The sequence below is a fragment of the Streptomyces sp. NPDC002328 genome (assembly GCF_042890065.1).
GTDB lineage: Bacteria > Actinomycetota > Actinomycetes > Streptomycetales > Streptomycetaceae > Streptomyces.
Genome location: NZ_JBIARQ010000006.1, coordinates 170,785 through 224,427, shown reverse-complemented (window position 1 = coordinate 224,427; position 53,643 = coordinate 170,785). Strand labels below are relative to the sequence as shown.

The following is a 53,643-nucleotide window of genomic DNA, read 5'->3' as shown; positions in this document are numbered from 1 at the left end:
CGCAGAGCATCAACAGGTCCGACACATGCTCCTGGTCGCGGTACCAGCCGGGCGCGGTCAGCAGGTAGGTGCTGAGCAGCCCGGCCAGACACAGCGTGCCCAGTGCCAGCGCGGCTGTGCGGCCGAAGGCGAAGTAGGCGGTGAACGGCAGCAGCACGAACAGGACTTGGGACAGTCCCGAGGCGTCCAGCAACACCACCGCCGCGATCAGGGTGCAGCGGGCCAGCAGCAGCGGTACCGGAGCAGCGGGCCAACGGCGTCCGGCCGCCTCCAGGGCGAACAGCGCACCGATCGCGGTGACGAAGCCGGCCGCCCGCCAGGTCGTCGGCCCCGAACGGGCATCCAGGCCGGCCACCGCGGAGTACAGACCACCCACCAGTACGACGCCGTACAGCAGCGGCGGCACCCATCGCACGGGCGCGTACACCACCATGCGCACCCCCTCACCCCGTTGCCGCCAGGCTAGGCCGATCACGACCGCCTTGGGGCACCGCCGGGCACATCACGGCCGGATCAGACCCAACGGCATGTGCCGAACGCCACGGCGCCGTCCGGAAGACGGTGACTTCCGGACGCCGATGCCCGACGTCCTTCACCTCCCGACGCCGACCGGCTGCTTCCTACCGTTGCCACCCGGACCGGCTGTACGAGCAGGTGCTCACCGTTCGAGCCCGCAGTCAACGGTCCGGACAACCACCCACCGTCCGAGCAACCGGAGCAGCCCCATGGCCTCATCCGTCAACTCCTCCATCTCATCGACATTTCGCGTCGGCGCCCTGTGCGGGGCGCTGTCCGGCCTGCTGATCGCCCTGCCCGGCCTGGTCGAGGCGTTCACCGGGGAGACCTCGGCCACCAGCGTCCCGCTCGCCCTCGCCCCCGCGTTCGCCCTGCCGCTGCTCACCGCGCTGCACCTGCGCCAGGGCCCTGTCGCCGGGAGCCTCGGGAAGATCGCCGCGCCCGTGAACCTCATCGGCCTCGGCCTGTTCGGCGGTGCCGCGTTCGCGTCGAACCTGGTGATCTTCTACCTGGACGGGGATGTCGTCGACGAGACCCTGACCGGCCCCACCATCCCCGCGCTCATCGGTTCCGCGGCCGTCTTCGCCGTGGGCTGCGCCCTGTTCGGGGCGGTCATGATCCGCGCCCGGGTCTTCCCGAGGGTGCCGTCGTGGGGGTACACCGTGGTTCTGCCGCTGTTCGCGTTCCTGACCGCGCTGCCCGACTCCCTGCTCACCAGCGGGCTGCACGTCCTGGTCGGCGGCATCCTGATGTGGCTCTCGGCCGCACTGTGGCGCACGGCCCCAGGCGTCGAGCACACCACGGACCCGAACCGGATACGAGTCTGAGACGACCTGCGCTGTCGGCGCACAGCCACTCGCCATCAGCTCGAACCTGCACCCGTCCGGCTTCGACGAGATCACGCCCAGGATCCAGGCCACCGCCACGTCGACCGGTTCCCACAGGCCCGGACCACCGGGCGGACCGGGTGCTGTCGCGTCGCCGCGGTGTCCCGCAGCAAGCATGTGCCCCAGGGGCAGCGGTGGGTGCGCTTGGGATGGTCGCCCCTTGAGCTCGTCCCGATCCCGCTGCCCGTCGACAGGTGTACGGAGGGTGTACCCGCCGGTTGGACTGGACAACAAACAACCCCAGGCCACTGACCTGGGGTTTCATCGTGGAGCGGGTGACGAGAATCGAACTCGCGCTCTCAGCTTGGGAAGCTACGACGCTTGACCGTCTGATATGGCTTTGACCTGCGAATATACGTCTGATTGGAATGACTGTCCGGGCCGGAGCGCACCTCTGCTGACCGTGGTTGTCCGCCCTTGCGGGCACGCTGTGGGCAGGACGCCCTGGCTCGGCCGGGCCGCGCGCGTGCGGGACGCGTTCGCACCCGTGCGCGTCGCCTTGTCCTCCCGCCTCTCAGACCTCCGTTGCGACTGCACACGCCGATCCGCATGGTCGTCGTGGTGGCCGCCGGGACGACGGCCGCCACCATGACGGTCGGGTCGCCCGCCCCAGGCGGGGACGCCCTCACGTTGCCGCTCCGCCTCGGCGAGGCGCGCTGAACGCGTCCGGGTGCCGAAGGCGGGTGTGCCGCCCCGACCTCCGTCGCGGTGTCGCCGAGGCGCTCACCCGCCTACTGGTCCTCCGGGCGACCGCCCTCGTCCCCGCCAACGCCGTCGGCACCCAGTTCCTCGACGTCGGCAGCCTGATCGGCTCGGGCGGCATCGCCCTGCATCCCGGGGCAGCCGCGGCGTACCGCTCGCCGCACGGCTGAGCCCCTCCGCAGGCCGCCTACTGCGCATGCAGTAGGTGCGTACCGGTGACCACACGAAGACGGACGGGGGCCCTGCGGACAGCCTGGAAGGGTTCCCCGAGTTCGGATGTGGAGACCCTCCTGTGGCTGTCTTTCTTGATCGACTGGGCCGGCTGGCCTTCCGGCGCCGCTGGCGCGTCCTGTTGATGTGGGTGGTGGCGCTCGTTGCCGCGGGAACGGCGTCGGCGCTGGCGCCGGCCGCTCCGGACGGCTCCTACTCGATGCCGGGTACGGAGTCGCAGCGGGCGTTCGATCTCATCGAGCAGCGCTTCCCGGGCGTGAGCGTCGGCGGCAGCGCGGAGGGCGCGAGCGCGAAGGTCGTGTTCGTGGCGCCGGGCGGCCAGAAGCTCACCGACCCGCAGAACCGCTCGGTCGTCGACGAGGTCGTGAGCCGGGTCGGCAAGGTCGACCAGGTCGTCCGGGCGGCCGATCCGTTCGAGGCGGACGCGGACGCGGACGCGGTCAGCGAGGACGGATCGACGGCGTACGCGTCGGTGACGTTCGGGGTGAAGGCGAAGGACGTCAGCGATGCCGCGAAGCAGGACCTGGAGAAGGCCGTCGAAGCGGGCCGGGACGCGGGCCTGACGGTCGAGGTCAGCGGTTCCGTCCTGGCGGCCCAGCCGTCGGGCGGTGCGACTGAGCTGGTCGGCGTGGTGGTGGCGGCCGTCGTCCTGCTCATCACCTTCGGTTCGTTGGCCGCGGCCGGACTGCCGCTGCTGACCGCGCTGATCGGCGTCGGGATCGGCACCGCGACCATCCTCGCCCTGAGCAGCGCGCTGGGCCTGTCCAGCGCAACCAGCACGCTGGCGCTGATGCTCGGGCTGGCGGTCGGGATCGACTACGCGATGTTCATCGTCTCCCGCTACCGCGAGGAACGCGCCCGGGGCCTCGCCCCGGAGGACGCGGCGGGCGTGGCCGTGGGCACGGCCGGCTCGTCGGTGGTGTTCGCGGGCCTGACCGTCGTGATCGGTCTGGCCGGGCTGTCGGTCGTGGGCATCCCGACACTGACCCAGATGGGCCTGGCGGCGGCCGGCACTGTGGCCCTGTCGGTACTGGTCGCGGTGACCCTGATCCCGGCCATGCTCGGGATCTTTCCCCGGGCGGTCCTGGCGCGCGCGGTACGTCGGTCCGGTGCACGTCCGGCCGCCGACGCCGAAGAGCCGAACACGGGCAGCCGATGGGCCCGCCTGATCGTCCGCCGCCCGCTGCCCGTTCTGCTGGTGGCGGTCGCGACCCTGGGCGTGATCGCCCTCCCCGCAGTGAAGCTCCACCTGGGCACGGCGGGTGACGAGTCCAAGCCGACCTCGACGACCGAGCGCCGCGCGTACGACGATCTGGCCAAGGGCTTCGGCCCCGGCTTCAACGGCCCGCTGACCATCGTCGTGGACGCGAGGTCGGCGAAGGACCCCAAGGCTGCCGTGGACGCGACCGCCCGGGAGATCGGTGCCGTCAACGGTGTCGTGTCCGTCTCGACGCCGAGCTTCAACAAGGCGGGAGACACCGCGATCTTCTCCGCCACCCCGGCCACCGCTCCCACCGACGAGCGAACCGTCGACCTGATCCACACCCTGCGCGGAGACCGCCCGGCCATCGGGAAGGCCACCGACGCGACATTCATGGTCAGCGGGAGTACGGCAGGCAACATCGACAGCGACCAGAAGGTCCAGGGGGCCCTGGTGCCGTACCTCGGGCTCGTGGTGGGCCTGGCGTTCCTGCTGCTCCTGATCGTGTTCCGCTCGGTGCTGGTTCCACTCAAGGCGGCCCTGGGATTCCTGCTGTCGGTGCTCGCGGCCCTGGGCGCTGTCGTAGCAGTCTTCCAGTGGGGCTGGCTTGCCGGACTGCTGGGCGTGGACCAGACCGGCCCGATCATGAACACCATGCCGATCGTCATGGTCGGCATCGTCTTCGGTCTGGCCATGGACTACGAGGTCTTCCTCGTCACCCGCATCCGGGAAGCCCACCTCCGGGGCGAACGTACCGGACAGGCGATCGTCTCCGGCTTCCGCCACAGCGCCCGCGTGGTGGTCGCCGCAGCCGTGATCATGATCTCGGTGTTCTCCGGGTTCATCGGAGTCGGCGAGACCCTCATCAAGATGATCGGCTTCGGCATGGCCATCGCGGTGCTGTTCGACGCGTTCGTCGTAAGGATGACAATCGTCCCCGCAGTCCTCGCCCTGCTGGGAGAACGGGCCTGGACGATGCCCCGCCGACTGGAGCGCCTCGTGCCCCACGTCGATGTGGAGGGCCATGCCCTGATCGGAGCCGCGGCGACCGACGAGGAGGAGCGACGAGATCTTCTTGTCCGCTGAGTGGCCTCGGGAGCTGGGTGCGGCAACGCCGCCCCTCGAGGGGCGCGGGGAACTGCGCGACAAGCCCCCACCGGCCCGCAGCCGACGAACCGCACATCCGGCGGAGCGCTCAGCGCTCCGCCGGGCCGTCGGCCACTCGCCGCTCGGGCACCATGGTCACCACACCCGACAGGAAGCACCAGGACGCACCATGACCACCCCCTGGCAGCGCCATCCCCGTACGGTCGACTCCACGATCGCCCTGCTCCTGCTCGCCGGCGCCTTCCCCGGCAGCATGTACGGCGCCTCCGACATGGCCGCCCCCGCCCAGTGGTGGCCATGCGTCCTCCTGGCCGCCCTCTCCTGCACCGCGCTGCTGTGGCGCCGTACCAGGCCCCTCACCGTCACGGCCGTAGCAATCGGTTGCGCCACCGGCATGGCCCTCGCCGGCTACGTGATGACCGCCCTGCTCCTGGCCCCCCTCATGGTCGCGCTGTACTCGCTGGCCGGGCACACCGAGCGCACCACTACCCGGAACGTCACCCTCACCGCGGTGACCCTCGTCGCCGGGTCCGCCCTGATCGCCGAGCCCGCCGCGGGCTCCCTGGCCCTCAACGTGATCGGTCCCGTCGCCTGGCTGCTGCTGCCGGCCGCCCTGGGCTCCACAGCCCGCTTCCGCAGGGCCTACCTGGAGTCGGTGCACGCCCGCGCCGAATTCGCCGAACGGACCCGGGAGGAGGAGGCCCGGCACCGCGTCGCCGAGGAACGCATGCGCATCGCCCGCGAACTCCACGACGTCTCCGCACACCACCTCGCCCTGGCCAACGCCCAGGCCACCACCGCCGCCCTCCTCATCCGCAGCCATCCCGCCCAGGCCGAGAAGATGGTGAACGCCCTCGGCGACACCACCGCCGCGGCCCTGCGCGAGATGAAGGCCACCGTCGGACTGCTGCGCCGGAGCGGCGCCTCGGAGGACTCGCTGCAGCCCGCCCCGAGCCTTGCCCAGCTCCCCGGCCTGGTCGCCGCGCACACGGCCGCCGGACTCACCGTCGCCCTCACCACCCACGGACAGCCGCAGCCGCTCACCCCGGGAGCGGACCTCACCGCCTACCGCATCGTGCAGGAAGCACTGGCCAACGTCGCCAAGCACGCACACACCAGCACAGCGGAAGTGGACCTCACTTACACCCACGACCGCCTGTCCATCACGATCACCGACCAGGGAATCGGCCCCACCCCCGAGACCACCGCCTCCACCCCCGACAACAGCGGTGGCAGCGGCTACGGCCTCATCGGCATGCGCGAACGCGCTCTGTCCATCGGCGGACGACTCCGCGCCGGACACCGCCCCACCGGCGGCTTCGAAGTCAGCACCGAACTCCCCCTCCACCCCTACGCGCCCGCCAAGGACAGCACCCCATGACCATCCGCGTCCTGCTCGCCGACGACCAGGCCCTGCTGCGCGAGACCTTCCGGATCCTCGTCGACTCCCGCCCCGACATGGAGGTGGTCGGCGAGGCCGCAGACGGAGAGGAGGCGATCACGCTCACCCGCGCCCATCGACCGGACATCGTCGTGATGGACATCCGTATGCCCGGCACGGACGGCCTCGCCGCCACCGAGAAGATCTGCGCCGACCCCGCTCTCTCGGCCACCCGCGTCCTCATCCTGACCACCTTCGAGACCGAGGAACACGTCGCCAAGGCCCTGCACGCCGGAGCCAGCGGCTTCCTGGGCAAGGACGTCGGCGCCGAGGGCCTCGTCGCCGGCATCCGCACCATCGCCGCCGGCGACGCCCTCCTCTCTCCCCAGGCCACCCGCAACCTCATCACCCGCTTCCTCGCCGCCCCCCAGCCCGGCATCCACCCCGCAGCCCAGAAAAACCTGGCCGACCTCACCGACCGCGAACGCGAAGTCATGGCCCTGGCCGCCGAAGGACTCACCAACGCGGACATCGCCGGGCAGCTGTACATCAGCCCCCTGACGGTACGCACGCACATCCACCACGCCATGGCCAAACTCCACGCCCGCGACCGCGCCCAACTCGTCGTCATCGCCTACCAGACCGGCCTCGTCCAGCCGAACCCGTCGAGGCCCTGATCCGACACGTCGGGGGCTGCCCGGCCACGGACGGGCAGCCCCCGACGACACGACGTCGCCGATGACCAGCGCGAGCGTGCCGTCCTTCAGCTCGAACGCGTCGTACCAGTCGCCGCCGACCTGGGAGCCGACGGGGGGCGGCCAGCCGCGGGCGGCCGGGCTGGGGCAGCGAGGCGAGCAGGTTGCGCTGAATGGCCTCGGCGACGGCGCGCCGGCGGCCGAACCGCCGTGCGTTGTCGACGGCCAGGCCGACCCGTCGTCCGATGTCGCTCACCACCTGCGGGTCGGCGGTGTCGAAGGGGGGTACCGGGTCGGTGCGCACCACCGTCAAGGCACCGGTGATCTGCCGTCTGGAGCCCCGCGGCACCGTCATGGCGGACGTCGCGCGCACCGTCCGCAGGAAGTCGCTGTGGACGGCGGCCAGGCCGGAGCCGGGCAGCGCGGCCGCCGTCTCCGCTTCGCTCTGCGGTACGGGATCACCGCCGTTCAGCACCTGGACGAGGGGGCGATTGGTCCCCCTCCCCGACCTCGGGAAGGTGCTCGCGCCTGCCCTCCAGTCCGGCGTCCCGGCCCGCGGGGCCGGTCACCGCCACCCGGTGGACCTGCCCGGAACCGGCCCGGAGGTCCACCGCCGACCAGTCGGCGAGGCGGGGGACCAGCAGGCGGCCCAGCCGGGCGAGGGCCTCATCGGTCTCCAGGGTCTGCCCCAGTACGTCGGTGATCTCCGCGACCAGTGTCAGCCGCTCGGTGAGGTCCTCCGGGGCACTCGTACAGGCCGCAGCGCCCGGAGCAGCGGGCACCGCTCCCGGGGGAGCGTGACGCCGGCCGCGTCCCGGTGCAGCAGCTCGTGCGCGTCCTCCCGCGCATCGTGGTGGCGGCACGGCCCAGCAGCCGCTCGGCGGCCGGGTCGACGGCGAGGATCCGTCCGGCCGGATCGATCACGATCAGAGCCTGTGCTCAGCTGCTCGACGACCTGCCGCGAGAAACCCGGCTCGGCCGCCGGCCGTGACCGCATCTCATCTCCCGCACCGGGCACCGCACCCTCCACCACGCCGCCCTCGAGTCAGGGCGGCCTCGCACCGAAGCCCGCGGGCCCAACGCCTCGCAGGTATCGGTGCCCTTACGGGACGGGCAGTACGGCGCGGGCTCCTGCGGCCTGAAGCGGCCTCGCCGGGTCAGCAGCGGTCCTCCTCCTCAGCCTCCATGAGCAGTATTCCCTGATGTGTCAGCATGACTGTCGCGGGCGCGTCTCCGTGGGCCCAGCGAACCGTGACGAGCCCTTCGCCCACCAGATACGTGCAGGCCGCGGCCAGATCCTGCTCGGGGATCTCCAACTCGTCACGCAGCCTGGCCCCGGAGATGTCAGGGAGGCCACTGCCTTCCATGCCCTCGTACAGGGTCTTCATGATCGCTTCTCGGTGGTTCTTCCGCTGGTGCAGTGTTGCCATGGTCGCCGCCACTCGTGCCGTGCTTGCGGACAGGCTCTCGGTGCTCACTCTACGCCGGGCAGCACCTCGGGTACCTGCCCACGACCAGCGGTTTCATCGGGGCGGAGCATGAGGGCAGCGCCTGGGAGAGCTGGTCAAGGCTCTGATGGGACGGCCCAGTCGCGCGCGATGGGGCGAGCGGCCGCACGTCATGGTGACGGCCGTGATCGTCGTCCACCGGCAGTGCTCGCCCCGCGTCGGGCGATGGGACCTGCTGGTCGTATCTCGGGACACGACCGAGGAGGCCGCGGAGCAGCTCACGGCGGCCACCGCGGTCGATCACACGTGACCGGACCTGCCACGCACTGCCCGGCTGCGGCGGGCGACGCGTTCCGCGTGCGGTGCGTCGAACCGGCGGACCAGGCGCGTGGCCGCGACGGTCGGAACCACTGACGGCGAGGGCGGTGACCATGGGCGGTCACACCCCCACAGCGCGCCGCTGCTCGCGGCCGTGCGGTGAGAGAGCACCGCCGCTCCTGCCTTCCCTGTCTCCGGGTTTCCGGTGCGGGCCCGTTCCGCCGTCATGAGCGCGGTCGCGGTCGTCGGCGGGCCGGTGTCCGCACTCGCGGCGGCCATCAGCCGGGAGGCCGAGGGGGCGCCGGTCTCCGGGGGGATCACGAGGAGGTTCCAGCGGCCCGCGGTGTAGGACAGCAGAAGGATCGCGTGTGGATCCGGCTCAGAGGTGAACCAACCGGCTTTCACCAAATGGCCGTTGACGAAGATCCTGGGCGGGAGGACCGGCCAGTGGCGGGGGTCGACCGCGATACGGGTGATCCGTCCCCACAGCGGATCCAGCACGTCCGCCAAGGCGGAGAGCTCGCTCGGCAGGTCACGTGAACGGGGCCACCATGCGCCGTCCAACTCGGGGGGCCCCGGGGAAGAGCTCTCGGATCTCAGCGCGAGGCGCGCGGTCGGGGCTCTGAAGGGAACGGGCTGCAGAGGGAGATGAAGGGTGGTCGCGGACATCGCGCGAACCAGTCTCCGGACCTCTGCGCAAGGGCAGCCGCCCGGTGTCGTCGCTCACCGGGAACGGCACCGGCATCGGAGCCGGTGTGCGAAGTGCTCTCGGTGAGTTCACGCTACTCCCCGAAGGAGCCGGGCGGACCGTTCCCGGACGCCGTCTCACTTCCGCCGGCGGCCTCCTCCGCGGACCGGCTGGCCTCCGGCCACGACCGAGCGGGTTGGGCCGCGCGGGTGGTGTTCACGGTGAGGTCGAGGCGGGTCCCGCCGTCGGGGCCCGTGGGATAGCTGCGCTGCTGCTCGGTGGCGTCGAAGCAACGGCGGAGAATCTCCGCGACCCGACGGGCGACCTCGGGCGAGGCGGCGACGACGCGGACCTCGGCGCGTCCGCCCGAGAGTGTTTCCATGGACTGCATGGCGACCTCGCAGTTCGATGTCACGTATGAGACGGGCCGGATTTCTCACTCTGCTGTGGCAGCCCGAAGTCCCCGCGAGTGACCGGCGGTACTCCCCGGCCGCTGCCGGCCCGGGGAGTACCGTGAAACGAGGAATCCACTCGGTCCCTTCATTCCAGACAGACAGACAGACAGGCGAGGTGCGATGGTCGACTCCGAGTCCCCGCGTGTGACCCGCCTCCTGCCGGACGCCGTCCACCAGGCCGTGCGGCCCGGGACGGCTGTCGTGAGGCTGGAAACGACGCATGACCGGCAGGGCGTGCTCGACGGGGTGTGGTGGCCTCGTTCCCGTGACATCGCCGCCGAACTCCCCAGCCTGGTCACCGCACTGTCCGAGCACCTCGGGCCCATCACGCGTGTCGGCCTGGACACCGGCGCCTGGGAAGAGCTGCCGACGCGGATGACCATAGACGACCGAGTCGTCCGCATCGACTCCTTCCCGGTCGGAGACGACACCGTCCTCATCACCCGGGACGAGCACGATCTCTTCTCCCTCCTCGTGGTCCCGCCGCACGCGACACCCGAGGCCGCGCGCGCCGCCATGGCCGAGGCCATCCGGGCCGGCAGCGGGAGGCGCGCCGAACAGATCCTCATCGATACCGGCACCGAGCGAGCGGACCCGAGCGAGCGCCACGGAAGACCCGCGGGCCCGCAGTGAACAGCCCGGGAGCGGCACCGGTCACCTTTCCTTCGCACCGCACGGTCAGTACGCCGACCCGGACGGTTCCTACGCCCAGCGAGAAGCAGCACCACCGTGTGTGCCCAACTCGCGCGCGGCCGACAGTACTGCCGGGGAAGGAGGGGCGCGGCCGCACTTAAGGGCTCGTGTGCCTTGATCGTTGCCCCAGGGACAGCGGTTCCGGACAGGGGCGCATGGGGCCGTTCCTCCGTCGGCCGTACGGTCCGTTGGGCCTGTACGAGGAGTACGCTTGGACTACCGAGGATATTTCGCGCACCGGCTTCCACGCTTGTGTCGTTTTCGGCGATCGAATATGCCGGGCCGGTCGTGACCGGCCCGGGGCAGGGTTCGCGTCATGACCGCGACCATTTCCCACCCGCCGACGGACGAAGCCGATCCCCGGTTCTCCTCGCGCTCCCCCCGTCTGTCGCTTGCTCCCGCCGGTCCCGCCCCGGCTCTGCTGGACGGCGCCTGGTGGCCCCGTTCCCGCGACCTCGGGGCGGAACTCCTCTCCCTGACAGCCGTACTGGATCCGTTGTGGGGGCGGATCACCCGGGTCACGGTGAATCCCGTTTACTGGCCGGTCGTCCCGCGCAAGGTGGCCGTCGCCGGGCATGTGGTGAATGTGGGCTGGTTCCTGTCCGAGCAGGACCCGCACGAGCTGCTGCTGCTCTCGTACCACATGGGCCGCTGGAACCTCCTGGTGGTCCCGCCGCGGACGGACCCCGCCTCGGCCGCCTGGCTGATGGCCGCCGCGAGTGACCCACTGGGCACATCGACCGCGAGCCGGTTGATGGAGGAGGCGGCGCGCCTGCGCACGGTGGTCGAGACCGACCGGGCCGTGGAAGCGGTCTGGGAGTCCGAAGGAGGACATGAGGCCCGCGGTCCGGCCGCACGTCCACGGATCCCGGCCGTCACCGCCGCGCTGCCGTATCAACCAATGGGGAGGTGAGGACCGTGGAGACATTCGTGACCGTGACCGTGATCATCGCGATGATCGCCCTCGGGGTGCTCCTCATCCACCGGCTCAACTCGCAGCACAGCGACCGCATCGCCGCCTTCCACTACGGCCGCTCCGGGACGCCCGTCCCAGGACCGGCTCCGTCGGCTCCGCGGAAGACCGGCGGACGGACACGAACGACCGGCCGTCGGCCGCCGCGACCAACGCGACGGCGGACGCGGGCGGATCCGCCCCTGGCGCCGCACACATAGGGGAGCGGGGTGAGCCCCCGCCCAGAACCCACAGAACCGACAGAACGGCCCGTAAGCCCGCTGCCGCGAACCCTTCCGTCCTTCGGTCTTCCGTCCGATTTCATGGCGCACCTCCGGACGACCGATCCGCCACCGTGCTTGCCAACCCGGCCTGCCAACCGGCCGTTCACCCGTCACCGCCTACACCCCCGTATCGGCGGCACACCGTGAGGGCCGGACCCGGCCCTTGCCACGCGGCATTCCCGACCGGCACTGCGATCGAGGAGCCATGCCCCTTCCCCAGCTGAACGTCTACCGGCACGACCACACCACCCGCGCGCTGATCACCCTCGCGGGAGAGATCGACCTGGTCACCACCCCGCTCGTGTACGCCGCACTGGCCGGATGCCTGCGCGACGGCATCCGCACCACCGACGTCGATCTCACGGCGGTCACCTTCTGCGACGTCAGCGGGCTCAACGCCTTCCTCACGGCATCCCGGCTCGGCGCCGATGCCGGAATGACCCTCCAACTGCACCATCCGCCCCCGAGCGTGGCCCGCGTCATCGAGATGACCGGCTCCGGCGACCTCCTCCACGAACGCCACGTCCTCCGACCACCCTCACATCGGGTTCCCGCAGTCGTGGGCGGTGCGCCGTGACAGCCCCGCTCCGCCGGCAGCCGCCACGGGGTGAGGGAAGCGCCCCGACTCCCGCCCACGCGGTACGTCTGCGCCGGCTGAACCGCTGGCAGGCCGAGACCCTGCGGGAGGATCTGGCCGACCTGTACATGGAGTCCTCCCGCGCGCAGGCGGGCCAGGAGTACCGGGGCCGGGAGGCGTTTCCGCAGCGGCTCGCCGGCGCCGTCCGGCGGGCCGGATTCGCCCTGCTGATCGGGGAGGACATGGCCTTCGCCGGGTGTGCCTACGGCTTCCCCGTACCGCGCGACGGTACGTGGTGGCGGGGGTTCGACGGGACGCTTCCGCAGCGCGTCGAACAGCTCACCGCCTCCGGACACGTCTTCGCTGTCACCGAGATCGTGGTGCATCCCCATACGGACGACCAGAGCCTCGCCCGCAGGCTCCAGGAACGGCTGCTCGCCGACCACCACGCCTCGCTCGGGGCGACGCTGGTCGACCAGGCCGACGCTCCGGCCCGCGAAGCCTTCCTGTCGTGGTGATGGCAGGACATCGGGGCGATCCGCCGTCCGTCGGATCCCATGGCCCTCCGGCCGTCGGCCCCCGTGCTACTGGAACGACCGGGGTACGTGGGAGCCGGCACTGCGGAATGTGACGGCGATGTACCTGGTGGTGCCCGACCTCGGCAGGCCGCAGGCCGCGCAGGCCATTGGCGCGTTGGCCCGGCAGGCCGCGGCGGCCGGTGCCCGGCGTGCGGTGCTGCTGTCCATGCCCGAGGGCGGGGCGGACCAGGAGCACGTTCTCGCCGCGGAGCGGGCGCTTGAGCACGCGGGCTTGGAATGGACCGTGCTGCGGCCGCGGTGGTTCTTCCAGAACTTCAGCGAGGACTTCCTGTGCGGCCCCGTACTGAGCGGCGAGGTGCGGCTGCCGGCCGGGGACGGCAAGGAGGCGTTCGCCGACGCCGAGGACATCGCCGAGGTGGCGGTCGCCGCCCTCACGGAGGCCGGGCACGCCGGGTGGCACTACGAACTCAGCGGACCCCGGCTGATGACCTTCGGAGACGCGGTGGCGGAGATCGCCAGGGCCACTCATCGGCACCGCTGTCGGCAGGGGCCCATCCCGTCGGCCTGACACGTCGGTTGTCGACCGAGGCCGGGGCGCCGAGGAGGCCGCGCTTCCCGGGCGGGGACGCTGGCTAGAGGCGGGCGTACTGCTCCGTCTGTTCGGCGAACTCCTGGGCCATGGTGGCGCTGACCGTGGGCTGGGTGTCGCGGATCGTGTCCAGGTAGTCGTCCGTGGTGGGGAGGATGCGGGTTCCGGTGTCGAAGGTGCGCTCGAATCCGGCCTGGGAGACGGTTCGCGCCACGTGGGCGATGTCGGCCGGTGTGAAACCTTCGCTGGCGGACGCGAGTGCCTCGCTGTCGGCCTTCGCGCCCGCTCGTGCCAGGTAGCTCTCCCACAGCGCGGTCCTGGCACGGTGGTCGGGAGGGCCGATCGGCAGTACATAGTCGAAGCGGCCGTGCCGCAGGAACGCGGAGTCGAGCGTGGTCACGTCGTTCGTGGCGCAGACGAGCAGCCGCCCGTCCTGACTGCGGAACCGGACGATCGCCTTGAGCAGCTCGTTGACGACGCCGACCGCGGTCGCGTCCGCGCCGCCGCGTGCGCCGGCGACCTCCTCGACCTCGTCGATGAACACCAGGACGTGGCCGAGCCGGGAGATCTCGTCGAAGCGCCGGTTCAACCCGCTCGCCAGGCCGTACTCGGCGGCCAGACGCGCGGGGAACAGCTCGAGGAAGGGCCATCCCAGGCGGCTGGCGATCGCGTGCGCGAAGGTGCTCTTGCCGGTCCCGGGCGGACCGAACAGCATCACCGCGCGCGGCAGCTCCACACCGTGCTCCGCGGCCAGTTCGGGATGGGCCAGTGGCAGGACCAGACGGCGCTCGATGAGCCTTTTTTCCTTCTGCATGCCCGCGACCTTTTGCCAGAGTCCGCCGGGTGGCAGCTCCGCTCCGAGCGAGGAGAGCATGGCGGTCGCCCGCGGGGGCACCGGTCTGCCCTTCTCGAAGAAGACCAGGCCCGATCGGGCGCCGAAGTCGCAGTTGCGCAGCGCGGTGGCACCGGTCTCGCCCGCGGGCAGGGCGGCGTGCACCGCGCGGACACCGTCGGTGAAAAGCCGTCGCTCAAGGGCCGTGATCAGGGCGCTGCCCAGCCCCTGGTGCCGCCAGGCAGGTGCCATGCAGATGCGCAGGATCCACGCCCGGTCGCCCTCCACCCTGCTCACCGCGGCGCCGACGACCACGTCGTTCGCCGTGGCCACCACAGCGGGGTGGAGGGCTTGGAGGGCCGTCACGGCGTCCGAGAGCGGGAAGAGGGCCTGTTCTTCGGTCGTGCCGCTCTCCATGTCGACACGGAGGACTCCCTCGAGATCGTCCGGGGAGTAGTCCCGGACCCGCCAACCCGTCATGACCAGCTCCGCCTGTTCGGCCGTGTTCCCATCATCGGCCGCCGCATGGGGTACGCGCGCGGCAAGCCTCGGCCGCTCAACCGGGACCGCGCCACTCGATCAGCAGGAGGGTCGCGTCGTCCGTCGTGACGCCGCCCCGCGCCAGTTTGAGCGCGTGGGAGAGGGACCGGGCCACGGCCGGGACCTTCTGCGCCGCACCTTCGACGCGGTCCACCCAGCGGATGAGCTGTTCCTCGCCGAACTCCGCACCGCCGGCCAGGTGCTCCTCCACCAGTCCGTCCGTGAAGCACATGATCCGGTCCCCGCGGTCGAGGTCCAGCTCACTGATCAGCGGTTCGTGACCGCCGAAGCCGACGGGGAGCGTCGTCGGGCCGTGCAGTCGCCGCACGACGCGGCGTCCGCGGATCAGCAGCGGAGCCGGATGGCCCGCGTTGACCCACTGGAGGCGGCCCGTCGCCGTGTCGAGCCGCATCATCTGAGCGGTCACGAAGTGATCGGGGCCGAACTGCTCGGCGATGGCCCGGTCCATGAACGCGTAGGTCTCCGCCAGCCCGACGCTGATCCGCCGGGCATGCCGATAGGCGCCGATGGCCACCGTGGCCATCGTGGCGGCGCCCAGACCGTGGCCCATCGCGTCGACCATGGCCACGTGCAGCAGATCGCCGTTGAGGGCGTAGTCGAAGCTGTCGCCGGCCACGTCGTAGGCGGGCTCCAGCACCCCGGCCAGGCTGACCCGGGGCGAGGACATCGCCAGCGGTGGCAGCAGCGCCCACTGGATCTCCGCCGCCACAGTCATCGGTTCGCTGCGCCGGGCCCGGAAGAAGAGATCGGTGTACCCGTCCTTGGCCATGAGCATTTCGGCCACCAGAGCGGCGATCCGGCGCAGCAGCCGCCGGTCGTTCTCCACCACCCCGTCCAGGGTGACGGCCATGACGCCCACCTGGTCTCCACCGTCCTGCAGAGGCAGATAGACGCGGACGCCGTCCGTCCGCGGCACTTCGACGCGACGCGCGGCCTGAAAGGCATGGCCGGCGTCGGAGCCCTCGATCGGCTGCGGATCGCCGGCGGTCAGTCCGTCGAGCGGCACGGGCATCAGCCACTCCTGCCCGTAGTCCTGCAGGAAGACCGAGGTCTCCCGGCCACCGAGGCTGCCCACAGCCCGGGCGACGAGCGGGCCGAGGAGATGGGGCGGCACTTCGTGGCTCTGGTCCAGCAGAGCCCCGAGGCACTCCTCACCGAATTCCTTCGACCGGTCCGTCCCAGGCGAGCCGTGCGGTCCCGGAGCGTGGCGGCGCTCAGGACGGATGCGCCGGTGGATCCTCAGGAAGGGTCTGTGCACACGAACTCCCGACGCAGCCGCCCGGCCGAATCAGCGTTGCAACGGCCTCTGCCGCCCACCCACAGGATCTCTCACGACGACGACCTGAGGGAATCGGCGGCTCACCTCACGCGGCCCTACCCCCCTTCGGACTCCTCCTCTTCCTCCCCGTCCTCGGGAAGGTGGACGTCGTCGACGGCGATGTCGACCTCGACGACCTCCAGGCCCGTCATCCGCTCCACGGCGCTGATGACGTTGGAGCGCACGTCACCGGCCACGTCGACAATGGAGACGCCGCACTCGACGACGATGTTCAGGTCCACGGCGGCCTGGCGCTTCCCGACCTGGACCTTCACGCCTCGGGTGACGCCGCCGCCTGCACCTCCGCCGGGGACGCGTTCCCGCGTGGCGCCGAAAGCGCGGGCCATGCCCTCGCCGAGGTTGTGGATGCCCGGTACCTCACGGGCGGCCATGCCCGCGGCCGGGCGGGGCGAGCTTAACCGGCGGCCGTCGCGACTATCGAGACGGCGGACACGGGCGGCTCCGCCCCCGGCGCCGCGAGGGAGCACTCTCCCGAGCCGGTGGTGCAGTCGGCTCCGGGGCGAGCGTGGGCTGTCGCGTGCGGGATTCCGCGGACTTGGGTACGAGGCCACAGGTCAGCCGCATGCCTCTGTGCCGAGGGCTCAGTCGAGGGCGGCGAGATGATCGGCGTCGCCGCCTCGCCACTCGATCAGGAAGATGGTCGCGTCGTCGGTCGTGGTGCCGCCACGTTCGTGTTTCAGGGCGTGGGAGAGTGCTCGCACCACCGCCCGTACCTCGGTGCGGTCGCGGAGGATCCGGTTGGTCCACTCGATGAGCTGTTCCTCACCGAACTGTTCCCCGCCGGTCTGGTGCTCCTCGAACAGGCCGTCGGTGAAGCACAGCACCCGGTCGCCGCGTTGCAGCATCCGCTCGCTGACTACCGGCTCCTCACCGCCGAAGCCGACCGGCAGTGTGGTCGGGCTCTCCAGCCGGTCCACCACGGCGCGGTCCCGGATCAGGAACGGGGCCGGGTGGCCGGCGTTGACCCATTGCAGCCGGCCCGTGGTGATGTCCAGGATCATCATCTGCGCGGTGACGAAGTGGTCGGGGCTGAACTGCTCATTGATGGCTCTGTCCATGAACGCGTACACCTGGGACAGGTCGGTATAGGCCCGTCGCGTGTGGCGATAGGCGCCGATGGCCACCGTCGCCATGGTCGCCGCGTCCAGCCCGTGGCCCATCGCGTCGATCATGGCCACGTGAAGGATGTCGCCGTTGAGGGCGTAGTCGAAGCTGTCGCCGGCCACGTCGTAGGCGGGCTCCAGGATTCCGGCCACCTCGACCTGCGGGACGGTCATCGACAGCGGGGGCAGCAACGACCACTGGATCTCCGCGGCCACGCTCATCGGGGCGCTGCGGCGGGCCTGGAAGAACAGGTCGGTGTAGGCGTCCTTGGTGACGATCATGTCCGCGACCAGACCGGCGAGTCTGCGGAGCAGCCGCCGGTCGTCGTCATCGACCCTGTCCAGGGTGACGGCCATCGCCCCGATCTGGTCGCTGCCGTCCAGCAGCGGCAGGTACATCCGCACACTGCCGTCCTGCGGCACCTCCACCGTTCTGCGGCTCAGGAACGCCTCGCCGGCGGGGGAGTCCTCGACCGGCTCGGGGCTGCCGACCTTCAGCCTCCGGCCCGGCAGGGGCACCAGCAGCACCTGTTCGTAGTCCTGCAGGAGGATGGAGACCTCCCGCCCCCCGACCCTGGCCACCTCTTCCGCGACGAGCGGGGCGATCAGGTCCGGTGGCATCTCGTGGGCCCGGTCGAGCAGCACACCCAGCAGTCGTTCGCCGAACCCCTCCGACCGGTCCACTCCAAGCCTGTCCGGCCGCCGCCCACTGTCCGTCATCGGCGCTCGCTTCCCTTCGTCCCGGGGCAGGGCGAACCCATGGGCGGCTGTGTCCACGCCGCTGGGCAGCGCCGACCGGGGGTCAGCGGCGATGAGCGTGGCACGACGCTGTTCGACCGGTACAGGCTCGCAGTGCCGACCGGCCCAACGAGCCGATTACGCCGCAGGCGGCATGTCGCCCATGGCGCAATCGAAGTCGGTGGCGGTGAGAAGCGATGCCCCGGTGTGCAACGGCCCCGGCGTACGCACACCGGGGCCGCCCTTCCGGGCCGTGGCACGTGAGAGTGCGCTGACCCACTTGTCATCGTATGCCTGATAAGCGCGAAGCGTTCTGAAAGCGCCAGTAGCTGCTGTTCAGCGCTGTGAGATGAATCGGGCAGCTCTGCCCAGGCCCAGCGCGGGCGTACTCATAGGGAGATGATGGCCGAGCCACCCGGCAGCTCCGGCAGCCTCACGCCCAGCGGTGTGCCGCTCGCGTAGTCCTCGACGTGTAGGGCGGAGTCGGACGTCAGGTTGCTGCCTGTGTCTCGCGCATGCGGTACTCGCTGGGGCTGATGCCGTGTTCCCGTTTGAACGCGGCGCTGAGGGCGAAGGCGTTGGCGAAGCCGACGCGGTCCGCCACCGTTGCGAGCGTCGTGCCGGGTTCGCGCAGCAGGTCCGCGGCCAGGGCGAGGCGCTGTTCCCGCAGGTAGGTCATGGGCGGCCGGCCGACCAGGGCGGTGAAGCGTCGGGCCAGGTGAGCCCGGGACACGCCGGTCTTCGCCGCCAGGGCCGGCAGGGTCCACGGGTGGGCGGGGTCGGTTCGCAGCATGCGCAGGGCGGGGCCGACCACGGGGTCGCTGTGGGCGCGGTACCAGGTGGGGATCTGAGCGCCGGGGCGGGTGAACCAGGCGCGCAGGGCGGTGATGAGCATCAGGTCCAGTGCCCGGTCCAGGAGGATCTGCTGCCCGGGCTCCTCGCGGGTGATCTCCTCGAAGGTCGTCCGGCTGACCGGGCAGGCGCCCACGTTCGCCTCGATGACGGCCAGGGGTGGCAGTGCGGCGAGCAGCCGGCCCGGGGTGCCGCTGTCCACGGTGTACAGCCCGCTCAACAGGATTGTGCTGTCAGCCTCTTCCGTGTCCCAGGCGCCGGCACCCGGCACTCGGGGGCCGGGCAGACTCTCGCCCTGTGGGGTCGTGCAGCGGCCACCGTGATGGATCACCACGTCCGGCTCGGTGTCCGGGGCGTCGGCGATCACGTACGGTGCGCCGCCGCACAGCACCGCGACATCTCCGGAGCCGATCCGTACCGGGTCGCCGTCCTGGGGAGTGATCCAGGCGGAGCCGTGCACGAGGACCGCGAGGGCCAGCTGCGAGCCGTCCTCGAAGCGCGCTGCCCAGGAACCGCTCAGCGCGGACTGGTGGAAGACGGCACCACTGGTCCGTACCCCGTTCAGGAGATCCGTCAGCGGATCCGTGCTGGTCAGCCGCATGGGATCCATGGCGGTCAGCGTAGACGAACGCATATGGACGTGAGCCCGCACAGCATGGCTCGGGCGGATGGCGACTGGTTCTGTTGAGGCCATGAGCGACGAGATGATTCTGGTGACAGGGGCCACGGGCAAGACCGGCCGTCGGGTGGTGCGGATGCTTCAGGAGCGAGGTGTGACGGTCCGCGCGGCGTCCCGTTCCGGTACGCCGTCCTTCGACTGGACGGACCGCTCCACCTGGGAGCCGGCCCTGCGGGGCGTGACGGGGATGTACCTGGTGGTGCCCGGCCTCGGCAGTCCGCAGGCCGCGCAGGACATCGCCGCTCTCGCCCGGCAGGCGTCCGCAGCCGGCTCCCGGCGTGCGGTGCTGCTGTCCGTGCCCGAGGGAGGGGCGGACCAGGAGCACGTCCTCGCCGCGGAGCGGGCCCTCGAACAAGCGGGCTCGGACTGGACCGTTCTCCGGCCGCGGTGGTTCTTCCAGAACTTCAGCGAGGACTTCCTCTACGACCCGGTGATGAGTGGCGAGGTACGGCTGCCGGCCGGGGACGGCAAGGAGGCGTTCGTCGACGCCGAGGACATCGCCGAGGTGGCGGTCGCCGCCCTCACGGAGACCGGGCACGCCGGGTGGCACTACGAGCTCAGCGGGCCCCGGTTGATGACCTTCGGCGACGCGGTCGCGGAGATCGCCCGGGCCACCGGCCGCGACCTGCGCTATGTGCCGCTGACCGCGGAGGCATACGCGGACGAGCAGCGGGCGCAGGGTGTGCCCGAGGAGTGGGTGCAGCTGTCGGCCGGCCTGTACGAGTACGTCCGGTCAGGCGGCCTGGCCTCGCTCGGTGACGGCGTGCAGCGGGCGCTGGGCCGGGCTCCCCGGGATTTCTCCGAGTACGTCGGCATCGCCGCCCGACAGGGTGTCTGGAACATCTGAACCGCAGGAGCGGAGTCATGTAACGCGGATGCCGCCGCAGCGGTCCGTGTAGCCGTCGCTGATCACGTCTGTCGAGCGGGCTGCCGCCTCGGCTGCGCTGGGGTGTCCGACCCGGGAGCTAGGTGTGCCGTGCCGAACTCGACGGTTGATAGCCGGGGAGCTTGACACCGTCTCGTAGGAAATTGGTTGCTGCTGGATATGCCCCCAAGCTCGGTAATACTTCTTCGAGAGGGAAAGCGCCAGGCCAGGTTGCTTGGCCGCGCGTTTCCGACGAACGGTCGGGAAAAGTGCAACTAGGCGAGTATTACGATGACTTGACAGCTTATCGCCTGTCAGGAGTTGATCGCCGTGAAGACCTACCTGGTCGGTTCGCGCGCCAGTAATCTGGCCAAGGTGCAGGTGCGGGAATACCTTGCCCCGCTTCGCGAGCGTTTTCCGGGCGTCACGTTCACGCATCGGGTGGTCCTCGAAGGTGGTGACAAGGATCGGAAGTCCCGGCTTTCCGATGTCTCGGCGGTCAGTGGTGGAAGTGCCTTCAGTTCTGAGCAGGAGGCAGCTCTGAGCAGGGGAGACGTGGACCTCGTCGTCCACTCCCTGAAGGACCTTCCGACCGCGAACCCGCCCGGTCTGACGCTGTTGTCGCCGCCCGGCCGTGAGGATGTGCGGGACGCTTTGTGCGGCTCCACGCTGTCCGGTCTGCGTAAGGGCGCTCGGGTGGGAACGGGTGCCCCGCGGCGAATTGCTCAGCTCCTGGCTGTTCGCCCGGACCTGGAAATCGTGCCGATCCGAGGGAATGTGCCGCCTCGCCTGAAGAAGATCGAGTCGATGAGCCTGGACGCTGTGGTCTTGGCGGCGGCAGGGCTGCGCCGTCTGGGTCTCGACGACGCAGTTGGCGAATTGCTGCCCGTGGACCAATTCCCGCCCTCACCTGGACAGGGCGCTCTCGGCGTTCAGGTCCGAGAAGACAGCCCTGAACTCCAAGAGATCCTCTCCAGCGTGGGAGATGCGGCCGTCGATGCCCATGTGCGGGCGGAGAGGGCCCTGCTCGCCGAGCTGCATGGCGGGTGCAGCGTGCCCGTGGGTGCGTACGCGGAGACGGGGCCGGACGGATCTCTGTCGCTCCTCGCCCAGGTCACGTCGCTGGACGGTGCCCGGCGGGTCGAGGGCAAGCTTTCCGGGCCGATGGACGAGCCGGAGAAGCTCGGTGCGGCCCTGGCCGCCGTGCTGATTGACCAGGGCGCGCGGTCCATTCTGGACGCGATTCGGGTTGAATCCGCGGTCAGTCGTTGAGGTGGCGGGCGATGTCCAGTGCCGCGTAGGTGATGCTGGCTTCCGCACCGGCTCGCTTGAGCATGGTGAAGAGTTCCACCAGCCGGCGCACGTCCCGTTGGCCGCTCGCGGTGTCCACCTGCGAGAGGGTGGTGTACTCGCCCGATACCGAGAACGGGAAGAGCGGTGCCAGCGTGCGCTTCTTCAGCTCGGTGAGGACGTCGGCGCTGAACATCGCGGGTTCGAGCAGGAGCATGTCCGCGCCGTCGCCGACGAGTTGAAGAGCGGTGTCGATGAACTGCTCCGGCTTGCCGGGGTTGATCTGGAACTCGCGGTCGGAGCCCGCCTGCGGGGTGGCGCCCATGGTGAGCCGGAAGCCGTCGTAGAGGCTGCTCCAGAAGATGACGTGCGGCATGATCGACACGCTCTCGTGCCCTGCCGCGTTCAGCGCTTCGCGGGCGCTCTTGGTGGTCCCGACGACCATGGAGGCCGGTCCCACGATGTCGGCCCCCGCAGCCGCGTGCGCGACGGCCTGGCGGGAGGTCACGTCGGTGGTGGCTGTGATGTCCGGGCGCCCGCGCCGGTCGGAGATGTAGCAGAAGCCGGTGTCGGTGTACGAGCACAGGCAGGTCTCCGTCATCACGGCGATCTCGGGCTCCGCGTCCTTCGCCGCTCGCACCGCGCGGGCCATGAGGGCGTCCGGTACGACGGAGAACTCGCCGGCGGTGTCGCGCTGGGTGGATTCGGCGAAGACCTTGACGGACCGGATGCCGAGCTGCCGGGCTTCGCGCATCGCGGCGGGAATCTGGCTGACCGTGAGGGTCGGCATGGGCCGGTCCGTCTCCTCCTCGGTGACCAGTAACACCATGGACAGGTCCGCCGGGGTCAGAGCGGGGCCTTCCAGGAAGCGGCGAACGGCGGGCCGGCTGCGGAGTGGGCTTGTGGCTCCGTGGGTCCGGGCGGGTGGCGCGGTGACGCTCATCTGTCCCTCGCTTTCGTCGGGTGGCGCAATGGGCCCGACGGCAGGCACGGGGAGATCTGCGGGTGGGTGCCTGCCGTCGGGGGTCTGGGTGGGGCGAAGTGCTCGGCCCCGTGTCTGTCCTGGGCGCTTCGTTTACGCGGGCTTGGCTGTGGCGTCCTCCGCGACGTCCGTGTCGGCCTGCGGGGCGGCTGGGGCAAGCCCGTCGTCCTTGGCGGTGCCGATCACGGTGCTGATCGCGCCGATGAGGTCGAACAGCTCGTCGTCCTTCTGGGTGGTCAAGGAGCCTCTTCTGTCATGGCGGGTGGTGACCCCGTCCCTGCCGCGACCTGCGCTTGTGAGGTCGGGGGAACCTCCAGTTCGAACGGCAGGGACGGGGGGTTGAAGGCCCGCCCAGGGCGCGGCTGTCCTCCTACGCGACATGGGCGGGCGGTCTGTCGAGTGGCGCGCTGGTGGGCCACTGGCCGATGGGATGAGGTTGTGCGGGGGCGGGTGCGGGCGTGTTCTGCCGGCGGACGGCCCGCTCGCTCATCGTGTAGTGGAGCTGTTCGAGCCTGAACACGCACCACTGGCAGGCGGAAAGAGGGAAGGCTCTGCCGGCCACCGAGATGTCGCCGATCTCCGCTACGGGAACATCCATCTGCTCGCACCTGAAGCAGTTGCCGTCCTGCCAGTCGAGGCGGCTCCACAGCTCACGAGGGTTCATTCCCACTCCGGCTCCTCCTCCGCGAGGTGGGGCAGCGGGCTCCCGCCGACGACCGGCACGAAGCGCACCGGACGCGCGTGCCAGACGAACTCGTACGGCCCGGCCGCGAGAGGGAGCGTGAACTCCTCGCCGTTCTTCAGCGCCTCGGCCGGCTTCTGCCATCCGTCGGACAGCCAGTCCCAGACGTGGCCGACCAGGGAGGCGTTGATGGCGGAGGCGATGACGCGCATCTGGATGCGAGCCCAGCGGATCGCCCGGTCCGGTGTGGGCATGGACGCGATCGCGAGCTGCTTGCCGTCCACCTGGCGCCACTCGCACCAGAACCCCGGCTGGGGTACCACCGGCTCCGGTACGGCGATCGTGCACCAGGTAAGGGTGCCGTCCTCGCTGGTTCCCCAGTCCTCGGCAAGTGCTTCGACGATCAGCATGCCGCGTCCGCTCTCCTCGTCGGCGGTCGGTCTCTTCACCCGAGGCCGGCCCGGAGTTCCGTCAGCCACCTCGACGCGGACCTCGCCCCGCCAGTACGAGAGGGAGAAGCCGATGTCATCCGCCTCGCCGTGCCGGACGGCGTTGGTGACCAGCTCGCTGATGAGCAGGCCGGCGGTGTCGAGGCAGCATCCGATCCCCCACAGCCGGAGGTGAGCGGCACTGATGCGACGAAGCTGCCGCACCCGTTCCGGTGCGCGGCTGCATGAGATGACGAAGCGAGCGGGCTGGTCCATGTCTCTCCCTGGACCGTGTACGTGCGGAACCCATCCCTGCGGCGGAACAGCGTCGGCTATGCCGCCGGAAGCGCTCTGGGATCTCCCGCGCGTCGCCTCGGGAGCGATTGCACTCTGCAAGGCAAGGGCCATTGCTGTCCTCCGCACGTCACGGGAAGGAAGGTTGCTTCCGGCGCCGCACCGAAGCGCGATCCGCCGGCTTCCCTTGGTTGCTCGGGTTTCGACATGACCGTAGGGCGGCTGTCCCGCAACTCCCAAGGGGATTGCGTGAGTTTGCAGCAAGTCGATTGACGGGGCTGAATGCCTCGCACACCATCGATGTGTCGCGCAAACCGGCGCAAGGCAGCGGACGGGAGAGCAACCGTGAAGCTACGGTTCCTTGGTAAGAACTCCACCCCCGGAGACAGCCCCACCCTGTACGCCAGTGACCAGGACAGCTACGTCATCCAAGGCTGGAAGGTGTTCGCGAACGACTTGCTCATGCAACTCGACGTGCCCGAAGGCCAGACAGTGATCGAGGTACCGCCGGAGCTGTTCGAGCACCTGTCGAAGGACGGACACGCGACCGGCGAGATCAAGAGCTTCACCGCCCCGATCATGCTTGTGACGGAACAGGACACGTGCATCCTGCAAGGCCCGGAGATGACCGATCCCGAGGCCCTGAGCCAGATGCGGATGCCCGACTATGAGACCTGCATCGAGGTCCCCAAGTCCTCGATCACGGCCCTACTGGAGGAGAACAGTGGACCTGATCACCCCAGCTCAGCGTGACGAGCTGTTCAACAGCTTCGAGCGCGACGCCTTCCACTTGGAGCTGAGGGACGACTACGGGTCTCCCATCGAGGACACGCCTTACGCGCGGTGGCAGCGGGGCGAGCCCGACGACTACGCGTGGCTCGGCCCCTGGATGGGGCTCATGAAACGGGTCTCCGCCGAAGGGAAGACCGTCAGGCGCGTCCGCGTCATCACGGAGCCGCACTCCCAGTACGTCGGTTGGGAGCACTCGCTGACCCACCTCAACCTGGAGGCCGGCGAGGACATCCGATGGCTTCCGCGGCACCGGCTGCCCGAGGACATCACCTTCCCGGTCGGCGGCAACGACTGGTGGCTGTACGACGACCGCCTCCTGGCCGTCGGCCACTTCGACCCGGAAGGCCGCGTACTGGGGTCGCAGATCATCGAGGACCCGGACACCTTGGCCCAGTGCGTCCGGGTGCGGGACCTTCTCTGGGCCGCCGCCATCCCCCACGCCGAGTACAAGCCCTGATCCACCAGTGAACAACCAAGCTCAAGAAGCACGCGAGGCACTGGGTGCCCGGCTGCGTGGATTCCGGAAGGACGCGGGATTCGCGAGCGGCCGGGCATTCGCCGTGGCCACCGGCTGGGCCGAGTCCAAGGTGTCCCGGCTGGAGAACGGCAAGCAGAACCCCAGCGAAGACGACATCCGCACCTGGTGCACCAAGACCGACCGGAAAGAACACCTTGACGACTTGATAGCCACGGTCCGCCACATCGACGAGTTGTGGCTCGAGTGGCGCCGGCAGCTCCAGACCGGGGCGGAACAACGCCAGCGCAAGGCCCTGCCGGTCTACGCCAAGACCAAGGTCTTCCGTATCTGGCACCCGACGCTCATCTGGGGAACGCTCCAGACGGCGGACTACGCCGCCGAGACCTTCAGACACGTCGTCGACTACTACGAGATCCCCGACGACGCGGAAGCCGCCACCGCCAAGCGGCTCGAACGCCAGCAATACCTGTATCAGGGCAACCGCATCTTCAACGTCGTACTCGGCGAACAGGCCCTCTACACCAACTTCGGCGGCCCGGACGTGATGAAGGGGCAGCTCGACCGCCTGCTGGCGGTGATGCGGCTTCCCCGACTGAGCCTGGGCATCATCCCCCGCTCCGCATCCCTGGGCATCTGGCCCGGCAACTCCTTCTCGATGTTCGACGACAAGCTGGTCCTCGTCGAGACCTACTCGGCGGAGTTCTCCGTCACCCAGCCCCGCGAAATCGAGCTGTACACCAAGGCATTCGCCCTCTTGAAGCAGTCAGCGGTCTACGGAGCCTCGGTCCGCGACCTCATCCTCACAGCGATACACCACTTCGATCAGATGCCCAGCGACTAGGAGAACAACATGCCACCCGCGACCCCGAACTGGCGTACCAGCTCCTACACCGGGACAGAGAACTGCGTGGAAGTCGCCGACAACGACCCGCAGCACGTAATGGTGCGGGACACGAAGACGCGCAGTCGGGGAATCCTGGCCGTTCAGCGGGGCAGCTGGACGGTGTTCATCGAGTTCGCCAAGGGTGCCTAGATCTGGGCATGCTCCGTCATAGCTCTGGCCACGACGGCGTTGCCCCCGCATAGGCGCGCGTGGCGGGGTCCGCGTACACCCGACACAGGGTCAGCGGGCTCACGGCGGCCGCACTGCGGTGTCGCTGTCAGTTCAGGCGTGCCATGCTGCTTGCGGACACCGACAGGGATTCCATCGCGGACCCGACCGGAAGATGGCGAGGTCAGGTCTCTGACCGTACTGCTCCGCTGTCAGGTCAACTCGAACTCTGCGTGTGGCGTTGCGCGCTGCCACACGGCCTCGAAGGCCGCCTCGCAGAGCTTCGCTATCTCCGGGTCCTCCGTGAGCTCGACCTCCATGTTCTCTCCCTCGCCGTCGAAGTGGTTGACGAGGACGAGGCTGGAGTCGAACAGCCAGAAGTCGTTACCCGGGAGCGACAGGTCCGTCGCGCTGCGGCGTGAGAGCCAGCGCACGTCTTCGCCTGCGGCGATGTTCAGCCCGTCGGTGACGTCGTACTCGAAGCGGATGTACTCGCTGACGGGCACTGAAACGATCCGTGCCCGGCGTACCTCGACGCCTCGCGAAGCGGCGGCCGTGACGATGCCGTGCCAGTCGGCCCAGCGCTCGGCGGGGTCGAGGGGCTGCCCGGCCTTCCAGTCGACGAAGGCGGGGTCCGACTTCATGTAGGCGTCGCGCGTCTCCAGATGGACAGCGGTCCTCTGGCAGTCGCGGAACAACTCCTCAAACGTCGGGGTCCTCGTCATCCTTCTTCACCTCCAGGTAGAACTGCCTGGGGCTTTCCGGGTCCTTGCCGGGCTTAGGCAGGGGAACGATGTCCTCATCGGATGCCGGTAACGATCTCTGTGCCCGAGCTTGCCCGTGATCGGGCTGTCGAGCCAGGAACTTGCGGGAACTTGCCAGGACTTCGGGATGCCGCCCCGATCGGGTTTCAGTTCGCCGGGGGCAGACAGCAAAGATCCACGAATGACTGGCCAACGCCGCAGCGGCATGTGAACCTGGACGACCTTCTTGCAAAGCACCAGGTCAAAGAGGTGATTGCCGTGACTGAGGCGTCATCGGGTCCCGGATTCTCCGCTACCGTCGAGGCCCTGCGGCTGCGTGAGTGGCTACTCGGCCCGGGCCAGGCGACAGTCGTGATGGACCAGTTCTCCGCCGGCGACTTCCAGCTGGTCGTGGACGACCGCGCGGACGTGCACGTCAATTCGAAGGACGGTCGCTTCTACCTCGGGTGGTTCCCGCTCGGACGTCCTGGCACCGACGGCGAGGGGTGGAAGATCGCCGTTACCGGTACGGCCAAGGTGCGCGGCTACCAGATGTCCTTCGACACCGAGACGCCGGCCGACGTCGTCGCTGTTGTAGTCGCTCGCGTGCTGGAGACCTCCCAGCAGGTGTGACTGCTAGAGGCAGTTCGAGTCGGCGCCCCTCGGGCACCCTCGGCGTCTGCCTGGTTGATGGCAAGGCGACACAGCTCGCCCTCTGCTACCCATACTGCCGCGCAGCCAGCCCTGCGGTCGGCGGCATCAAGATCCCTAAGACCGTCCGGCAATAGGCAGCCGGTGGACGAACGGCCACGGCACCACGTGGTTGTGAGTTCGTTACCCTCGGTGAGGGTTTCCCAACGGTGGGCACCTCTGGATTCCGTGAAGGACAAGGCGCGGGCAGAGGTGGCTCCCTGGCGAGCATCTTGCGCTGAGCAGCCTTCGGTTGGTCAGGGGGAGAGAGCGGCGTCGCGGGCGAGGAGGGCGGCCTGGACGCGGTTGGTGACTTCGAGTGTGGCGAGGATGCGGCTGACGTGGGCCTTGACGGTGCTCTCCCTCATGACGAGGCGACGGGCGATGTCGGCATTGGTGTCGCCTTGGGCGAGGAGGGCGAGTACCTCGCGTTCGCGGGGGGTGAGCCCGTCCAGCCGGGCTTGGGCCGCGGTGGCCTGGGGCTGGTTGGTCGCGTGGTAGCGGTCGATGAGGCGACGGGCCGCGGTGGGGTGGAGCATCGCCGATCCGGATGCCACGAGGTGGACGGCACGCAGGATTTCGGCTGGGTCGGTGTCCTTGAGCAGGAACCCGTCGGCTCCGGCGGCGAGAGCGTTGTAGACGTATTCGTCGAGGTCGAAGGTGGTCAGGGTGATGACCTTCGGCGGGTGGGGAAGGGCTCGTAGCCGGGTGGTGGCGGTGATGCCGTCCATGCGGGGCATGCGTACGTCGACGAGGGCGACGTCGATGCGGTATGCGGTGGCATGCTCGATGGCCTGGAGGCCGTCGGTGGCCTGTGCGACCACTTCGATGTCCTGGTCACCGTCGAGGAGGTCGGCCAAGCCGAGGCGGACCAGGGCATCGTCGTCGACGATCATGGTGCGGATCATGTGAGGGTGCCGTCCTGTCCGGTGCCGGCGGGATGGGGGATGCGGGCAGCAAGCCGCCAGGCGCCCGCCCCGGCGGGCCCGGCGCTGAGATGGCCGCCGAGGGCGGTGACGCGTTCGCGTAGTCCGACGAGCCCGTATCCGGAGCTGACGGTGTCTGTGCGGGGTGTCCCAGGAGGGTTGGTGACCTCGACCAGTGTGGCCATCGGCCGGTAGCCGATGTGTACGGTCACTTCGGCCCCGTCGGCGTGCTTGCGGGCGTTGGTCAGTGCTTCCTGGACGATGCGGTACACGGCCAGTCGGTGGGTGGTGGGAGCCTGCTCGGGAAGACCGTCGGAGGTCAGCTCGATGTGCTGCCCGGCAGCGCGGGCCTCCTCGACCAGTTCCCGCGCGTCCCTCATGGCGGGTGCGAGTGCGGAACCCGGCTCCACGGCATCCGGGACCCGCAGAGCGCCCAGTACATCGCGCAGGTCAGTCAGGGCCTCGACGGAGGTGGCGCGCAGGAGACGGAGCCGTTCGGCGACCTGTTCGGGCAGGGTGTCGCTCTTGGTGGAGAGGACGCCGGTGTGCAGGGCGATCAGGCTCAGTCGGTGGGCCAGCACGTCGTGCATCTCCGCGGCGATACGGGACCGTTCCGCAGCACGGGCCGCCTCTTCACGCAGCTTCGACTCGATGCGCAGGTGCTCGACATCGGAGGCCAGGGCCTCGACCAGGCGTCGCCGACTGCCCAGCCACAGGCCGAGGACCACGGCCAGTAACGGCAGGAGCAGAGTGGAGGCGTAGGTCTGAGCCGTCCACAGCGCGGTGGCCGGGTAGCTGAGCAGGTTGGCGCCCAGCGCGGCGACGGCACATACCAGCGCCGCCCGTGCCCGGCGGTCCACCGCCAGGTCGAACAGGGCGACCACCAGTAGCGGCAGCAATGGCCACCCCCACCACGCCGTGGCCGCGGTGACCAGCAGCGGCGCGAAGGGCCACCGCCATCGGGGCACGACCAGGGACGCCCCGCACAGCAGGGCGGCGCCGGTCACAGGGATTTGGTAGCGACCGCCGTCGATGGATGCGGCGTTCAGCGCGGCGGCCAGCACGCACAAAGCCACGAGGACCACGCGCCCGTAGGCAGCCCACCTCTGGCCTTCTCTCCTGCTCACCCTGGCAATCCTAGGCAGGCTGCTGCGCCGTTCCGTCCGACTATCTGCCCTGGCCAACCCCTACTTTCGTAGGGGGAGAGTCGTCGCACAACGACGGATCCAATGCCGGACGCCGGTTTCTAGCGTCGAAACCATGAACGACTGGACCACCTCTCACGAACGTGTCCTGGTGCAGCGCCATGCCGAAGGCTGGATGTTCCTGATCGAAGCGGCTCGCGATCTGCGGACCACCGGCGCCCTCGCCCCCAGCAGCAAGGCCCTGGCCCGCGCTCTGACCGAACCCGTGCGAGTCCAGGCACCCCGCCCGCTGGCAGTCCTGGAAGCCGGCGCCGGCACCGGCGCGGTCACCCGCACCCTGATACCCCAGCTGTCCCGGGGCAGCCGCCTGGACATCGTCGAGGCCAACCCGCGCTTCGCCAGGCAACTGCGGCACCTCGTCGCCGCACACCCGACCCTGGCCAGCCGACCCGCGCAGGTGAACGTGCACCAGACGTACGTCGAGGACCTCGACACCGACGAACGCTACGACGTGATCGTCTCCGGGCTGCCGCTGACCAACTTCACCCCCGTACAAGTCGAGCGCATCATGTCCAGCTACATGGCACTGCTGCACCCCGGCGGCACCCTGACCTACTTCGCCTACCTCGGCACGCGCAAGGCCCGCGCCCTGACCGCATCACGAACGGAAGCACACCGGCACGCCGCGGTGGACGAAGTCATGGCCGCCTACCAGCGCAGCTACGCCACCGGCCGCTGGACGGTCTGGGCCAACCTGCCGCCGGCCAACGTCTGGCACCTGCAGCGCCCCCATACCGCCCCCCGCGACCCGCAGCACGCTGCGGACGGAGTGAAGCGGTGAACGCGCTGTCCGACCTCCTCGGCCGCCTCCCCCCTGCCGCCGCGTACACGGTGGTGGCCCTGGCCGTCCTGGCCGAGTCGATCCTTCTCGTCGGCGCGTTCATCCCCACGCTCCCCCTGCTGCTGACCGCCGGCGCGCTGGCCCGCACCGGCCACATCAGCCTTCCCCTCGTCATCGCCGCCGCAGCCGGCGCCGTAGCGGCAGGGGACTTCCTCGCCCACCGCACCGGAAGACTCCTCGGCGACCAGCTGCGTGCAGGCTGTGTGGGCCGGCGCATCCCCGGCGCCGCCTGGCACCGGGCCGAGACACTGATGACTTGTCACGGCGGCCGCGCCGTCTTCCTGGCCCGCTTCCTGCCCGTGGTACGCACCCTCGCCCCCCACTGCGCAGGCGTCACGCGACTGCCCTACCCGCGCATCGCTCCCTACAGCGTCACCGCCGCCTGTCTGTGGGCCACAGCCGAAGCCGGCGTCGGCTACGCCGCGGCAACCACCCTCCAACGGATTCTCACCGTGGGTGTCCCCGCCCTCGTGCTGGTCTTCCTGGTCGCCCTCGGGACCACGTTCCTATGGCGACGCTCCCGGCACTCAGCGCGACGGGCCGGCGCTGCCTCGCGCGGTGACTCCGACCGCCAAGACGGGGCCTGGGCCTGCTAGCCGGAGTTCCACCGTCTTCGCATTCCTATCCTCAACGGAACCTGGAAGGGATCTCCGTTGAGACAACCTCAGTAATCACGAAGGACAGTCGTGCCCGCGCTGCCATCTGGCCTGCTCGAACCTCTGGGATCAGTTCGCCGTGCTCCTGCCCACCCGGGAGGAGTTCGCTACGGGCCATCCAGTCGGCTGTCACCGCCGCCGGGTTCCCGACCGGACGGTCTTCGAGCACGTGGTGCTCGCATTGGTCCACGGCTCGGGCTGCGAGCGCATCTCGACACCTGGATGCTCCGACCGCACCATCCGCCGACGCGTCAAGGAGTGGGCTGAGCAAGGGATCTCCAAAAAAGTCCGCGCTCTCGCCTTGGAGGCATACGACCGGATGATCGGCCTGGAGTTGGGCGACACCTCGATAGACGGCTGCATCACCAAGGCCCCGTCCGGCGGCGACAAGGCGGGGCGCTCCCCGGTTGATCGGGGCAAGCAGGGACTGAAACGCTCAGTTGCCGCGGATTCCCACGGCGTCCCGCTCGGAATCGTCTCTGCCGGGGCCAACCAGCACGACTCTTCCCTGCTCGGCCCCAACCTGGAGGCGGACGAGGCGGCCCTGGGTGGGTGGCAGGCGTGGGCCGAGCCGGTGCCGGGGGCGGACCTGTGGGCGGCTTCCTTCGGCGCCAGCGTGCCGCACGATCTCGTCGCCGCCTTCGTCGGCTCCCTCAGTTCCAGTGCGCCGGTGCTGCGCCGGGTGCTGCCGGAGAGCAGACACGACCGGCTCCTGCGCGCTCCAGCCAGCTGAGGCCATCCAACGCAGCGAAGCCGGGCCTCCCCTCAGGGGGCCCGGCTTCGTGCTGCGGTGCCTTGGCCGGCGCCCTCGTGGCGTCACGGTCTGTCGTACCGGCTATCGCCTGGAACGCACACGCCTCTGTGTCAGAGGCCGGCCTTGTCCTGCAAGCCGGTCACCAGCACGTTGGGCATGCGCCGGCGGGGGCCCAGGGGTCAGAAGGCGTACGGGGCGAAGGAACGGACCGGTGCGGCGACGAGGCCGAGGAGGTGATCGAGCTCCGCTCGCTCGTCCTCGTTCATGAGCTCGACGGCGTTGCCGAGCTTCTTCTCGGCGAGCCGCTCCATGAACGGGGCAGGAAGCGCTGCAGAGCATCCGGAGCTTCGTCCGTCGTGAGCCGGTACTCCTGGTATCGCTTGAGCTGTGACTCGATCTCTTCGAACTCGACGCGAGTGGCCCCGAGGACGAGGCTCTGCTCCTCCTCGCTGAACGGGCGCCCCTCGAGGTGGTGCCACGTGTTGGTCTCACGGCGGCGCTTGAGGTCCGCGTCGCAGAGTAGGACGACGATCTCCGGTCGGGCTTGGGTCTTGGGCATACGGGTGCTCCTCACGGGAGTGGGGTGGGTGGAGGCATCAATGGTCCGGAGGATCGCCGGTTTGGCCAACCGGCGATCTTCGGCTATGTTTCGCCCGTTTCGGCTGGTCAGCGTCGACGGTTGGAGTCGTTCACCGTGCTCGGGGGCGACTGCCTGGTGGGCGCAGAGGGGCCTTGGCGCCGACTGCCTCGGGCGGGTGGGTCGTGGGGGCTTTCGGGCAAGGCGGGCAGGTGGGCGCTGCGTCGCACACGCCAGACGAGGACGTCGCTGACGGAGGTCGCGGTGTCGAGTTCGCGCCGTCGGGCGGCTTCGGTCAGCAGAGCTGCCGGGTCATGGCCGGCTCTGCGGGCGTCGTCGAGGGTGGCGGCCAGGGCGGGCCAGCCTGCCTCGGCCCGGATGCGTTCGGCTAGCTCTGGCAGCACCTGGTGGAGAAGGCCGGCTTGCCGTTGATGAACACGCGGGGCCAGGCGTTGGCCTCGCTGGCGGAGAACAGCCATGGGTTCACCTGCGGCGGCCTGGTAGGCGGCGCGCAGGTGTTCAGCGGCTTGCCGGGCTGCTGCGGCCTGCTGGCCGTGGTGCTTCCTGGCGTGCCAGTTCGCTGCGGCCATGGCGAGGAAGAACGCCATATCGATGAGCATGGCGGTGGTGGCGCCGTCTTCCCCGCGGCCGAGGGCCGGCCCGCTGTGGACGAGGTCGCGGGCGGCCTGGCGCAGGGCGCGATCGTGCCCGCGGACAGCCTTCACGTGGGAGCGGCTCGCCCGCTCGAATACGAAGGCCGCCTCGCGCAGCTCAGCACGGGTATGGGCGGCGGAGGTCTTGGCCAGCGCGTCCAGGACCTCACCCGCCGCGGCGATCTGGGCCGCTGCTGCGCCGTCGTCGCCGTGGTCGACGACCAGTAGCGCCTGCCAGGTAGCGGCGGTGGCTCGGCGCCGCGCGAACGCGGGACCTGTCACGTCCGGCAGGGCCGGCTGCTCCGGCCCGGAGCCGTCCGCTGAAGCTGCCTCGGCAGGAAGCGTCCAGCGTTCGCGGATGCGGGGCAGGGACAGGTCGGGTGCGAGCGTGGAACCCGCGTAGAACACCGGCTCCTTCTCACCGTTGCGGTCATCGGGCAGCGCGACCTTGTAGCCGAGCAGGTCGCCGGAGGGCGCGACGCGCTTGCGGATCAGCAGACCGGCGGCGGCCAATCGGTCGAAGAGCTCCTCCTCGCTGTCGGCGCCGGCCACAGCGCGCCGTACGGTCTCGCGCAGCTCCTCGCGCGCCGGGCGCTGCCTGCCCGCGCGTTCGGCCTTGTGCCGCTCCGCGCTGGTGGCACGCTTGGCGGCGGTGCCGTCCCCGGGCGCGACCTGATGCAGGCCGAGTTCCTTTTCGATCAGGCGGCACTCGGCCTGGGCGCGTTTTCCGGAGCGATGGTGGTCGGGGCGGCGGCCGTCCTCGCGGACGAGGGTGGCGATGATGTGGATGTGATCGTCGGCGTGCCGGACGGCGGCCCAGCGGCAGCCGGCGCCGTCGCCAGGGTCGATGCCGGTGGCGGCGACCATGCGGCGGGCGATGTCGCCCCACTGTTCGTCGGACAGGACCGGGTCGTCGGGTGCGGCGCGCACCGAGCAGTGCCAGACGTGCTTGTCGGGACGCCGGTCAACGTCGAGCAGCGACAGGGGCTGGTCGAGGAGGTGCTGGAGGTCCCTTTTCGTGACCGAGGGGTCGCGGCCGGGGTCGGGGGCCATGCCGTCGAAGGAAGCGACCAGATGCGGGTCGATGTGCTCCTCGTGGGTGCCCTTGCCGTACAGGTAGTGCAGGAGCCCGAGGGTGTTGCTGCCCTGCTGGTGGATCCGGGGGATCAAGCCGCCTGGTCCTCCTGCACGTTGGCGATCCGGTCGGCCGCCCGCTGGACGGCCTGTGCGGCACGCTGCAGGTCGGCGAGGGCGGCGGCGAAGTGCGGTGCGTCGACACCGGAGTTGAGTGCCTTGACCGCCTGGTTGACGTTGCTGCCCGCCCAGCCGAGCTGACGACGCACACCGAAGAGGGCAGTCAGGATGTCCCGCTCGGTGGCGATGGCCGCTGCGGTGCGGGACTGGTCGCGGGCAGCGGCCAGGGCGGAGTGGGCCAGGAACCCGGCCACGCTCATGCCGACGTGGTCGGCGCCGGACTGGATGACGGCGAGTTCCTGGCCGTTGAGGCGGACGCTGTGGGCGGGGCGCTGCTTCTTGTCACGCGGACGCGACGTCCCCTTCCTGGCCTTGCCCCTCGGGCTGGCCTTGCCTGGCTGCGGTCCGCCCTCGGTCGCAGCCTTCCCGTCCGGTGCCCCCTGGTGCCGGACGGGGCCCGCCACCCCCGGGGCGGGTCCGGGTTCGGGCGCTCCCCCTGCGGGGGAGTGTCCGAACCTCCATCTTGCTCCGTCTGACGTCGGCGTTGTCGTCGTCTCGTTGCGAGTGGCGGGGTGTTCGTGGTGTCGGTCGTGCACGCGCAGTTCTCCGGGGGTTGTTCGGTGGGGGAGTTGGGGTTGAGTCTCCGGATGTTGGCTGATGGCAGCCAGGGATGGTGGTCGGAGCGATAGGGGGCTGAGGGATGCGATCTGGGAGTCGGGGTGAAGTAGGGCTGTCGGCTCAAGGACTGTGGTCGCAGGTATGCCAGCGGGACCGGTCCCCGTAGTTCCGCCGTCCAGGGTCCCCGAACGCTTCGGGACCGGAATGCGACGTCCTCGGGGGACGGTCCCCCTGACACGGCGTCACGGGGACCGTCTCCTTCCTGATGCTCGGTCCCGGTCCCGGTCCCGGTCCCGGTCCCGGTCCCGGTCCCGGTTCGGGACGGGTCTGAGACGGGCTGCAATGGGGACGGTCCCCGATACCGGGGACGCTGTGGGGACCGGCCTGAAAGGCCGTCTGAGCTGCGGTTTCCATGGGACCGGTCCCCGTGTCGGTCCCCAATTCAATGTCCCCGACGGTCCCCGGTTCCCCTGCGCGACGGTCCCCGGCGAGTGGCGAGCGTGATCGCGGGGACCGTCGGGGACCGAGGCCAGTCCGCGGCCGTCGTGCGCTCGGTCCCCGGAACGCGGTCGCCGTTGTGCTCGTCGGAACGTCCTCGTCCCGACGAGCATGGAAAGTCAGGGACCGACGGCCGTAGGACTACGCGACTGCGAGTAGGAGCGCGCCCGGCCCTCGTTACGCAGCCCGATGTGGGTCCATCCGGGCAGTGGCAAGGTCGACGCGCGACGGGTGGGGCGTCGCACGTACGGCATTGCCCCTGGCAGCACCGTCAGGGCTCGCTCGGCGTTGCCGGCACGCGGCACCCGCAGGTGCGTGGCACCACTCGCACCGGACGCTGAGCGCGTCGGGGACGCCCTTGGCCACAGTGGTCTCGCGCGCGGCGTGGGCCGGGCGGTAGCGGTCCAGCTCGGCGCGTACGGCCGGCGGGATGCACGACCCGATGCTGCGCAGGCGCTCCTCGATGTCGCGGGGCCGGCCACCGCTGGCGATGTGCCGGTGTGTCGAGGGTGCGGCCACCCCGGCAGCAACAGCGTTCCGGGACCGGAGCAGCTCGGCACGCCAGGTGGCCGGATCGTCCGGGTCGGCGGCCGGGGTGGGGTCGGTGTGCCGGTCGAGGCGGTCGCGTCGGTGGGCACGCCACTTGCGGGCGATGTCCACGGGCAGGATCGGGTACGGCGAGTCGAGGACGTGGGCCCGTATCGCCTCGCGGACGTCCCAGCCGTGGGCGGTGGCGAAGGGCACGTCGTCAAGCAGCTCCTGCCACTGGGCGATCTGGTCACGGGCATCGCCCGTGCCGGTGCGGATGGTGCGGGGATCCAGGCACCCGATGTAGGCGAGGACAGCGGCGACTTCGCGTCGGTCCAAAGGCGGGTTACTCCGTTCCGGTCGGTTCGTCGAGGGCAGCGAGGAGGGCGGCCATGTGCGCCTCGGAGCGCGTCCTGCCGGTGGTCGGGGTGGGCGTGCCGCCGGGCAGGGCGTAGAGGTTCGGGCGGTCGGGGGCGGGGGTGCGCTCCCGGGCGATCCACGCGCGCCAGTCAGTGGCCCACGCGGCGGCGGTGCGGGGCGTCCATGTGGCCCGGTAGGCGCGCCACTTCTCGTCGGCGGCGTGCAGCGCGTGCTCGCCGAGGCGGTCGAGGTGGCCGTGCTGCTGCAGCCAGGCACGGGCGCTGTCGTCGATGCTCCATTCGTTGGCGGAGATGAGTGGGGCAGAGCTGCTGCTGCTCTTACCGTTCACCTTCGGTTCTCTACTGTTCTGGGGGTCGGAATCCGCACCCCTGTCGGGTCGGAATCCGTTCCCCCCAGGGGTCGGATTCCGTTCCCCGGGGCCGGGATCCGGCACCCCTTGGAAGGGCTCGGCAGGGTCGGATTCTGGCCCCCACCGGGTCGAAATCTGATCCCCCTGGAGGGCTGGATTCCGGTCCCCCTCCGTCTCCTCTTCGGAGAGGAACCGGGCAGCGGCCGGGAGGCGGTAGTACGTCTCTCCCCGTGGCCCCTTGCGGTCGGCGAGCTGCACCAGCTCGCCACTGGCGATCAGCTTGGTCAGCGCGTCGCGCACGGCGGTACGGGAAGCGTTGGCGCGTTTCATGAGGGTGGACACGGACGCGTACGCGACGCAGTGCCGGTCGCGGCACCGGTCGGCGATCAGGGAGAGAACCATGCGGGCGGTGCCCTTGCTGTGGCTGTGGTCCCACACCCATTCGCGGGCGTCGTAGCTCATCGGGGGGCGGCTCCTAGGTCGGGGCGGGGAGGTGTGGGTGCGCCCTCGTCGGGCGATGCGCGGGGAGGGGGCTCGCAGCCCTCGGCGGTAGGCGCGGGGAGCTGGTGGCGTCGTTTAGCCAAGACAGCCACATCCATGCCGCACAAGTCCAGCATTCCGCCGAGAATTCAGACAGCTGACGGCGAACGCGTGCTGCGAGGCATCACCAAAACCATAAACCCGGATCGCCGGTTGCCGAAATAATGCCCCGTCAGACGAAGCCAGAAGGATCACACGGGGAGATCGTTGATTCTCCGCCGGGGCGCAAGCTACAACACAACATCCCACGTCAGAGCCCACCGTGAGGCTGGCGAGGACGGCGCTCGCCGGACACCCGGAACCCAGCCCAAAGGCACTCCCCGCCGTCCGCGCGGCGCAACATAGCCGACGATCGCCGGTTAACCAAACCGCCAAATGGAAGCTACAAATGGAGTCATGGCAGCACGATCCCTGGAAATCGGACCGGCCGGAATTCGGACCGCCCGCACCATCGAAATCCTCCGCATCGAACGCGGCCTCGCCCAGCGCGAGCTTGCCGCCCGCGTCACCGCCCTCGGCCGTCCGATGACCAACACGATGCTGTCCCGTATCGAGCGCGCCCAACGCCGCTGCGACATCGACGACGTCGTCGCCCTCGCCCAGGCCCTGCGGGTCTCGCCCCAGGCCCTCCTCCAAGGGACCCGCGCCGCGTAACCCCAAGCGCCGCCAGCAGGACCGGCCTGCAGCCCCGAACCACCCCGAGTGAAGGACTCCTCGCCCTTGCGCCGACCCGTAATACCCCCTGCCCTGCCCCGCTCACATCGCACCGCTCGTGCCGCTCAGGAGGTGACCGCGAATGGCTGACCGCCTCCTGACCGTGGCCGAGGCCGGCGAAATGCTCGGTACCGGCGAGCGCTTTGTCCGCCGCCTGATCGCCGAACGGCGTATCCGCCACGTCAAACTCGGCCGACCGGTCCGCATCCCCGAGAGCGCGGTAGCCGAGTACGTCGATGCGCGCACCGTTGAGCCGGTCCGCCGTGCCCGTGCCCGCTACCGGAAGGCGGCCTGATGACCGGACGCAAGACGCAGCGACGGCGCGAGTTCGGCACGGTACGCAAGCTCGCCTCCGGCCGGTGGCAGGCCCGCTACCTCGGACCGGACGGCCAGCGGCACAAGGCTCCGGAGACGTTCGAGACCAAGTCCGACGCCCAGGACTGGCTCAACCTCACCCGCGCCGACATCGAGCGCAACGTATGGCGCGACCCGGACTCCGGGGCGGTCAACTTCGAGAAGTACACACTCCGTTGGATGGAGGAGCGCGGCCTGGCTCCCACCACCGTCGACCGCTACGACGGGCTTCTCCGCCTCCACATCCTGCCGACCTTCGGCGGCAAGGACCTGGACGAGATCACCCCGCCCTCCGTCCGCACGTGGCGAGCCGAGCGCTTGAAGGCGACCGGCTCCACGACGGTCGCAAAGTCGTACCGCCTGCTGAAGGCGATCCTGCAGACGGCGGTCGACGACGACCTCCTACGCAGCAACCCGTGCCGTATCAAGGGAGCGGGCAAGGAGGAGGCCGACGAGCGGCCCACCGCCACCATCGAGCAGGTCTTCGACCTGGCCGATGCCATGGGACCGCGCTGGCGCCTGATGGTCCTGCTCGGCGCCTTCGCCTCCCTTCGCCCGGAGGAGTTGGCTGAGCTGCGCCGCCACAGTGTCGACGTAGACGAATGCTCCCTGCGCGTCACGCAGGCTTCCCCGGAGCTGACGAACGGCAGACGCGTCACCGGCGACCCCAAGACCCGCGCCGGCAAACGCACCATCTACCTGCCCGACTTCCTGCTCCCGGAGCTGCGCCGCCACCTGCAGTGGTTCGCCGAGAAGGAGCCGGACGGACTGATCTTCGTCGGTGAGAAGGGCGCTCCGTTCCGCCGCTCGACCTTCGGTCGGAAGTGGCGCAAGGCCAGAGTCAAGGTCGGGATGCTGGACAACTTCCGCTTCTACGACCTGCGCCACACCGGCAACAACCTCGCCGCCGACACCGGAGCGAAGTTGAAGGACCTCATGGTCCGTGCCGGTCAGTCCTCGGAGCGAGCCCAGCTGATCTATCAGCACTCGACGGTGAAGCACCAGCGGAGGCTGGCTCAGGGCATTGACGCCGAGGTGCGCGCACAGCTCCGTGAAGCGGCCGCGACCCAACAGAGTGCCTGCGAGGCATAGGGCCTTGGCGTTCATGCACGGGATCCGGTCGACGCGGCCGGATCCCGTGCCCGCTGACACTGAAAAGACTGCGGAACGCGGGCGTTTCGACGCTGCCCACGAACTCGGACACCTCGTCCTGCACGGTGAGGAACAGATGCCGCATGGACCACAGGCCGAGGCGGAAGCGCACCGCTTCGCAGCCGCATCCTTCATGCCGCCGCCATGGTGCTTGCCCACCGGCTGCATGAACTGGGCCTGACCACCGAATGGCAGTACCGCACCCACTCCGTGGAACTCGGCCGCCTCGGCTACCGCAAGCCAGAGCCCCGAAGCGGAGTCGCCCGCGAGACCTCCCAGGTGCTGGGCAAGGTGTTCACTGCCCTGCGCAGCGAGGGGACGCGACCTGCGGACGCGGCCCGCGAGCTTCACCTCAGGCTCGCCGACCTCGACGACCTGATCTTCGGGCTCGTCGTCACCGCGCAGGAGGGAGAGGGGCGACGCCACGGTGGTGTACACGATCGGCCGAAGCCGTCCGTGGTCCGCTGACACGCCGTCCGGCAGTGGTTCGAGGTGAGGCGCTGCCGCAGTCGGTTTCGCGGGTCGGGCCGACAAAGGACATGCAGGGCGCATTCAACCCTCCGACGAGACCGCCCCGGTGTACGACTTCGCCGATGAGAAGACCAGGCTGCACCGGATGCAGCACAACTGCGCCGGTCGCCGCACGTCACGTTACGCGAAGGCCCTCGCGGTCTTCGAGGGCGCTGATGGCGGTGGCGGTGAGGCTGTGGGTGATATGGCTTCGCATCAGCTGGGCGGCTTCGGCGGCGCGGCCGTCCACGATGAGGGAGACAAGTTGGCGGTGTTCCTGTAGGTCCCGGGTGCGGGGTTCGTCACCGGGCGGGAGTTCGAGACCGAGGCGACGGTAGCGGTCGGACTTGTCCCACAGGTCGTCCAGGAGACGGATGAGGACGTCATTGTGCGAGGCCCGGTACAGCGCCTGGTGGAAGGCGCGGTGGGCCGTGAGTGCCTCTTCCCCCCATTGGCGGGTGACGGGGAGGAGCTTGTCGACGGCGGCCCGCATCGTGGCGATGTCGTCGTCGGTGCGTCGCCGCCTCCTCGAGGCCGAGCCCGGCAGCCTGCTCGACGAGCAGGGCGGCCTGGACCACGCCAAGGCGTGGGACGTGATGATGAACAACGAGAAGCCCGGCGGGCATGGCGAGCGCTCGGTCGCGGTCGGCGTGGTGGACATGGCCCTGTTCGACCTGGCCTCCAAGATCGAGGGCAAGCCGCTGTACCGGTATCTGTCCGAGCGCTACGGCGACGGGCAGCCCGACGACTCCGTCTTCGTCTACGCCGCCGGCGGCTACTACGCCCCGGGCAAGACCCTCACCGACCTTCAGAACGAGATGCGCGGCTTCCTCGACCTGGGCTACGACGTCGTCAAGATGAAGATCGGCGGCGCCGACCTGGCGGAGGACCTGCGCCGTATCGAGGCCGTCATCGACGTCCTGGACGGCGACGGCTCCCGGCTGGCCGTCGACGTCAACGGCCGCTTCGACCTCGACACGGCCCTGGAGTACGGGCGGGCCATCGAGCCCTACGGGCTGTTCTGGTACGAGGAGATCGGCGACCCGCTCGACTACCACCTCAACGCCACCGTCGCCGAGCACTACACCGGCTCCATCGCCACCGGCGAGAACCTCTTCTCCCCCCAGGACGCCCGCAACCTGATCCGCTACGGCGGCCTGCGCCCCGACCGCGACACCATCCAGGTCGACCCCGCGCTCTCCTACGGTCTGGTGGAGTACCTGCGCATCCAGGACATGCTCCGTCAGCACGGCTGGTCATCGAGGCGGTGCATCCCGCACGGCGGGCACCAGTTCTCCCTGCACATCGCAGCCGCCCTCAAGCTCGGCGGCAACGAGTCCTACCCGGGCGAGTTCCAGCCCACGGGCGGCTTCGCCGACGACGCCGTCGTCGAGAAGAGCCGCGTCGGCCTGACCGACACCCCCGGCATCGGCTTCGAGAGCAAGGCCGCCTTCTACAAGGTGCTGCGCGCCCTGCACAGCTGACCGCCACCCCGCCGCGGACGCGTCCGCCACCGGGCGGGCGCCTCGGACGGCACCGCCGATACGGGCGCCACACACGAGATCGGGGGCGCGCGAGCCGCGTCGCGTCCCCCGCACCACCCCCACGGGACAGGGCTATTCACGATCGTCGTGCAAGGGAGCACCAACGATGACAAGCACCACCACCGCCGGCCGCCCGCAGCGGTCACGGCTGAGCCGTCTGATACGTGAGCTGTGGTTCCAGGTCGTCCTGGCCGCCGTCCTCGGCATCGCCGTCGGTATCCTCGCGCCCGGGCTGGGTGAGGACCTGAAGCCGCTCAACGACTGGTTCATCGCGCTGGTCAAGATGATCGTGATCCCGGTCGTCTTCTGCGTGGTCACCACCGGCATCGCCTCCATGGACAACCTGCGCAAGGCGGGCCGGATCGGTGTGAAGGCGATCGGCTACTTCCTGGTGCTGTCCCTGGTGTCCATGCTGATCGGGCTGGTCGTCGCCAACATCTTCCAGCCCGGTTCCGGCCTGCACGTCGACCCCTCGTCGCTGAACGCCGACGACGTGCCCAAGACCGCCACCGAGCACGCCGCCTTCACCGGCTTCGTCTCCTCCCTCATCCCCGCCTCCCTGCTGGGCGCGATCACCGGGGATGCGATCCTGTCCGCGCTGATGGTCTCGATCGTCTTCGGTGTGGCCCTGAACATGGCCGGCGAGGAAGGGGCACCGCTGACCCGCGGCATCAAGGCGCTGTCGGACGTCGTCTTCCGCATCGTGGGCTGGGTGATGCGGCTCGCGCCCGTGGGCACCTTCGGCGCGCTGGCCACCGTGGTCGCCACCTACGGCGCCGAGAGCCTCAAACAGCTCGGCTACCTCATCATCCTGTTCACCGCGACCTGCGTCGTCTACGTCCTGGTCGTCCTCGGCGCCATCATGCGGGCCTGCCGCCTGAGCCTGTTCGGCCTCATCCGCTTCCTCAAGGCCGAACTCCTCGTCGCCCTCAGCACCTGTTCCAGCGAGGCCGTACTGCCCCAACTGGTACGCAAACTGGAGATCCTCGGCATCGGCCGGCCCGTGGTCGGCATCGTCATCCCTTCCGGGTTCTCCTTCAACCTGGACGGCTCCGCGGTCTACCTCACGATGGCCTCCCTCTTCCTGGCCCAGGCCATGGGCATCGACCTGTCCTGGCAGCAGCAGCTGATCATGGTCGGCGTCATGATGCTCACCAGCAAGGGCACCGCCGGGATCGCGGGCGGCGCGTTCATCGTCCTCGCCAGCACCGTCACCGCGGTCGGCCACATCCCGCTCGCCGCCCTCTCCCTGATCGTCGGCATCGACCGCATCCTCAACGAGGGCCGCGTCTTCATCAACGTCCTCGGCAACGCCGTCGCCACCATCGTGATCGGCAAGTGGGAGAACGACTTCGACACCGAACAGGCCCGCAAGGTCCTGCACTCCCGCACCACCACGCCGCCGCAGGACGAGCTGGACACCACCAAGGTCGGCGCCGACAAGTAGCCGGGCTCGATGTCGAGTGCAGTCACCCTCGACGGCGTATGCAGCACCCACCGGCGGCATCCTCCAGGCCGCCGTGCACCAGGACAGCTGAGGAACCCTTCCCGCGAGCACGCCCAGCGTCTCCTACTTGATGACCATCCGGCTCGAAGCCCCGCGGCAGGCAACGCGGTCTTTCGACGGACAGCCACGATGGAGGTGCTGGGCGGTTCAGTCACCCCACCCGGGACGTCGTCTCCGGGTCCCCGGCGGGTGCCAACAGCCACCTCGCCCGCACCCGTTCGGAAGCCGCCCCTCGGCCGCGGCGGCGTTGAGAACCTGTGCGAGGTGCCACCCACCGACATGTCAGAAGGGGGAAGCCAGTGTGGGCGCGTCCGGGGCCGGCCTCGGATGCCGCGACGCCGAAGCGATACCGGATCCGCTGGGTGGAACCACTCCACCAGGCAGAGACCGCCGATCCATGGATAAGCCGTCCTCTCCCGCCCCTGCGCGGGCGTCTTTACGGTCGGGGCTGCGGGCGCTCACCGGCCCGCCGTACCGAAGGAGCAGGACCCCCATGAAGATGACCGGCAACACGATCCTGATCACCGGCGGCACCTCGGGCATCGGCCTCGGTCTGGCCCTGCGTCTGCACGAGGCCGGCAACAAGGTGATCGTCGCCGGGCGGCGCAAGGAACTCCTCGACGAGATCACGGCCGAGCACCCGGGCGTCGAATCGCTCGTCCTCGATGTCGCGGACCCCGACTCGATCGCCCGGGCCCGTGAGACCGTGGCGGCGAGCCACCAGGGGCTGAACGTCCTGGTCAACAACGCCGGCATCATGCTGCGGGAGAACCTCCTCGACCCGGCCGGACTCCAGGTCGCCGAGGATCACGTCGCGACCAATCTGCTCGGCACGATCCGGATGACGTACGCCTTCCTGCCGCTGTTGGTGGGCAGGGACGACGCGGTCGTCATGAACGTCACCTCGGCGCTGGCGTTCGTCCCGTATCAGAGCACTCCGACCTACAGCGCGACCAAGGCCGCGCTGCACTCCTTCTCCGAGAGCCTGCGCATCCAGCTCGCCGGTGCTGATGCCGGCATCCAGGTGATCGAGGTGGTCCCGCCGGGCGTGCGCACGACCCTGCTGGGCCAGCAGGACAGCGACCAATCCATGCCGCTGGACGACTTCCTCACCGAGACTCTCGACCTGCTGCGGGAGAAGCCCGACGCGAAGGAGCTGGTCGTCGAGCGCGCCAGTTTCATCCGCGACGCGCAGGCCAACGGCTCCTACGACGACGTCCTCGCCATGATCAGCGGCAGCTGACCGAACTGTTGTTTCCGACGGGAAACAACAGCAGGCGAGCGCCGTCACACGACGAACCTCGTCCTGTCGGCCAGGCCGGGCGACGAGGCCCGGGGCCCGTCCAAAGCGTCAGGAGTCCTCGACGGAGACCGTCGCCGCAGGCCGCCTTCCATGCCGACGGCCTGCGGCGTACCGCCGACAGCCGGCGAATTTCCCAGAGGGTCACGCAGGGGCAGATGACCAGCGGGTCGTCTCGCCGCGAGCGCCATCGCGTCGGCCGTACGGGCGGCTTCGCGCGGGCAGAAGAGGAGGGCTCAGCCATGGATCGGCGGTCTCTGGATAGCCGGGCGGGGTACGGCGAGGATGGGGCCATGGACAAGAAGGAACTGGCGGAATTCCTGCGGTACCGGCGTGAGGCGCTGCGCCCCCGCGACGTCGGGCTGGTCGAGGGGTCGCGTCGGCGTACGCAGGGACTGCGCCGCGAGGAGGTCGCGCAGCTCGCCGGTATGTCCACCGACTACTACGCCCGGCTGGAACAGCAGCGTGCTCCGCAGCCCTCCGTCCAGATCACCGCGGCTCTCGCCCGGGCATTGCGGCTGACCCTGGACGAACGCGACCATCTCTTCGTCCTCATCGGCCACAACGCCCCGGCCCGCTTCCACCGCTCCGAACATGTCAGCCCGACCCTGATGCGGGTCTTGGACCGTCTGGACGACTCCCCGGCCCTGGTGCAGACCGACCTGCTCGACACCCTCGCGATGAACCCGTTGGCCGTCGCGCTGCTCGGCGACCACACCCGCCACACCGGACTGGCCAGTAGCGGCTACTACCGCTGGTTCATGGACCCGGCCGAGCGTCTGGTGTATCCCGAGGAGGTCCACGAACACCACGGCCGTGCCCATGCAGCGCGCCTGCGGGCCGCGCTGACAGCCGGCAGCGACACCCCCCGAGCTGCCCGGATCCTCGCCGAACTCCAGGAACACAGCAACGAGTTCGTCCGCATGTGGGAACTTCAGGAGGTCGCCCAAAGCTACGACGACTGCAAGACCATCCTCCATCTAGAACTCGGCCGCATCGACGTAGACGCCCAGCTCCTGTTCACCGAGAACCGCGCCCAGACTCTGGTGGTGCTGACCACTCGTCCCGGCACGGAGAGCCACAGCAAGCTCGAACTGCTCTCCGTCATAGGGCACCAGCAGCTCACTTCCTGACGTCCTGGGCCGGGGGACGGGTCCGGGCTCGGCGCGGGAGGGGCCGAACAAGTTGGAGACCTGTGTGCTGAATCCGGTCAGGGGCGCCGGTGATGCATGCGGTCACGGCCCTGTTCTCCCGAAGCTACGGCGAAGTGACAAGTGGCTCTCTGTAATCAGAGTGACGCTCGGTCGGGGAGAGCGGGGCGGGGGCCGGGGACTTCGCCGACCTGAAGGGCGGCGAAGTCGGCGTGGGCCTGGTCGACGGCTTCGGGGTATGCCTCGCGCTTGGCGTGTTCGGCGAGCGCCCGGTAGATGCTGGCGACGAGGGGTTGTGTCCCTTGCGCTTGCCGGTGGGGTTGATCAGACCGGGCTGGATCTGCTCGACGGACTCGCCGCCCGCGCTGCGCCTCAGCACGGTATGGAGCATGTCATCGGTGATGACCGGCGGCCGGCCACCGTGCTTGCCCTTGCGGGCCGCGGTGTCGAGCCCCTCCAGCGTCGACTCCCGGATGTTCTCCCGCTCGGTCTCCGCCATCGCCGCGAAGAACGCGAACAGCAGTTTCCCCGGCCCCGTCGGGTCGTAGAAGCCGGGCAGAGGGCCGGCGAGCATCTCCAGGACCATGCGGTGCGCGGTGAGGTGGTCGGCGAGTGCGGTGAGTTCGGCGGCGTCGCGGCCGAGGCGCTTCATCTCGTACACGGTGAAGATGACGCGGCAGTGCGGGGCGTGCGCCTTGACCTCCCGAGCCGTGCGGAGCGCCTCCTCGAACCGGGGGCGGACCCGGACGCGGGTGCTGATCTTCTCGCTGAAGATCTTGTCTCTCGGGATGCCGTGCTTGCTGAGCGCGTCGAGCTGGGAGTCGAGTTCCTGCCCGAGGGTCGAGCAGCGGGCGTAGCCGATGCGGATGTCCGCGCTCGGCAGCTCCGGGTCGATCGGCGCCGGCGGCGGGGTGCCCGGCCGCCAAGGCCGGCCCGGCCCGCGGTCAGCCGGGGTCGGCACCCTCAGCGCCTTCTTCAGCCGGGGCACCAGGGTGAAGCGGCGGGTGTGGTAGGCGGAGGCGACCGCGCCGCCGCGCGAGCGGCCCGGCGAGCCGGGCTGAGCATCACACTACGGACAGGCGTGCTGTTCGACGTCGTCCGCGTCCGACCGGTCGGACGGGGAGGGCTGCTGAGGGTCCGTCATGAGCCCGGATTTTCGCACAATGTAAGTCACAGAAGGGGGTCCGTCCCGCTTTTGAGTGAGAACAGGTTCTGAGAACGAATCCGGGATCGACAGGGGTCCGGCGCCCAGTATTGATCTTGCTCGTGCAAAGGACCGTTTATGAGGGGCTGTTCTTCGCTGAGTAGGGCCTTGATCCAGCTTTCGCTGGAAGCACGACTTCGAGATCTTCGCGAGCGGCCGACCAGCGAGCCGCAAGTTCCCCGTAGATCTCCGCGGCGCGGGTGGTCCTACCGGTCTCCAGTCGCTTGGCACTGATCCGGCGAGGAGTGACCGGAGACCGGCAGGGCTATCACCGCTGCGTTGCGATCAGCGAGGGCGGCTGTTGTTGTGAGAGTGCGGTCAGGCGGCGAAGGAGGCGAGCAGTTCGTTGTACTGCTTGGCGGCGGTGTTCAGGTCTTCGTCGGAGAGGCCGAAGGCGGTGCCGTACAGCTTGACCATCGGCTGGATGTCGAACTGGCACAGCCGCAGGGTTGCGTGCCAGTTGCTGAGGAGCGTCTCGAGGGTGGTCTTGTTCGCGCCTTCGGGGGTGTAGTGCTCGGCGGGGACGCCGGCGGTGACGGCGACGACGGCCTTCTTGCCGGCCAGCTTGGAGGGAGAGCCGTCCACGGTGAAGGCCCAGCCGAGAGTGAAGACCTTGTCCTGCCACTGCTTGAGCAGAGGGGTGGTGTTGTACCAGAACACCGGGTGCTGGAAGACGATCACGTCGTGTTCGGCCAGCAGAGCCTGCTCGGCGTCGACATCGATCTGGAAGTCGGGGTAGGTGGCGTAGAGGTCGTGCACGGTGACATGGGCCAGCTCGCGGACGGCGTCCACCAGAGCCTTGTTGGCCTTCGACTGGGACAGGTCGGGGTGGCCTACGACAAGGAGAACCTTGGACATGATGAGAAAGCCTCTTCAGTGATCAGAAATGGGTGAACGGGTGCGGGTTGGTCGGGTGCGACGGGTCAGTACGTCGCCGGGGCGTCAGATCACCGGTCGATGGTGGCCATGTTCGCCTCGTCGTGGCGCTCGCCCGCGGCCGGTGTGAGGTTGTTCAGGCGGTCGATCTGCGCGGCGCTGAGTTCGATGCCGTCGGCGGCGGTGTTCTCTTCGACGCGTGCGACTCGCCGGGTTCCGGGGATGGGGGCGATGTCGTTGCCGCGGGTCAGCAGCCAGGCCAGGGCGGTCTGGGCCGGTGTGGCGCCGATCTCGGCGCCGATGGCCTGTACTTCGTCGACGATGCGCAGGTTGCGCTGGAAGTTCTCGCCGGTGAAGCGCGGGTTGGTCTTGCGCCAGTCGTCGTCGGCGAAGTCGTCGACGGTGCGGATCTGCCCGGTCAGCAGGCCGTGGCCGAGCGGCGAGTAGGGAACGAATCCGATACCGAGCTCGCGCAGCAGCGGGAGGATCTCGGCCTCGACGTCGCGGGTCCACAGGGAGTATTCGGTCTGGAGTGCGGACACCGGATGCACGGCGTGTGCCCGGCGGATCGTCTCGGGACCGGCTTCCGAGAGGCCGATGTGGCGCACCTTGCCTTCGGCGACCAGCTCGGCCAGCGCGCCGACGGTCTCCTCGATGGGCGTGTTCGGGTCGACGCGGTGCTGGTAGTAGAGGTCGATGTGGTCGGTGCCGAGCCGCCGGAGCGAGCCTTCGACCGCGGCCTTCACGTTGCCGGCGCTGCTATCGATGACGCCGGGGCCGTTGCCGGCGTGGGAGACGAGACCGAACTTCGTCGCCACCACGACGTCGTCGCGGCGGCCCTTGATGGCCTTGCCGACGATTTCCTCGCTGTGGAAGGGGCCGTAGATCTCGGCGGTGTCGATGTGGGTGACCCCGAGGTCCAGGGCACGGTGGATGGTACGGATCGACTCGGAGTCATCGAGTCCTCCGCCCGTGGTGTACGTGCCGGCCATGGTCATGGCTCCCAGGCCGATGCGGGAGACATCGAGCCCGCCCAGTGATACGTGCTTCATCAGGTACTCCTTTTCGTGACGGCCGTCAGGCCGGTCTGATCAATGGGGTGCGCCACCAGCTGGCGGACCGTGCTTCGGTGGTCCGCACGCTGTCGGCGCGGGCGCCGTTGCCGGGTAGCGGGTCAGCGCCGTAGGTGCACCCGGCGGCTTCCGGCCTCGGCCGGGCGTGGTGCTCAGGCGTGGGTGTCGTCGTAGGCCAGGCTGCCGAGGACATCGATGCCGCGGTCGCCGGTGATGTGCTTCGTCCAGGCGGCCGGGCGGGCCGGCCATGGGGGATTCGAGCTGGCCGCTGGTGGTCCCCGGGGGTCCGCGCGCTGTACCGGCTGCGCCGGGTCAGTGCTCGTGGGCCGCCGGCTCCAGAACGAGGACCGGGATCTCACGGTCCGTGTTCTTCTGGTACTCGGCGTAGTCGGGGAACGCCTCAACGGCTCGGGCCCACCACAGGGCCTTCTCGTCCCCGGTCACCTCGCGTGCCAGCATGTCCTGGCGTACCGGGCCGTCCTGAAGCTCGACCCGGGGGTCGGCCACCGCGTTGTGGTACCAGACGGGGTGCTTGGGGGCTCCTGCCATGGAGGCGACCACGGCGTAGGCGCCGTCGTGCTCCACCCGCATGACGGGGGTCTTGCGGATCTTGCCGCTCTTCGCGCCCAGGGTGGTCAGGATGACGACGGGCAGGTCCCGGAGCCTCTCGTCTTCCTCCCGTGCGACCAGGACACTCAGCGTCGTTCCCTGCGTACCGCCGGAGCTTTCGTACAGCTCCACCTGGTCACGTACAAACTGCGCCTTGCTCGGCTCGTACTCGCCTTTGAGGGGCATGTTGATTCTCTCCGTGCTGTCGAAACGCGCACCCGGCGCGGTCATCCGTCCTGGCCGGGGGTGCGGGGCGTGGTGCTCAGGCGTGGGCATCGTCGTAGGCCAGGCTGTCGCCCAGCTCGCGGGATGCCTCGGCCTGGGCGAGGAGCTCCTTCGCCTTGGCCTCGGCGGCCTCGATGGCGTCCGCACCGGCAACGAAGCGCAGCAGCGGCTTCTCCTGGCCGGCGATGGTGAGCAGGGCGCGGGCGAGCTTGGCGGGGTCGCCGGGCTGCTGGCCGTTCATGCTCTTCATGCCCTCGATCCTCGGGGCGGTGCGCGGGGCGTAGTCGTCGATGGACAGCTCGGGCCAGGTGGTGGAGCCGTCCACGAGGAGTTCGGTGCGGAAGTAGCCGGGCTCCACGACGGTGGTGTGGATGTTGTACGGCTCGACGTCGTAGCGCAGGGACTCCATCCAGCCCTCTTCCGCGAACTTGGAGGCGGCGTAGGCGGAGGTGAACTCCATGCCGACCAGTCCGGCGGTCGAGGTGATGGTGATGACGTGGCCGGCGCGCTGGCGGCGCATGATCGGCAGGACGGCGCGGGTGACGTTCATCGGGCCGAAGAGGTTGGTCTCGAACTGCCGGCGCATCTGCGCGGGCGAGATCTCCTCGAAGTAGCCGGTGAAGAGATTCCCGGCGTTGTTGATCAGGACGTCGATGCGGCCGAAGCGGTCGACGGCGGCCTGCGCGGCGGCCTCGGCGTCCTCCAGGCTGGTGACATCGAGCCTGGTGACCAGCAGATTGTCCTGCGGCCCGTCCAGGGTCTTCTCGACCTCTGCGGGGCGGCGGCCGGTGGCGACGACCTGGTGGCCGGCGGCGAGGGCCTCGCGGGCGATGTCCGTGCCCAGACCGCGTCCGGCACCGGTGACGAGAATGACCTTGCTCATGGGGGGCTTCCTTTCAGGCGCCGTGCTCCGGCACCCGCTGTGTGCGGGGGGATGCATGCCGCACCGACGGCGCCTCAGAGGGGGGCTGGGACCGGCGGCACGAGCACCGTCTGTCTGGACGGTTCACACCGCCGTGGGCGGTGCACCACCAACAAAACCGGCTGTCACGCGAGGGTGGGAGTCCCTGATGAGGGGGTCACTGACAGGGACCCCCAAGGCGGCGGATGCGCTCGTAGAGTGAAGCGCATGGCAGGCAGAAACGACCCCAACGGCACAAACCGCGACGTCCGCGATGATTTCCGGGCGGAGATCCGGGAATTCCTCGGCACGCGACGGGCCAGGGTCACCCCCGAGCAGGCCGGACTGCCCGTGTACGGCGGAGAGCGTCGGCGGGTCACCGGGCTGCGCCGCGAGGAGGTCGCCCTCCTCGCGGGCATCTCCAGCGAGTACTACACACGGCTGGAGCGCGGCAACGCCACCGGAGTCTCCGAGAGCGTCATCGAAGGTATCGCACAAGCCCTGCAACTCGACGAGGCCGAACGCATCCACCTGCTCGACCTCCTGCGCGGCGCCGGCACCACCCGCCCGCCACGCCGCCGCCCGGCTCAGCAGCGTGTCCGGCCCACGGTGCAGCGCGTCCTCGACTCCATGAACGGCACACCCGCGTTCATCCTCAACGGACGCGGAGACATACTGGCCACCAACCACCTCGGGCGCGCACTGTTTGCCCCCGTCTATGCCGACCCTGCACGGCCGCCGAACAACGCCCGGTTCGTGTTCCTCAGTCCGCACGCGACCGAGTTCTTCCGCCGCTGGGACGAGGTCGCCAATGACGCGGTCGCCATGCTGCGCGCCGAGGCCGGCCGCGATCTCTACGACCGGCGGCTTTCGGACCTGATCGGGGAGCTGTCCACCCGCAGCGAGGAATTCCGTCGCCGCTGGGCGGCCCACAACGTCCGGATGCACACCACGGGCGTGAAGCTCCTCCACCACCCGGTCGTCGGCGACCTCGACCTGCCCTTCGAAACCTTCCCGCTCCCCGACGGCCCCAGCCAGTTCCTCCTCACCTACACCGCCGAGCCCCACTCACCCTCGCAGGACGCTTTGAACCTGCTGGCCAGTTGGGCCGCGGCCAACGAGGACATCGAGCGGTCCGCGCCGGCCAACGACTCCGAACACGCCGACTCGACCGAGACACCCGACTGAACGACGGGCCACGCGAGGCGACATGCCCGCCCGCGAACACCACAACTGACCACCCGGACGGCACCACCCGAAACGCATCGGGTGGGCGAGGGGGGCGATCGGTTCACATGGACGCGGCCTTCTTCCGCAGCCGCTCCTCCTCCAACAGCGTCCAGACCTCGATCAGATCCTCCGGCTCCCACTCTTGCCGACCCACGCGCTCCCTCCGGTCGTCATGACCGGACCAACCTCCCCGAGCACGGCCCCCGATGGGCCCAGAAGATCAAAACACTGACAAGCGCACCCCAGAGCCGCTACAGAGAGCTACTTGTCACTTCGCCGTAGCTTCGGGAGAACAGGGCCGTCACGGTCCAGGACGCCGGAAGTCGTCGGGGCCGGCGGTGCGGCGCCCTACGCGCCCACTCCCGCACGGCTCTTGTCCTGCGCTACGCGGCCAGACACGTGGGCCCCCTGGGCTGTCCGGGCTCCATGGTCGGGCCGCCGGTTTGACCGGATGCCGCCTCCGTTTTACTCTCGCAGGTATACGGAGGCGGCATCCGTTTTGATGCGGCCGCAGGATCCCGGCAGGCAGGAGGGCGCATGAGCGCCGGTGAACAGCGGGGACGCAAGCCCCGCGCGGACGTCCAGCGCAACCGCGCTGCCCTCCTGGAGACTGCGCAGCGTCACTTTCTGCAGCACGGGGTCGGCACCTCCCTCGAGGCGGTGGCCAAGGAGGCGGGCGTCGGGCCCGGCACCCTGTACCGGCACTTCCCCACCCGGGAGGCACTGCTGGCGGCTGTGCTGCAGACGCGCTCCGAGGAGCTGGTGGCCCGCCAGGCGGAGATCAAGCAACTCGGTGACCCGGCTGAGGCGCTGGAGCAGTGGCTGCGGGCGATGGAGGACTACTTCAGCGCCTTCAGTGGGCTGCCCGACCCGCTCATGGCCGCGGCCAGGGCGCAGGAACCGGACAACCCGCTCACCATTCCCTGCGACATCCTCATCTCCGCCACCGATCAATACGTGCGAGCCGCGCAGCTCGCGGGGCGCGTGCGCGCGTCGGTGCGGGGGAACGACCTGTTCCTCGCGGCCTGTTCCGTTGCCTGGATCAAGGGCACCGGTACCGAGGAGGAGTCGCTCGACCGGCTCCGCACGCTCATCGCGAGCGGCTACCGCCAGCAGGACACCCAGGCGTAAATCGCCGGGCACCCCGCTCCGCCCCCGCAACGCCAGGCGGCAGCACCACCCATCCATCACATCGTGCTGCCCCCAGGGTCGGCGCAACCTCCTAAGGAACAAATCATGAAAATTACTGTCATAGGCGCTGGCGCCATCGGCGGGAACCTCGCTGCCAAGCTCAGCACGGCCGGTCACGACGTCCAGGTGGCCGACGCCCGCGGCCCCGAGGCCATCCGGGCGGAGGTATTGGAGTCCGGGGCCCGCGCGGCGGACCTCTCCGACGCCGCCGTCCAGGGCCGGGACGTCATCGTCCTGTCGATCCCGTTCGGGGTGGCGGGCCAGCTGGCGGACCTGTTTGCGTCGGTGCCCGACCAGACGGTGGTCATCGACACCTCGAACTACTACCCCGGCATGCTCAGCGAGCCGATCGCGGCGGTGGACAACGGCCAGGTGGAGAGCGTGTACACCGCCGAGCTGCTCGGCCGCCCCGTGGTCAAGGCGTGGAACGCCGCGCTGGCCGAAACCCAGCGGACCAAGGGCGTCCCGGCCGGAACGCCCGGCCGCCTCGCCATCCCCGTCGCCGGCGACTCCGAGGAGGCGCGGAAGGTGGCCATGAGCTTGGTGGACGACACCGGCTTCGACCCCTACGACGCCGGCACGCTGGCCGACTCCTGGCGCCAGCAGCCGAACAGCCCCGCCTACTGCACCGAACTGACCCTCGACGAGCTGCCGGCGGCCTTGGCCGCGGCCGACCGCGTCAAGGACGCGGCCATCCGCGACAGCCTCCCGGAACGCTTC

The 53,643-nt window shown here is 69.7% G+C and carries 62 protein-coding genes and 1 pseudogene (2 of these 63 cut by a window edge); 35 read left to right on the top strand and 28 right to left on the bottom strand.

What is annotated here, in order from left to right:
- Positions 1-433, bottom strand: the 5' portion of a protein-coding gene (locus tag ACFYX4_RS18420) for a sensor histidine kinase (protein WP_389333655.1). It extends 728 nt beyond the left edge of the window; the window shows 433 of its 1,161 coding nt (coding positions 1-433); its start codon is at positions 431-433; its stop codon lies off the left edge, out of view.
- A gap of 292 nt (positions 434-725) precedes the next feature.
- Between ACFYX4_RS18420 and ACFYX4_RS18415 the strand changes: the two genes are divergently transcribed.
- From ACFYX4_RS18415 to ACFYX4_RS18390, 6 genes are all read left to right on the top strand, one after another.
- Positions 726-1,343, top strand: coding sequence for a hypothetical protein (locus ACFYX4_RS18415; RefSeq protein WP_389333652.1), 618 nt, complete (start codon positions 726-728; stop codon positions 1,341-1,343).
- A gap of 585 nt (positions 1,344-1,928) precedes the next feature.
- Complete coding sequence (locus ACFYX4_RS18410; RefSeq protein WP_389333649.1) at positions 1,929-2,063, top strand: hypothetical protein; 135 nt, start codon at positions 1,929-1,931, stop codon at positions 2,061-2,063.
- 23 nt (positions 2,064-2,086) lie between these two features.
- Positions 2,087-2,275: a hypothetical protein gene (locus tag ACFYX4_RS18405; protein ID WP_389333646.1), complete on the top strand. Its 189-nt coding sequence runs from the start codon at positions 2,087-2,089 to the stop codon at positions 2,273-2,275.
- A gap of 122 nt (positions 2,276-2,397) precedes the next feature.
- Entirely contained in the window at positions 2,398-4,623 is a 2,226-nt protein-coding gene (locus tag ACFYX4_RS18400; RefSeq protein ID WP_389333643.1) for an MMPL family transporter, read from the top strand.
- 190 nt (positions 4,624-4,813) lie between these two features.
- The gene (locus ACFYX4_RS18395) at positions 4,814-6,025 is read left to right on the top strand and encodes a sensor histidine kinase (RefSeq protein ID WP_389333640.1); all 1,212 of its coding nucleotides are present in this window, start codon (positions 4,814-4,816) and stop codon (positions 6,023-6,025) included.
- Entirely contained in the window at positions 6,022-6,702 is a 681-nt protein-coding gene (locus ACFYX4_RS18390; protein WP_389333637.1) for a response regulator, read from the top strand. Before ACFYX4_RS18395 ends, ACFYX4_RS18390 begins: the two co-directional genes overlap by 4 nt.
- A gap of 476 nt (positions 6,703-7,178) precedes the next feature.
- Here the strand turns inward: ACFYX4_RS18390 and ACFYX4_RS18385 are convergent, their stop codons facing one another.
- Both ACFYX4_RS18385 and ACFYX4_RS18380 read right to left on the bottom strand, forming a co-directional pair.
- Positions 7,179-7,502, bottom strand: a complete 324-nt coding sequence (locus tag ACFYX4_RS18385; RefSeq protein ID WP_389333634.1) for a hypothetical protein — start codon at positions 7,500-7,502, stop codon at positions 7,179-7,181.
- Positions 7,503-7,877: 375 nt separating this feature from the next.
- Entirely contained in the window at positions 7,878-8,150 is a 273-nt protein-coding gene (locus ACFYX4_RS18380; RefSeq protein WP_389334205.1) for a hypothetical protein, read from the bottom strand.
- Between the two features lie 145 nt (positions 8,151-8,295).
- On the opposite strand from ACFYX4_RS18380, the gene ACFYX4_RS18375 reads away from it, so the two are divergent.
- Positions 8,296-8,478 (top strand): hypothetical protein, encoded by a 183-nt coding sequence (locus ACFYX4_RS18375; RefSeq protein WP_389333631.1) that lies wholly within the window; start codon positions 8,296-8,298, stop codon positions 8,476-8,478.
- Here the strand turns inward: ACFYX4_RS18375 and ACFYX4_RS18370 are convergent.
- Together ACFYX4_RS18370 and ACFYX4_RS18365 are read right to left on the bottom strand one after the other, a co-directional pair.
- Positions 8,469-9,155, bottom strand: coding sequence for a DUF5994 family protein (locus tag ACFYX4_RS18370; RefSeq protein WP_389333628.1), 687 nt, complete (start codon positions 9,153-9,155; stop codon positions 8,469-8,471). The two genes, ACFYX4_RS18375 and ACFYX4_RS18370, sit on opposite strands and share 10 nt — an antisense overlap.
- 113 nt (positions 9,156-9,268) lie before the next feature.
- Positions 9,269-9,565 carry a hypothetical protein gene (locus ACFYX4_RS18365; RefSeq protein ID WP_389334202.1) on the bottom strand — a complete coding sequence of 99 codons (297 nt, stop codon included), beginning with the start codon at positions 9,563-9,565 and terminating at the stop codon, positions 9,269-9,271.
- 184 nt (positions 9,566-9,749) lie between these two features.
- On the opposite strand from ACFYX4_RS18365, the gene ACFYX4_RS18360 reads away from it, so the two are divergent.
- From ACFYX4_RS18360 to ACFYX4_RS18335, 6 genes are all read left to right on the top strand, one after another.
- The gene (locus ACFYX4_RS18360) at positions 9,750-10,262 is read left to right on the top strand and encodes a DUF5994 family protein (protein ID WP_389333625.1); all 513 of its coding nucleotides are present in this window, start codon (positions 9,750-9,752) and stop codon (positions 10,260-10,262) included.
- Positions 10,263-10,638: 376 nt separating this feature from the next.
- Positions 10,639-11,235, top strand: a complete 597-nt coding sequence (locus tag ACFYX4_RS18355; RefSeq protein ID WP_389333622.1) for a DUF5994 family protein — start codon at positions 10,639-10,641, stop codon at positions 11,233-11,235.
- A 5-nt stretch (positions 11,236-11,240) separates the two neighbouring features.
- A complete protein-coding gene (locus tag ACFYX4_RS18350) occupies positions 11,241-11,495 on the top strand; it encodes a hypothetical protein (protein WP_389333619.1) in 255 nt (84 codons plus the stop codon).
- A 268-nt stretch (positions 11,496-11,763) separates the two neighbouring features.
- Positions 11,764-12,135 carry an STAS domain-containing protein gene (locus ACFYX4_RS18345; protein WP_389333616.1) on the top strand — a complete coding sequence of 124 codons (372 nt, stop codon included), beginning with the start codon at positions 11,764-11,766 and terminating at the stop codon, positions 12,133-12,135.
- Positions 12,132-12,653: a hypothetical protein gene (locus tag ACFYX4_RS18340; RefSeq protein ID WP_389333613.1), complete on the top strand. Its 522-nt coding sequence runs from the start codon at positions 12,132-12,134 to the stop codon at positions 12,651-12,653. Before ACFYX4_RS18345 ends, ACFYX4_RS18340 begins: the two co-directional genes overlap by 4 nt.
- A 109-nt stretch (positions 12,654-12,762) precedes the next feature.
- Positions 12,763-13,242 carry a hypothetical protein gene (locus ACFYX4_RS18335; protein ID WP_389333610.1) on the top strand — a complete coding sequence of 160 codons (480 nt, stop codon included), beginning with the start codon at positions 12,763-12,765 and terminating at the stop codon, positions 13,240-13,242.
- 64 nt (positions 13,243-13,306) lie between these two features.
- Here ACFYX4_RS18335 and ACFYX4_RS18330 read toward each other — a convergent pair whose 3' ends face one another.
- From ACFYX4_RS18330 to ACFYX4_RS18310, 5 genes are all read right to left on the bottom strand, one after another.
- Positions 13,307-14,575 carry an ATP-binding protein gene (locus ACFYX4_RS18330; protein WP_389333607.1) on the bottom strand — a complete coding sequence of 423 codons (1,269 nt, stop codon included), beginning with the start codon at positions 14,573-14,575 and terminating at the stop codon, positions 13,307-13,309.
- A gap of 76 nt (positions 14,576-14,651) precedes the next feature.
- Entirely contained in the window at positions 14,652-15,881 is a 1,230-nt protein-coding gene (locus tag ACFYX4_RS18325) for a PP2C family protein-serine/threonine phosphatase (protein ID WP_389334199.1), read from the bottom strand.
- A gap of 149 nt (positions 15,882-16,030) precedes the next feature.
- Entirely contained in the window at positions 16,031-16,483 is a 453-nt protein-coding gene (locus ACFYX4_RS18320) for an Asp23/Gls24 family envelope stress response protein (protein ID WP_389334196.1), read from the bottom strand.
- A gap of 93 nt (positions 16,484-16,576) precedes the next feature.
- A complete protein-coding gene (locus ACFYX4_RS18315; protein WP_389333604.1) occupies positions 16,577-17,818 on the bottom strand; it encodes a PP2C family protein-serine/threonine phosphatase in 1,242 nt (413 codons plus the stop codon).
- Between the two features lie 508 nt (positions 17,819-18,326).
- Complete coding sequence (locus ACFYX4_RS18310) at positions 18,327-19,298, bottom strand: AraC family transcriptional regulator (RefSeq protein WP_389333601.1); 972 nt, start codon at positions 19,296-19,298, stop codon at positions 18,327-18,329.
- A gap of 82 nt (positions 19,299-19,380) precedes the next feature.
- Here ACFYX4_RS18310 and ACFYX4_RS18305 point away from each other — a divergent pair, with 82 nt between their 5' ends.
- Together ACFYX4_RS18305 and hemC are read left to right on the top strand one after the other, a co-directional pair.
- A complete protein-coding gene (locus tag ACFYX4_RS18305) occupies positions 19,381-20,214 on the top strand; it encodes an NAD(P)H-binding protein (RefSeq protein ID WP_389333598.1) in 834 nt (277 codons plus the stop codon).
- A 348-nt stretch (positions 20,215-20,562) separates the two neighbouring features.
- A complete protein-coding gene (hemC, locus tag ACFYX4_RS18300; RefSeq protein ID WP_389333595.1) occupies positions 20,563-21,504 on the top strand; it encodes a hydroxymethylbilane synthase in 942 nt (313 codons plus the stop codon).
- On the opposite strand, the gene ACFYX4_RS18295 is transcribed toward hemC, so the two are convergent.
- The 4 genes from ACFYX4_RS18295 to ACFYX4_RS18280 all read right to left on the bottom strand — a co-directional run bounded on the left by ACFYX4_RS18295 (position 21,494) and on the right by ACFYX4_RS18280 (position 23,890).
- The gene (locus ACFYX4_RS18295; RefSeq protein ID WP_389333592.1) at positions 21,494-22,465 is read right to left on the bottom strand and encodes a hypothetical protein; all 972 of its coding nucleotides are present in this window, start codon (positions 22,463-22,465) and stop codon (positions 21,494-21,496) included. The two genes, hemC and ACFYX4_RS18295, sit on opposite strands and share 11 nt — an antisense overlap.
- A 132-nt stretch (positions 22,466-22,597) precedes the next feature.
- Positions 22,598-22,744 (bottom strand): hypothetical protein, encoded by a 147-nt coding sequence (locus ACFYX4_RS18290; protein ID WP_389333589.1) that lies wholly within the window; start codon positions 22,742-22,744, stop codon positions 22,598-22,600.
- Positions 22,745-22,874: 130 nt separating this feature from the next.
- Complete coding sequence (locus ACFYX4_RS18285) at positions 22,875-23,168, bottom strand: hypothetical protein (protein WP_389333586.1); 294 nt, start codon at positions 23,166-23,168, stop codon at positions 22,875-22,877.
- Positions 23,165-23,890 carry an ATP-binding protein gene (locus tag ACFYX4_RS18280; protein ID WP_389333583.1) on the bottom strand — a complete coding sequence of 242 codons (726 nt, stop codon included), beginning with the start codon at positions 23,888-23,890 and terminating at the stop codon, positions 23,165-23,167. Before ACFYX4_RS18280 ends, ACFYX4_RS18285 begins: the two co-directional genes overlap by 4 nt.
- A 363-nt stretch (positions 23,891-24,253) precedes the next feature.
- On the opposite strand from ACFYX4_RS18280, the gene ACFYX4_RS18275 reads away from it, so the two are divergent.
- Genes ACFYX4_RS18275 through ACFYX4_RS18260 form a run of 4 tightly spaced genes read left to right on the top strand, consistent with a single transcriptional unit; the run spans position 24,254 to position 26,211 of the window.
- Positions 24,254-24,661, top strand: a complete 408-nt coding sequence (locus tag ACFYX4_RS18275) for a hypothetical protein (protein ID WP_389333580.1) — start codon at positions 24,254-24,256, stop codon at positions 24,659-24,661.
- Complete coding sequence (locus ACFYX4_RS18270; protein ID WP_389333577.1) at positions 24,633-25,157, top strand: DUF6879 family protein; 525 nt, start codon at positions 24,633-24,635, stop codon at positions 25,155-25,157. The genes ACFYX4_RS18275 and ACFYX4_RS18270 overlap by 29 nt, the downstream gene beginning before the upstream one ends.
- Before the next feature lie 7 nt (positions 25,158-25,164).
- Positions 25,165-26,019: a helix-turn-helix domain-containing protein gene (locus tag ACFYX4_RS18265; RefSeq protein WP_389333574.1), complete on the top strand. Its 855-nt coding sequence runs from the start codon at positions 25,165-25,167 to the stop codon at positions 26,017-26,019.
- A 9-nt stretch (positions 26,020-26,028) separates the two neighbouring features.
- Positions 26,029-26,211: a DUF397 domain-containing protein gene (locus ACFYX4_RS18260; protein WP_389333571.1), complete on the top strand. Its 183-nt coding sequence runs from the start codon at positions 26,029-26,031 to the stop codon at positions 26,209-26,211.
- Positions 26,212-26,441: 230 nt separating this feature from the next.
- Here the strand turns inward: ACFYX4_RS18260 and ACFYX4_RS18255 are convergent, their stop codons facing one another.
- Positions 26,442-26,954, bottom strand: coding sequence for a DUF6879 family protein (locus ACFYX4_RS18255; protein WP_389333568.1), 513 nt, complete (start codon positions 26,952-26,954; stop codon positions 26,442-26,444).
- Between the two features lie 297 nt (positions 26,955-27,251).
- Between ACFYX4_RS18255 and ACFYX4_RS18250 the strand changes: the two genes are divergently transcribed.
- The gene (locus ACFYX4_RS18250) at positions 27,252-27,605 is read left to right on the top strand and encodes a DUF317 domain-containing protein (protein WP_389333565.1); all 354 of its coding nucleotides are present in this window, start codon (positions 27,252-27,254) and stop codon (positions 27,603-27,605) included.
- Positions 27,606-27,919: 314 nt separating this feature from the next.
- On the opposite strand, the gene ACFYX4_RS18245 is transcribed toward ACFYX4_RS18250, so the two are convergent.
- Both ACFYX4_RS18245 and ACFYX4_RS18240 read right to left on the bottom strand, forming a co-directional pair.
- Positions 27,920-28,570 (bottom strand): response regulator, encoded by a 651-nt coding sequence (locus ACFYX4_RS18245; RefSeq protein ID WP_389333562.1) that lies wholly within the window; start codon positions 28,568-28,570, stop codon positions 27,920-27,922.
- Positions 28,567-29,715 (bottom strand): sensor histidine kinase, encoded by a 1,149-nt coding sequence (locus ACFYX4_RS18240; RefSeq protein WP_389333559.1) that lies wholly within the window; start codon positions 29,713-29,715, stop codon positions 28,567-28,569. The genes ACFYX4_RS18245 and ACFYX4_RS18240 overlap by 4 nt, the downstream gene beginning before the upstream one ends.
- A gap of 133 nt (positions 29,716-29,848) precedes the next feature.
- Here ACFYX4_RS18240 and ACFYX4_RS18235 point away from each other — a divergent pair, with 133 nt between their 5' ends.
- The 3 genes and pseudogenes from ACFYX4_RS18235 to ACFYX4_RS18225 all read left to right on the top strand — a co-directional run bounded on the left by ACFYX4_RS18235 (position 29,849) and on the right by ACFYX4_RS18225 (position 32,023).
- Entirely contained in the window at positions 29,849-30,574 is a 726-nt protein-coding gene (locus ACFYX4_RS18235; RefSeq protein WP_389333556.1) for a class I SAM-dependent methyltransferase, read from the top strand.
- On the top strand, positions 30,571-31,230 hold the full coding sequence (locus ACFYX4_RS18230) for a DedA family protein (RefSeq protein ID WP_389333553.1): 660 nt from the start codon (positions 30,571-30,573) through the stop codon (positions 31,228-31,230). The genes ACFYX4_RS18235 and ACFYX4_RS18230 overlap by 4 nt, the downstream gene beginning before the upstream one ends.
- Before the next feature lie 90 nt (positions 31,231-31,320).
- Positions 31,321-32,023, top strand: a pseudogene (locus tag ACFYX4_RS18225) (DUF317 domain-containing protein).
- Positions 32,024-32,223: 200 nt separating this feature from the next.
- Here ACFYX4_RS18225 and ACFYX4_RS18220 read toward each other — a convergent pair.
- From ACFYX4_RS18220 to ACFYX4_RS18200, 5 genes are all read right to left on the bottom strand, one after another.
- Entirely contained in the window at positions 32,224-32,355 is a 132-nt protein-coding gene (locus ACFYX4_RS18220; protein WP_389333550.1) for a hypothetical protein, read from the bottom strand.
- Between the two features lie 355 nt (positions 32,356-32,710).
- The gene (locus tag ACFYX4_RS18215) at positions 32,711-34,444 is read right to left on the bottom strand and encodes a relaxase/mobilization nuclease domain-containing protein (protein ID WP_389333547.1); all 1,734 of its coding nucleotides are present in this window, start codon (positions 34,442-34,444) and stop codon (positions 32,711-32,713) included.
- Positions 34,441-34,932, bottom strand: a complete 492-nt coding sequence (locus ACFYX4_RS18210) for a mobilization protein (RefSeq protein ID WP_389333544.1) — start codon at positions 34,930-34,932, stop codon at positions 34,441-34,443. The genes ACFYX4_RS18215 and ACFYX4_RS18210 overlap by 4 nt, the downstream gene beginning before the upstream one ends.
- 829 nt (positions 34,933-35,761) lie before the next feature.
- Positions 35,762-36,451, bottom strand: a complete 690-nt coding sequence (locus ACFYX4_RS18205; RefSeq protein WP_389333541.1) for a hypothetical protein — start codon at positions 36,449-36,451, stop codon at positions 35,762-35,764.
- Positions 36,452-36,458: 7 nt separating this feature from the next.
- The gene (locus tag ACFYX4_RS18200; RefSeq protein ID WP_389333538.1) at positions 36,459-37,304 is read right to left on the bottom strand and encodes a helix-turn-helix domain-containing protein; all 846 of its coding nucleotides are present in this window, start codon (positions 37,302-37,304) and stop codon (positions 36,459-36,461) included.
- A 474-nt stretch (positions 37,305-37,778) separates the two neighbouring features.
- Here ACFYX4_RS18200 and ACFYX4_RS18195 point away from each other — a divergent pair, with 474 nt between their 5' ends.
- The 5 genes from ACFYX4_RS18195 to ACFYX4_RS18175 all read left to right on the top strand — a co-directional run bounded on the left by ACFYX4_RS18195 (position 37,779) and on the right by ACFYX4_RS18175 (position 40,070).
- Positions 37,779-38,036 (top strand): helix-turn-helix domain-containing protein, encoded by a 258-nt coding sequence (locus tag ACFYX4_RS18195; RefSeq protein WP_389333535.1) that lies wholly within the window; start codon positions 37,779-37,781, stop codon positions 38,034-38,036.
- A gap of 142 nt (positions 38,037-38,178) precedes the next feature.
- Positions 38,179-38,391, top strand: coding sequence for a helix-turn-helix domain-containing protein (locus ACFYX4_RS18190; RefSeq protein ID WP_389333533.1), 213 nt, complete (start codon positions 38,179-38,181; stop codon positions 38,389-38,391).
- On the top strand, positions 38,391-39,542 hold the full coding sequence (locus tag ACFYX4_RS18185) for a tyrosine-type recombinase/integrase (protein ID WP_389333530.1): 1,152 nt from the start codon (positions 38,391-38,393) through the stop codon (positions 39,540-39,542). Before ACFYX4_RS18190 ends, ACFYX4_RS18185 begins: the two co-directional genes overlap by 1 nt.
- A gap of 13 nt (positions 39,543-39,555) precedes the next feature.
- Positions 39,556-39,783: an ImmA/IrrE family metallo-endopeptidase gene (locus tag ACFYX4_RS18180; RefSeq protein ID WP_389334193.1), complete on the top strand. Its 228-nt coding sequence runs from the start codon at positions 39,556-39,558 to the stop codon at positions 39,781-39,783.
- A complete protein-coding gene (locus tag ACFYX4_RS18175; protein WP_389333527.1) occupies positions 39,747-40,070 on the top strand; it encodes a hypothetical protein in 324 nt (107 codons plus the stop codon). Before ACFYX4_RS18180 ends, ACFYX4_RS18175 begins: the two co-directional genes overlap by 37 nt.
- Before the next feature lie 178 nt (positions 40,071-40,248).
- Here ACFYX4_RS18175 and ACFYX4_RS18170 read toward each other — a convergent pair whose 3' ends face one another.
- A complete protein-coding gene (locus ACFYX4_RS18170) occupies positions 40,249-40,605 on the bottom strand; it encodes an FCD domain-containing protein (RefSeq protein WP_389333524.1) in 357 nt (118 codons plus the stop codon).
- On the opposite strand from ACFYX4_RS18170, the gene ACFYX4_RS18165 reads away from it, so the two are divergent.
- From ACFYX4_RS18165 to ACFYX4_RS18150, 4 genes are all read left to right on the top strand, one after another.
- The gene (locus ACFYX4_RS18165; RefSeq protein ID WP_389333521.1) at positions 40,586-41,596 is read left to right on the top strand and encodes an enolase C-terminal domain-like protein; all 1,011 of its coding nucleotides are present in this window, start codon (positions 40,586-40,588) and stop codon (positions 41,594-41,596) included. The two genes, ACFYX4_RS18170 and ACFYX4_RS18165, sit on opposite strands and share 20 nt — an antisense overlap.
- 166 nt (positions 41,597-41,762) lie before the next feature.
- Entirely contained in the window at positions 41,763-43,103 is a 1,341-nt protein-coding gene (locus ACFYX4_RS18160; protein ID WP_389333518.1) for a cation:dicarboxylate symporter family transporter, read from the top strand.
- 553 nt (positions 43,104-43,656) lie between these two features.
- Positions 43,657-44,406 (top strand): SDR family oxidoreductase, encoded by a 750-nt coding sequence (locus tag ACFYX4_RS18155; protein ID WP_389333515.1) that lies wholly within the window; start codon positions 43,657-43,659, stop codon positions 44,404-44,406.
- A gap of 350 nt (positions 44,407-44,756) precedes the next feature.
- Positions 44,757-45,596, top strand: a complete 840-nt coding sequence (locus ACFYX4_RS18150) for a helix-turn-helix transcriptional regulator (protein ID WP_389333512.1) — start codon at positions 44,757-44,759, stop codon at positions 45,594-45,596.
- Positions 45,597-45,720: 124 nt separating this feature from the next.
- Here ACFYX4_RS18150 and ACFYX4_RS18145 read toward each other — a convergent pair whose 3' ends face one another.
- The 5 genes from ACFYX4_RS18145 to ACFYX4_RS18125 all read right to left on the bottom strand — a co-directional run bounded on the left by ACFYX4_RS18145 (position 45,721) and on the right by ACFYX4_RS18125 (position 50,484).
- On the bottom strand, positions 45,721-46,575 hold the full coding sequence (locus tag ACFYX4_RS18145; RefSeq protein ID WP_389333509.1) for a recombinase family protein: 855 nt from the start codon (positions 46,573-46,575) through the stop codon (positions 45,721-45,723).
- Between the two features lie 561 nt (positions 46,576-47,136).
- Entirely contained in the window at positions 47,137-47,676 is a 540-nt protein-coding gene (locus tag ACFYX4_RS18140) for an NAD(P)H-dependent oxidoreductase (RefSeq protein ID WP_389333506.1), read from the bottom strand.
- Between the two features lie 89 nt (positions 47,677-47,765).
- Positions 47,766-48,746 carry an aldo/keto reductase gene (locus tag ACFYX4_RS18135; protein WP_389333503.1) on the bottom strand — a complete coding sequence of 327 codons (981 nt, stop codon included), beginning with the start codon at positions 48,744-48,746 and terminating at the stop codon, positions 47,766-47,768.
- Positions 48,747-49,079: 333 nt separating this feature from the next.
- Positions 49,080-49,562 (bottom strand): nitroreductase family deazaflavin-dependent oxidoreductase, encoded by a 483-nt coding sequence (locus tag ACFYX4_RS18130; RefSeq protein WP_389333500.1) that lies wholly within the window; start codon positions 49,560-49,562, stop codon positions 49,080-49,082.
- A 76-nt stretch (positions 49,563-49,638) separates the two neighbouring features.
- A complete protein-coding gene (locus tag ACFYX4_RS18125) occupies positions 49,639-50,484 on the bottom strand; it encodes an SDR family oxidoreductase (RefSeq protein ID WP_389333497.1) in 846 nt (281 codons plus the stop codon).
- A 246-nt stretch (positions 50,485-50,730) separates the two neighbouring features.
- On the opposite strand from ACFYX4_RS18125, the gene ACFYX4_RS18120 reads away from it, so the two are divergent.
- The 3 genes from ACFYX4_RS18120 to ACFYX4_RS18110 all read left to right on the top strand — a co-directional run.
- Positions 50,731-51,690: a helix-turn-helix domain-containing protein gene (locus tag ACFYX4_RS18120; RefSeq protein WP_389333494.1), complete on the top strand. Its 960-nt coding sequence runs from the start codon at positions 50,731-50,733 to the stop codon at positions 51,688-51,690.
- 579 nt (positions 51,691-52,269) lie between these two features.
- Positions 52,270-52,863: a TetR/AcrR family transcriptional regulator gene (locus ACFYX4_RS18115; protein ID WP_389333491.1), complete on the top strand. Its 594-nt coding sequence runs from the start codon at positions 52,270-52,272 to the stop codon at positions 52,861-52,863.
- A 105-nt stretch (positions 52,864-52,968) separates the two neighbouring features.
- Positions 52,969-53,643: the 5' portion of an NADPH-dependent F420 reductase gene (locus tag ACFYX4_RS18110; RefSeq protein WP_389333488.1), read on the top strand. Its footprint extends 66 nt past the window's final position; only the first 675 of its 741 coding nucleotides appear in the window; the start codon lies at positions 52,969-52,971; the stop codon falls past the right edge of the window.

What these genes read in the sequence shown, in the direction of transcription:
- ACFYX4_RS18415 (WP_389333652.1), top strand. Translation starts at nt 726, where the DNA reads ATGGCCTCATCCGTCAACTCCTCCATCTCATCGACATTTCGCGTCGGC.
- ACFYX4_RS18395 (WP_389333640.1), top strand. Translation starts at nt 4,814, where the DNA reads ATGACCACCCCCTGGCAGCGCCATCCCCGTACGGTCGACTCCACGATC.
- ACFYX4_RS18390 (WP_389333637.1), top strand. Translation starts at nt 6,022, where the DNA reads ATGACCATCCGCGTCCTGCTCGCCGACGACCAGGCCCTGCTGCGCGAG.
- ACFYX4_RS18380 (WP_389334205.1), bottom strand. Translation starts at nt 8,150, where the DNA reads ATGGCAACACTGCACCAGCGGAAGAACCACCGAGAAGCGATCATGAAG.
- ACFYX4_RS18375 (WP_389333631.1), top strand. Translation starts at nt 8,296, where the DNA reads ATGGGACGGCCCAGTCGCGCGCGATGGGGCGAGCGGCCGCACGTCATG.
- ACFYX4_RS18370 (WP_389333628.1), bottom strand. Translation starts at nt 9,155, where the DNA reads ATGTCCGCGACCACCCTTCATCTCCCTCTGCAGCCCGTTCCCTTCAGA.
- ACFYX4_RS18365 (WP_389334202.1), bottom strand. Translation starts at nt 9,565, where the DNA reads ATGCAGTCCATGGAAACACTCTCGGGCGGACGCGCCGAGGTCCGCGTC.
- ACFYX4_RS18360 (WP_389333625.1), top strand. Translation starts at nt 9,750, where the DNA reads ATGGTCGACTCCGAGTCCCCGCGTGTGACCCGCCTCCTGCCGGACGCC.
- ACFYX4_RS18355 (WP_389333622.1), top strand. Translation starts at nt 10,639, where the DNA reads ATGACCGCGACCATTTCCCACCCGCCGACGGACGAAGCCGATCCCCGG.
- ACFYX4_RS18345 (WP_389333616.1), top strand. Translation starts at nt 11,764, where the DNA reads ATGCCCCTTCCCCAGCTGAACGTCTACCGGCACGACCACACCACCCGC.
- ACFYX4_RS18330 (WP_389333607.1), bottom strand. Translation starts at nt 14,575, where the DNA reads ATGACGGGTTGGCGGGTCCGGGACTACTCCCCGGACGATCTCGAGGGA.
- ACFYX4_RS18315 (WP_389333604.1), bottom strand. Translation starts at nt 17,818, where the DNA reads ATGACGGACAGTGGGCGGCGGCCGGACAGGCTTGGAGTGGACCGGTCG.
- ACFYX4_RS18310 (WP_389333601.1), bottom strand. Translation starts at nt 19,298, where the DNA reads ATGGATCCCATGCGGCTGACCAGCACGGATCCGCTGACGGATCTCCTG.
- ACFYX4_RS18305 (WP_389333598.1), top strand. Translation starts at nt 19,381, where the DNA reads ATGAGCGACGAGATGATTCTGGTGACAGGGGCCACGGGCAAGACCGGC.
- ACFYX4_RS18295 (WP_389333592.1), bottom strand. Translation starts at nt 22,465, where the DNA reads ATGAGCGTCACCGCGCCACCCGCCCGGACCCACGGAGCCACAAGCCCA.
- ACFYX4_RS18285 (WP_389333586.1), bottom strand. Translation starts at nt 23,168, where the DNA reads ATGAACCCTCGTGAGCTGTGGAGCCGCCTCGACTGGCAGGACGGCAAC.
- ACFYX4_RS18280 (WP_389333583.1), bottom strand. Translation starts at nt 23,890, where the DNA reads ATGGACCAGCCCGCTCGCTTCGTCATCTCATGCAGCCGCGCACCGGAA.
- ACFYX4_RS18260 (WP_389333571.1), top strand. Translation starts at nt 26,029, where the DNA reads ATGCCACCCGCGACCCCGAACTGGCGTACCAGCTCCTACACCGGGACA.
- ACFYX4_RS18255 (WP_389333568.1), bottom strand. Translation starts at nt 26,954, where the DNA reads ATGACGAGGACCCCGACGTTTGAGGAGTTGTTCCGCGACTGCCAGAGG.
- ACFYX4_RS18245 (WP_389333562.1), bottom strand. Translation starts at nt 28,570, where the DNA reads ATGATCCGCACCATGATCGTCGACGACGATGCCCTGGTCCGCCTCGGC.
- ACFYX4_RS18235 (WP_389333556.1), top strand. Translation starts at nt 29,849, where the DNA reads ATGAACGACTGGACCACCTCTCACGAACGTGTCCTGGTGCAGCGCCAT.
- ACFYX4_RS18220 (WP_389333550.1), bottom strand. Translation starts at nt 32,355, where the DNA reads ATGGAGCGGCTCGCCGAGAAGAAGCTCGGCAACGCCGTCGAGCTCATG.
- ACFYX4_RS18200 (WP_389333538.1), bottom strand. Translation starts at nt 37,304, where the DNA reads ATGAGCTACGACGCCCGCGAATGGGTGTGGGACCACAGCCACAGCAAG.
- ACFYX4_RS18195 (WP_389333535.1), top strand. Translation starts at nt 37,779, where the DNA reads ATGGCAGCACGATCCCTGGAAATCGGACCGGCCGGAATTCGGACCGCC.
- ACFYX4_RS18190 (WP_389333533.1), top strand. Translation starts at nt 38,179, where the DNA reads ATGGCTGACCGCCTCCTGACCGTGGCCGAGGCCGGCGAAATGCTCGGT.
- ACFYX4_RS18185 (WP_389333530.1), top strand. Translation starts at nt 38,391, where the DNA reads ATGACCGGACGCAAGACGCAGCGACGGCGCGAGTTCGGCACGGTACGC.
- ACFYX4_RS18180 (WP_389334193.1), top strand. Translation starts at nt 39,556, where the DNA reads ATGCACGGGATCCGGTCGACGCGGCCGGATCCCGTGCCCGCTGACACT.
- ACFYX4_RS18175 (WP_389333527.1), top strand. Translation starts at nt 39,747, where the DNA reads ATGGTGCTTGCCCACCGGCTGCATGAACTGGGCCTGACCACCGAATGG.
- ACFYX4_RS18170 (WP_389333524.1), bottom strand. Translation starts at nt 40,605, where the DNA reads ATGCGGGCCGCCGTCGACAAGCTCCTCCCCGTCACCCGCCAATGGGGG.
- ACFYX4_RS18160 (WP_389333518.1), top strand. Translation starts at nt 41,763, where the DNA reads ATGACAAGCACCACCACCGCCGGCCGCCCGCAGCGGTCACGGCTGAGC.
- ACFYX4_RS18155 (WP_389333515.1), top strand. Translation starts at nt 43,657, where the DNA reads ATGAAGATGACCGGCAACACGATCCTGATCACCGGCGGCACCTCGGGC.
- ACFYX4_RS18150 (WP_389333512.1), top strand. Translation starts at nt 44,757, where the DNA reads ATGGACAAGAAGGAACTGGCGGAATTCCTGCGGTACCGGCGTGAGGCG.
- ACFYX4_RS18140 (WP_389333506.1), bottom strand. Translation starts at nt 47,676, where the DNA reads ATGTCCAAGGTTCTCCTTGTCGTAGGCCACCCCGACCTGTCCCAGTCG.
- ACFYX4_RS18135 (WP_389333503.1), bottom strand. Translation starts at nt 48,746, where the DNA reads ATGAAGCACGTATCACTGGGCGGGCTCGATGTCTCCCGCATCGGCCTG.
- ACFYX4_RS18130 (WP_389333500.1), bottom strand. Translation starts at nt 49,562, where the DNA reads ATGCCCCTCAAAGGCGAGTACGAGCCGAGCAAGGCGCAGTTTGTACGT.
- ACFYX4_RS18125 (WP_389333497.1), bottom strand. Translation starts at nt 50,484, where the DNA reads ATGAGCAAGGTCATTCTCGTCACCGGTGCCGGACGCGGTCTGGGCACG.
- ACFYX4_RS18120 (WP_389333494.1), top strand. Translation starts at nt 50,731, where the DNA reads ATGGCAGGCAGAAACGACCCCAACGGCACAAACCGCGACGTCCGCGAT.
- ACFYX4_RS18115 (WP_389333491.1), top strand. Translation starts at nt 52,270, where the DNA reads ATGAGCGCCGGTGAACAGCGGGGACGCAAGCCCCGCGCGGACGTCCAG.